Origin of the sequence: Streptococcus oralis (genome assembly GCF_003943415.1) — a bacterium.
Classification (GTDB): Bacteria; Bacillota; Bacilli; order Lactobacillales; family Streptococcaceae; genus Streptococcus; species Streptococcus oralis_BJ.
In genome coordinates, this window is sequence record NZ_RJPK01000001.1 from 57,672 (window position 1) to 115,342 (window position 57,671).

General features: G+C 42.0%; 50 protein-coding genes and 1 pseudogene (2 of these 51 cut by a window edge). 40 read left to right on the forward strand and 11 right to left on the reverse strand.

Features of this window, described 5'->3' with window-relative positions:
- Both D8801_RS00260 and D8801_RS00265 read left to right on the forward strand, forming a co-directional pair.
- Positions 1-758, forward strand: partial view of an ABC transporter substrate-binding protein gene (locus tag D8801_RS00260; RefSeq protein WP_125847020.1) — the 3' portion only. The gene continues 253 nt to the left of window position 1, outside the view; 758 of the gene's 1,011 nt are visible here — the last part of the coding sequence; its start codon lies beyond the left edge, outside the window; its stop codon occupies positions 756-758.
- Positions 739-1,431 (forward strand): alpha/beta hydrolase-fold protein, encoded by a 693-nt coding sequence (locus D8801_RS00265; RefSeq protein WP_125847022.1) that lies wholly within the window; start codon positions 739-741, stop codon positions 1,429-1,431. Before D8801_RS00260 ends, D8801_RS00265 begins: the two co-directional genes overlap by 20 nt.
- A 547-nt stretch (positions 1,432-1,978) precedes the next feature.
- On the opposite strand, the gene D8801_RS00270 is transcribed toward D8801_RS00265, so the two are convergent.
- Together D8801_RS00270 and D8801_RS00275 are read right to left on the reverse strand one after the other, a co-directional pair.
- Positions 1,979-3,343, reverse strand: a complete 1,365-nt coding sequence (locus D8801_RS00270) for an LPXTG cell wall anchor domain-containing protein (RefSeq protein ID WP_084945881.1) — start codon at positions 3,341-3,343, stop codon at positions 1,979-1,981.
- A gap of 224 nt (positions 3,344-3,567) precedes the next feature.
- Positions 3,568-4,317: a lysophospholipid acyltransferase family protein gene (locus tag D8801_RS00275; protein WP_125847025.1), complete on the reverse strand. Its 750-nt coding sequence runs from the start codon at positions 4,315-4,317 to the stop codon at positions 3,568-3,570.
- A 133-nt stretch (positions 4,318-4,450) separates the two neighbouring features.
- On the opposite strand from D8801_RS00275, the gene D8801_RS00280 reads away from it, so the two are divergent.
- The 6 genes from D8801_RS00280 to D8801_RS00305 all read left to right on the forward strand — a co-directional run bounded on the left by D8801_RS00280 (position 4,451) and on the right by D8801_RS00305 (position 11,558).
- Positions 4,451-6,787, forward strand: a complete 2,337-nt coding sequence (locus tag D8801_RS00280) for a cation-translocating P-type ATPase (RefSeq protein ID WP_125847646.1) — start codon at positions 4,451-4,453, stop codon at positions 6,785-6,787.
- A 101-nt stretch (positions 6,788-6,888) separates the two neighbouring features.
- Positions 6,889-7,566 carry a tRNA (adenine(22)-N(1))-methyltransferase gene (locus D8801_RS00285; RefSeq protein ID WP_125847027.1) on the forward strand — a complete coding sequence of 226 codons (678 nt, stop codon included), beginning with the start codon at positions 6,889-6,891 and terminating at the stop codon, positions 7,564-7,566.
- Positions 7,553-8,350: a Nif3-like dinuclear metal center hexameric protein gene (locus D8801_RS00290; RefSeq protein ID WP_125847029.1), complete on the forward strand. Its 798-nt coding sequence runs from the start codon at positions 7,553-7,555 to the stop codon at positions 8,348-8,350. The genes D8801_RS00285 and D8801_RS00290 overlap by 14 nt, the downstream gene beginning before the upstream one ends.
- Positions 8,351-8,366: 16 nt before the next feature.
- On the forward strand, positions 8,367-9,470 hold the full coding sequence (locus D8801_RS00295; RefSeq protein ID WP_185758474.1) for an NAD(P)/FAD-dependent oxidoreductase: 1,104 nt from the start codon (positions 8,367-8,369) through the stop codon (positions 9,468-9,470).
- Between the two features lie 101 nt (positions 9,471-9,571).
- Positions 9,572-10,591: a UDP-glucose 4-epimerase GalE gene (gene galE / locus D8801_RS00300; RefSeq protein WP_061417166.1), complete on the forward strand. Its 1,020-nt coding sequence runs from the start codon at positions 9,572-9,574 to the stop codon at positions 10,589-10,591.
- Complete coding sequence (locus D8801_RS00305; protein ID WP_185758475.1) at positions 10,575-11,558, forward strand: glycosyltransferase family 2 protein; 984 nt, start codon at positions 10,575-10,577, stop codon at positions 11,556-11,558. The genes galE and D8801_RS00305 overlap by 17 nt, the downstream gene beginning before the upstream one ends.
- Positions 11,559-11,640: 82 nt before the next feature.
- On the opposite strand, the gene D8801_RS00310 is transcribed toward D8801_RS00305, so the two are convergent.
- On the reverse strand, positions 11,641-11,844 hold the full coding sequence (locus D8801_RS00310; RefSeq protein WP_002874767.1) for a ferredoxin: 204 nt from the start codon (positions 11,842-11,844) through the stop codon (positions 11,641-11,643).
- 45 nt (positions 11,845-11,889) lie between these two features.
- On the opposite strand from D8801_RS00310, the gene D8801_RS00315 reads away from it, so the two are divergent.
- The 9 genes from D8801_RS00315 (at position 11,890) to whiA (ending at position 18,935) form a co-directional block, all read left to right on the forward strand.
- On the forward strand, positions 11,890-12,384 hold the full coding sequence (locus tag D8801_RS00315; protein ID WP_061417164.1) for an SAG1386/EF1546 family surface-associated protein: 495 nt from the start codon (positions 11,890-11,892) through the stop codon (positions 12,382-12,384).
- A 9-nt stretch (positions 12,385-12,393) separates the two neighbouring features.
- Positions 12,394-13,068 (forward strand): (d)CMP kinase, encoded by a 675-nt coding sequence (cmk, locus tag D8801_RS00320; protein ID WP_125847037.1) that lies wholly within the window; start codon positions 12,394-12,396, stop codon positions 13,066-13,068.
- Between the two features lie 117 nt (positions 13,069-13,185).
- Positions 13,186-13,692: a dihydrofolate reductase gene (locus D8801_RS00325; RefSeq protein WP_125847039.1), complete on the forward strand. Its 507-nt coding sequence runs from the start codon at positions 13,186-13,188 to the stop codon at positions 13,690-13,692.
- Between the two features lie 201 nt (positions 13,693-13,893).
- Complete coding sequence (clpX, locus tag D8801_RS00335) at positions 13,894-15,126, forward strand: ATP-dependent Clp protease ATP-binding subunit ClpX (RefSeq protein ID WP_002874765.1); 1,233 nt, start codon at positions 13,894-13,896, stop codon at positions 15,124-15,126.
- 8 nt (positions 15,127-15,134) lie between these two features.
- Complete coding sequence (gene yihA / locus D8801_RS00340; protein ID WP_125847043.1) at positions 15,135-15,722, forward strand: ribosome biogenesis GTP-binding protein YihA/YsxC; 588 nt, start codon at positions 15,135-15,137, stop codon at positions 15,720-15,722.
- Positions 15,723-15,730: 8 nt separating this feature from the next.
- On the forward strand, positions 15,731-16,111 hold the full coding sequence (locus D8801_RS00345) for a RidA family protein (protein ID WP_038805523.1): 381 nt from the start codon (positions 15,731-15,733) through the stop codon (positions 16,109-16,111).
- A 51-nt stretch (positions 16,112-16,162) separates the two neighbouring features.
- Entirely contained in the window at positions 16,163-17,053 is an 891-nt protein-coding gene (gene rapZ / locus D8801_RS00350; protein WP_125847045.1) for an RNase adapter RapZ, read from the forward strand.
- On the forward strand, positions 17,050-18,027 hold the full coding sequence (locus D8801_RS00355) for a YvcK family protein (RefSeq protein ID WP_001231057.1): 978 nt from the start codon (positions 17,050-17,052) through the stop codon (positions 18,025-18,027). The genes rapZ and D8801_RS00355 overlap by 4 nt, the downstream gene beginning before the upstream one ends.
- Complete coding sequence (gene whiA, locus D8801_RS00360; protein ID WP_125847047.1) at positions 18,024-18,935, forward strand: DNA-binding protein WhiA; 912 nt, start codon at positions 18,024-18,026, stop codon at positions 18,933-18,935. Before D8801_RS00355 ends, whiA begins: the two co-directional genes overlap by 4 nt.
- A gap of 32 nt (positions 18,936-18,967) precedes the next feature.
- Here whiA and D8801_RS00365 read toward each other — a convergent pair whose 3' ends face one another.
- Positions 18,968-19,936, reverse strand: coding sequence for an NAD(P)/FAD-dependent oxidoreductase (locus D8801_RS00365; protein WP_125847049.1), 969 nt, complete (start codon positions 19,934-19,936; stop codon positions 18,968-18,970).
- 136 nt (positions 19,937-20,072) lie between these two features.
- Between D8801_RS00365 and cdaA the strand changes: the two genes are divergently transcribed.
- The 8 genes from cdaA to D8801_RS00410 all read left to right on the forward strand — a co-directional run bounded on the left by cdaA (position 20,073) and on the right by D8801_RS00410 (position 28,255).
- The gene (gene cdaA / locus D8801_RS00375; RefSeq protein WP_125847051.1) at positions 20,073-20,930 is read left to right on the forward strand and encodes a diadenylate cyclase CdaA; all 858 of its coding nucleotides are present in this window, start codon (positions 20,073-20,075) and stop codon (positions 20,928-20,930) included.
- A complete protein-coding gene (locus tag D8801_RS00380) occupies positions 20,917-21,702 on the forward strand; it encodes a CdaR family protein (protein WP_125847053.1) in 786 nt (261 codons plus the stop codon). The genes cdaA and D8801_RS00380 overlap by 14 nt, the downstream gene beginning before the upstream one ends.
- Before the next feature lie 30 nt (positions 21,703-21,732).
- Positions 21,733-23,085, forward strand: a complete 1,353-nt coding sequence (gene glmM / locus D8801_RS00385; RefSeq protein WP_125847648.1) for a phosphoglucosamine mutase — start codon at positions 21,733-21,735, stop codon at positions 23,083-23,085.
- A gap of 73 nt (positions 23,086-23,158) precedes the next feature.
- On the forward strand, positions 23,159-23,533 hold the full coding sequence (locus D8801_RS00390; protein ID WP_001050092.1) for a DUF1149 family protein: 375 nt from the start codon (positions 23,159-23,161) through the stop codon (positions 23,531-23,533).
- A 2-nt stretch (positions 23,534-23,535) separates the two neighbouring features.
- Complete coding sequence (locus D8801_RS00395; RefSeq protein ID WP_125847055.1) at positions 23,536-24,384, forward strand: DegV family protein; 849 nt, start codon at positions 23,536-23,538, stop codon at positions 24,382-24,384.
- 39 nt (positions 24,385-24,423) lie between these two features.
- The gene (dapB, locus tag D8801_RS00400) at positions 24,424-25,191 is read left to right on the forward strand and encodes a 4-hydroxy-tetrahydrodipicolinate reductase (RefSeq protein WP_125847057.1); all 768 of its coding nucleotides are present in this window, start codon (positions 24,424-24,426) and stop codon (positions 25,189-25,191) included.
- Entirely contained in the window at positions 25,188-26,387 is a 1,200-nt protein-coding gene (locus D8801_RS00405; protein ID WP_125847059.1) for a CCA tRNA nucleotidyltransferase, read from the forward strand. Before dapB ends, D8801_RS00405 begins: the two co-directional genes overlap by 4 nt.
- A complete protein-coding gene (locus D8801_RS00410; RefSeq protein ID WP_125847061.1) occupies positions 26,384-28,255 on the forward strand; it encodes an ABC-F family ATP-binding cassette domain-containing protein in 1,872 nt (623 codons plus the stop codon). The genes D8801_RS00405 and D8801_RS00410 overlap by 4 nt, the downstream gene beginning before the upstream one ends.
- Before the next feature lie 37 nt (positions 28,256-28,292).
- Here the strand turns inward: D8801_RS00410 and D8801_RS00415 are convergent, their stop codons facing one another.
- Complete coding sequence (locus tag D8801_RS00415; protein WP_125847063.1) at positions 28,293-29,480, reverse strand: cation diffusion facilitator family transporter; 1,188 nt, start codon at positions 29,478-29,480, stop codon at positions 28,293-28,295.
- A 307-nt stretch (positions 29,481-29,787) separates the two neighbouring features.
- Between D8801_RS00415 and D8801_RS00420 the strand changes: the two genes are divergently transcribed.
- From D8801_RS00420 to yaaA, 4 genes are all read left to right on the forward strand, one after another.
- The gene (locus D8801_RS00420) at positions 29,788-32,484 is read left to right on the forward strand and encodes a cation-translocating P-type ATPase (protein ID WP_125847065.1); all 2,697 of its coding nucleotides are present in this window, start codon (positions 29,788-29,790) and stop codon (positions 32,482-32,484) included.
- A gap of 104 nt (positions 32,485-32,588) precedes the next feature.
- Positions 32,589-32,999 (forward strand): peptide deformylase, encoded by a 411-nt coding sequence (locus D8801_RS00425; protein WP_042768592.1) that lies wholly within the window; start codon positions 32,589-32,591, stop codon positions 32,997-32,999.
- A gap of 11 nt (positions 33,000-33,010) precedes the next feature.
- Entirely contained in the window at positions 33,011-34,606 is a 1,596-nt protein-coding gene (locus D8801_RS00430) for a hypothetical protein (RefSeq protein ID WP_125847067.1), read from the forward strand.
- Positions 34,607-34,682: 76 nt separating this feature from the next.
- Positions 34,683-35,411, forward strand: a complete 729-nt coding sequence (gene yaaA / locus D8801_RS00435; protein WP_125847069.1) for a peroxide stress protein YaaA — start codon at positions 34,683-34,685, stop codon at positions 35,409-35,411.
- Between the two features lie 32 nt (positions 35,412-35,443).
- On the opposite strand, the gene D8801_RS00440 is transcribed toward yaaA, so the two are convergent.
- Positions 35,444-35,992, reverse strand: coding sequence for an NADPH-dependent FMN reductase (locus D8801_RS00440; RefSeq protein ID WP_125847071.1), 549 nt, complete (start codon positions 35,990-35,992; stop codon positions 35,444-35,446).
- A gap of 248 nt (positions 35,993-36,240) precedes the next feature.
- Here D8801_RS00440 and D8801_RS00445 point away from each other — a divergent pair, with 248 nt between their 5' ends.
- The 3 genes from D8801_RS00445 to asnS all read left to right on the forward strand — a co-directional run bounded on the left by D8801_RS00445 (position 36,241) and on the right by asnS (position 39,403).
- Positions 36,241-36,732, forward strand: a complete 492-nt coding sequence (locus D8801_RS00445; RefSeq protein WP_125847073.1) for a cell wall elongation regulator TseB-like domain-containing protein — start codon at positions 36,241-36,243, stop codon at positions 36,730-36,732.
- Positions 36,729-37,907 (forward strand): pyridoxal phosphate-dependent aminotransferase, encoded by a 1,179-nt coding sequence (locus D8801_RS00450; protein WP_125847075.1) that lies wholly within the window; start codon positions 36,729-36,731, stop codon positions 37,905-37,907. Before D8801_RS00445 ends, D8801_RS00450 begins: the two co-directional genes overlap by 4 nt.
- 152 nt (positions 37,908-38,059) lie before the next feature.
- Positions 38,060-39,403: an asparagine--tRNA ligase gene (asnS, locus tag D8801_RS00455; protein ID WP_125847077.1), complete on the forward strand. Its 1,344-nt coding sequence runs from the start codon at positions 38,060-38,062 to the stop codon at positions 39,401-39,403.
- 48 nt (positions 39,404-39,451) lie between these two features.
- Here the strand turns inward: asnS and D8801_RS00460 are convergent.
- Positions 39,452-40,386, reverse strand: a pseudogene (locus D8801_RS00460) (IS30 family transposase); the annotation flags it as partial.
- Between the two features lie 478 nt (positions 40,387-40,864).
- On the opposite strand from D8801_RS00460, the gene metK reads away from it, so the two are divergent.
- Positions 40,865-42,055 (forward strand): methionine adenosyltransferase, encoded by a 1,191-nt coding sequence (gene metK, locus D8801_RS00470; protein ID WP_125449678.1) that lies wholly within the window; start codon positions 40,865-40,867, stop codon positions 42,053-42,055.
- Between the two features lie 67 nt (positions 42,056-42,122).
- On the opposite strand, the gene D8801_RS00475 is transcribed toward metK, so the two are convergent.
- The 4 genes from D8801_RS00475 to D8801_RS00490 all read right to left on the reverse strand — a co-directional run bounded on the left by D8801_RS00475 (position 42,123) and on the right by D8801_RS00490 (position 45,796).
- Positions 42,123-42,422, reverse strand: coding sequence for a DUF1827 family protein (locus D8801_RS00475; RefSeq protein ID WP_000767191.1), 300 nt, complete (start codon positions 42,420-42,422; stop codon positions 42,123-42,125).
- A 58-nt stretch (positions 42,423-42,480) separates the two neighbouring features.
- Positions 42,481-42,933 carry an NUDIX hydrolase gene (locus tag D8801_RS00480; RefSeq protein WP_125847079.1) on the reverse strand — a complete coding sequence of 151 codons (453 nt, stop codon included), beginning with the start codon at positions 42,931-42,933 and terminating at the stop codon, positions 42,481-42,483.
- Between the two features lie 131 nt (positions 42,934-43,064).
- Positions 43,065-45,326, reverse strand: coding sequence for an ATP-dependent Clp protease ATP-binding subunit (locus tag D8801_RS00485; RefSeq protein ID WP_125847081.1), 2,262 nt, complete (start codon positions 45,324-45,326; stop codon positions 43,065-43,067).
- A gap of 239 nt (positions 45,327-45,565) precedes the next feature.
- Positions 45,566-45,796 (reverse strand): DUF1797 family protein, encoded by a 231-nt coding sequence (locus D8801_RS00490; RefSeq protein ID WP_000443579.1) that lies wholly within the window; start codon positions 45,794-45,796, stop codon positions 45,566-45,568.
- A 317-nt stretch (positions 45,797-46,113) separates the two neighbouring features.
- Here D8801_RS00490 and D8801_RS00495 point away from each other — a divergent pair, with 317 nt between their 5' ends.
- From D8801_RS00495 to D8801_RS00525, 7 genes are all read left to right on the forward strand, one after another.
- Positions 46,114-46,434, forward strand: a complete 321-nt coding sequence (locus D8801_RS00495; protein WP_125847083.1) for a TfoX/Sxy family protein — start codon at positions 46,114-46,116, stop codon at positions 46,432-46,434.
- A gap of 148 nt (positions 46,435-46,582) precedes the next feature.
- The gene (locus tag D8801_RS00500) at positions 46,583-47,440 is read left to right on the forward strand and encodes a bifunctional methylenetetrahydrofolate dehydrogenase/methenyltetrahydrofolate cyclohydrolase (protein WP_185758476.1); all 858 of its coding nucleotides are present in this window, start codon (positions 46,583-46,585) and stop codon (positions 47,438-47,440) included.
- Between the two features lie 4 nt (positions 47,441-47,444).
- Positions 47,445-48,218 carry an HAD hydrolase family protein gene (locus D8801_RS00505; RefSeq protein WP_125847087.1) on the forward strand — a complete coding sequence of 258 codons (774 nt, stop codon included), beginning with the start codon at positions 47,445-47,447 and terminating at the stop codon, positions 48,216-48,218.
- Between the two features lie 52 nt (positions 48,219-48,270).
- Positions 48,271-49,092, forward strand: a complete 822-nt coding sequence (locus D8801_RS00510) for a phosphate ABC transporter ATPase (protein ID WP_125847089.1) — start codon at positions 48,271-48,273, stop codon at positions 49,090-49,092.
- Positions 49,093-49,259: 167 nt separating this feature from the next.
- Positions 49,260-56,519, forward strand: a complete 7,260-nt coding sequence (locus D8801_RS00515; RefSeq protein WP_125847091.1) for an SIALI-17 repeat-containing surface protein — start codon at positions 49,260-49,262, stop codon at positions 56,517-56,519.
- A gap of 239 nt (positions 56,520-56,758) precedes the next feature.
- A complete protein-coding gene (locus D8801_RS00520; RefSeq protein WP_125847093.1) occupies positions 56,759-57,580 on the forward strand; it encodes a phosphate ABC transporter ATPase in 822 nt (273 codons plus the stop codon).
- A 15-nt stretch (positions 57,581-57,595) separates the two neighbouring features.
- Positions 57,596-57,671, forward strand: the start of a protein-coding gene (locus D8801_RS00525; RefSeq protein ID WP_125847095.1) for an NAD(P)H-hydrate dehydratase. Its footprint extends 776 nt past the window's final position; the window shows 76 of its 852 coding nt (coding positions 1-76); the start codon lies at positions 57,596-57,598; its stop codon lies off the right edge, out of view.

Here is a 57,671-nt window from a genome sequence, read left to right on the forward strand (position 1 = left end):
TAGGCTTGAAGGATAAAATTGCTGGCATGCTCAACCCGGACAATGCTGTAACAGGTAAATACAAGGACGCGATTGCGACGATTCCTCAAATTGGCGATAAAAAAACAGTCTCTCAAGAGACAGTCCTTTCTTATGAGCCAGACGCTGTGATGGGTCGAAACATGATGTTTTCTGAAAAATCCTTGGGAACAGTTAGCACTTGGAATGAAAACAAAATCCCAGTCTATACACAAAAAGCCTCTCTATCAACGATTCAGCAAGATTTGGGGAATATTGTAGAAGATGTCAAAAATCTTGGAATGATTTTTAATGTGCAGGACAAGGCCAATGAATACGCAGCCCAGTTACAAGCTAAAATTGAGGCTGTTAAGAAAGCAAACCCAGCAAGTCAAGGCGAAAAGAAAAAGGCTTTGATTATGGTTGCTTATAATGACGAAACCTTCGGTGCTTACAAGTCTGCTTTGCAAGAGAGCTTGCTAAATCAACTTGGTTATACCAACGTCGCAACGGGAACATCAGGCTTGACCTTGGAAAATCTCGTGTCAATGGATCCTGAATTGATTATCTATGTAACCAGCGACCGCAATAAAAAATTGGATGCCAACGCAGTAGAGTTGATGAAGAAAAATGCTGTTTTGGAAAATGTTCCTGCTATTAAGAATCAAAAAATCATGACTATCTCTTACGATGAGTTGATGGACTATGGTCCAGCAGTGATTGATTCCCTTGAGAAAATCAATGACTTTATCAATAAATAATGAGTTTGATTGGCAAGGGATCCAAGTTAAGGTCAGCCTTCCTTCGATCTATGATCCCAATCAAACCTATCCAGCGATTCTCTTGAATGATGGAGACTTGGATTTCCTATCTTCCCTTTCTGAATCTGTGATTTTAGTGGGCTTGTCCTCTAAAAATCGCCTAGACGACTACACTCCCTGGAAGGCATCTGCTCTGAGAGAGGGGACTCAAGATTTTGGTGGTCAGGCAACTGCCTATCATGGTCAATTATTTGGAGGTCTTTTAGACAAGTTGCAGTCGCTTTATCGCCTGGACAAAGATCGTCTTGCCTATGGAGGGTATTCACTGGGAGGTTTGGCGGCAGTCTACAGTCTTTTCGGATTTGACAAGGTTTCCTGTGTCTTCTCTATTTGCGGTTCCTTTTGGTATCCTGATTTTGTGGCTTACTGCAAGGAACAAAAGTTGAAGAATCTGGACTGCTTGCTGTATATACTAAATGGTCAAACAGAAGGAGCGCATCATACCAATCGCTTGGCTCAAGCACCAGTCTATGCTGAGCGGATTCATACCAGTCTTCAGAAGCGATATCCGACTGGTCAGTTTGTCTTTGATCCTTATGGGCATCATGAACAAGTGGCTGAGCGATTTGTGGCTTTTTCTAACTGGTTGGCAAAGAAATGGGAGATTGAATAAAGTAAGAGAAGAGACAAGGCAAAAATTAAATTTGAGGAGAAAATCCAGTAAAACTTTCTATAATAAAACGCATAATATTGAACTCTTTGAATTTCTTATATTATGCGTTTTTATGATTTTAGAGTTTCTTTGAATGCAGAAAAATACATGTTCTATAATGAAAAGTGACTGGATTGTCATTGTAAAGGAGCAGACGAGATTTATTAAGAATATCATAGGATTGATGAAATGATAGATATTTGTAGAAAATTACCCACTTTAATCTCAGTCATTTTTATATTACTAACACTAGGAATATGTATTTTTGAAGACTGATATTTTCATCATGAATTTATTCGATAAAAGAAAATACTCTTTTATTTCTAAAGAAAGAGGGACAAAATCTTTTTGAGATGATAGAGTAGAATATGAAATTTGCTCTGAATATATTAAAAGAGAAGACCAAGAGGCCCTCTCTCATTGTTAACTATTTTTCTTGTTATAGTTGGCAAAGAATCTAAATGGTGCAAAACTCCTTTCCTCTACCTTCTATATGAAAAGGATCTCCTTAATCTTTTTTCTTAACACCAACAGTCAAACCAGAGGCTACTGCAATTAAGGCAACTCCAAGTACGGATAAATTAGAAGATGCCTTTTCACCAGTTTTGGGTAATTCAGATACTTTATTAGAAAGCGTAGAAGTATGATAAACTGCCTTTGTGCTTCCGATAGGTTTTGGTTTAAGTACGACATGCGCCTCTGTTAAGAAGTCATATTTCTCTGTTACGATGCGGTAAACACGTCCTTCTTGGACAGTCTTAACAACATGATTTGTAAAATCACGATTTAAAAGACTAGAAAATTCTTGATTAATATTAAGATAAAGCCCTTTTGTCCCCTCAACTAAAGGTTTGAAGGTCGATTCTGTGTATCTCATCCCTACAACTGATAGAGAAATATCTGCTGCTTTAAGAGCTTTCAGAGTCTCTTCTACTGTTGGAATGCCTGGAGTACGGAAATCAATACTTTCATCAGTAATTAAGAATGCAAAACGACGATTATTAGAAGCTGTAGACCAATCATAATCTTTTGAGGTTGCAATATGATGTAGAGGGACTGTAGGCTCTTCTGTTCCGCCGTATGTTCGAATAGATCTAAGCGCCTTAATATACTCCTCTACATTCTTAGTGAATTTAGATCCATTAAAATCGAAATATTGAACATTGTCAGCAGCCTCATACGCGATTAAGCCAAGACGAGCATCAACTTTTTTATTAGCCAAATCACGGACAAAGTTCTCGATATTCTGTACAACATTTTGAATAGAAGAATCCATTGAAACTGACTTATCAATAGTAAAGACGATATCTGCAGAACCAGCCGCTTGTTTAGTAATTATTACATCTGCTTCTTTCAAAACTTTTTCAAATGTAGTTTTCTTGATAGTTTGAGTAACATTAGCTACATAGTCATCTGTATTAACGTGATCTGTAACAGTCTTTGTTGTTGTAACAGGTGTCTTTTCTCCAACGGCAGTTCCCTTAGCAGCTAAATGAGTTGTTTCAACACTTACAGAAGTCTCTGCTTTGGCAGTTGCTTCTGTACCAGCTGTGTTTTCTTTAGTATCTACCTTGGCGTCCGTTGAAGTAGTAGTTACTTTAACTATATCACCAGGTTGAGCTTTATCAAGTGGTACTACAGAGACATTAACTTTATCTTGAATCTCCTTAACTGTTTCGGAAATTTGTTGATTAGTTTGAGTAGTTTTAGTGGAAAGTTCATTTGAACCTACTTGAGCAAGATCATTAGCAACTTGACTTGGATTCTTTACCTCATCAGCATCAACTTGTCCCATTGCTGTAAAGGCAGACGCTAGAGCAACCGTCAATAAAACAGACTTGCACTTCCCGAATAAAGAATGTTTATGATTCATTATAAAAATCCTCCCCTTTTTTAATAATATAATATCAAAATCAAAGTAATTTGTCAAAAAATTTCTATATAGAATGTAGAGTTTTCTTCTGATTATACAGGGATAAAGATCATAAAAATGCATAGCATCAAGTGTCCAAAAACATTGATGCTACGCATTTCTTATGGAAAGGCTTGCTGGATTTTCTCTTAAAATCGAGTTTTTGTGTAGCGGTTCTCATTGTCTTAACCAAGAGACTCTCTCTTCTTATCTGTATTCCAGATAAAGCTTGCAATGAAGGTAAAGATAATCGTTAGGATACCAACAATCACAGCAAGGATGAGGGCAGGGATTCGGACAAACCACCAGAGTGGGTTTGGTTTTTTATCATTGTGCCATTGCTTGGTTTCTTCGTCCAAACGTTGGAATTCTGCTTGGATACGGTCTGCAACCATTTCAATCCCTTCATCATTCATTTTCTTGATGTCTGAGATATCGATAGGATTTCCAAAGTTCATATCGACACGTTCACGGCTAACCAAGCCTTTCAAGGTCATGGGACCTGTGTAGGTAACCGGCATGATACGGACCTTAGCCATTTTGGCAATCAAGGCAACTCCACCCTTGACATCGTTTGAGTGACGGCTCCCACTTGGAAACATGATGAGAGAGCGGTCGCTTTTCTTGAGGACGTTGATAGGGTACTTGATGGCAGAGGCACTAGGTTTTTCCCGGTCGATAGGAAAGGCGCCACACATACGGATCCACCAGCCAAAGATGCGGTTGTTAAACAGCTCTTTTTTGGCCATAAAGATGAACTGTTTTGGCTTGGTCGCAAAGGCCATGTAAACAGGATCCCACCAGGTACGATGAGGAGCGACGAGGATATAGTTTTCGTCTTGACTAGGGATTTTATCAGTATTGTGATAGTGGGCATTGCCATTGATGGACCACAAGATCAGCATGACTAGTCCACGCAAATAAGTATAAAACATGAGATCTCCTTCGATTGTATTGCTTTTATTATTATACCTTATCAAAAGACTACTGGCAAACTTTTTCAGTTGTCAGCCAACAGTTTTTGGATGAGATTAGAATTCTGCTAGAAAAAATGATATGATAGAATTTATGGATAAAAATAAGATAATGGGATTAACCCAAAGAGAAGTCAAGGAAAGACAGGTTCAAGGTTTGGTCAATGACTTTACCGCTTCGGCCAGTACCAGTACTTGGCAAATCTTTAAACGAAATGTTTTTACACTTTTTAACGCTTTAAACTTTGTTATTGCTCTAGCGCTGGCCTTTGTGCAGGCTTGGAGCAATCTGGTCTTCTTTGCCGTTATCTGCTTTAACGCTTTTTCTGGGATTGTGACCGAGCTGCGGGCTAAACACATGGTGGACAAGCTCAATCTCATGACCAAGGAAAAAGTCAAAACCATTCGTGAGGGTCAAGAAGTTGCTCTCGATCCAGAAGAGTTGGTTCTAGGAGATGTCATTCGTTTGTCTGCTGGGGAGCAGATTCCTAGTGATGCTCTAGTTCTGGAAGGCTTTGCGGAAGTCAATGAAGCCATGTTAACGGGGGAGAGTGATTTAGTACAAAAGGAAGTGGATGCCTTGCTTTTATCAGGGAGTTTCCTAGCTAGTGGCGCAGTTTTGGCTCAAGTTCACCATGTCGGGGCAGAAAACTATGCTGCCAAACTCATGCTGGAAGCTAAGACAGTGAAACCAATCAACTCCCGTATCATGAAATCGCTGGACAAGTTAGCGGGTTTTACTGGGAAGATTATCATTCCCTTTGGTCTAGCTCTCCTGCTAGAAGCCTTGATTTTAAAAGGTTTGCCCCTTAAGTCATCCGTTGTAAATTCGTCAACAGCCCTTTTGGGGATGTTGCCCAAAGGAATCGCCCTTTTGACCATTACTTCGCTCTTGACTGCGGTGATCAAGCTGGGCTTGAAAAAGGTCTTGGTGCAGGAGATGTACTCTGTCGAAACCCTGGCCCGTGTGGATATTCTCTGTCTGGACAAGACGGGGACCATCACCCAAGGAAAGATGCAAGTGGAGGCTGTTCTTCCACTGACGGAAACTTATGGTGACGAGGCTATTGCCAGTATTTTGACCAGCTATATTGCCCATAGTGAGGATAAAAATCCAACAGCTCAAGCCATTCGCCAGCGTTTCAAAGGACAGGTAGCCTATCCCATGCTTTCGAATCTTCCTTTCTCTAGCGACCGCAAGTGGGGGGCTATGGAATTGGAAGGTCTAGGGACAGTTTTCTTAGGGGCGCCTGAGATGTTGTTGGACTCTGAAGTCCCTGAAGCCAGAGAGGCCTTGGAGAGAGGATCAAGAGTCTTGGTCTTGGCACTCAGTCAGGAAAAACTAGATCATCACAAACCACAGAAACCATCTGATATTCAGGCCCTGGCCTTGCTGGAGATTTTGGACCCCATTCGAGAAGGAGCAGCTGAGACGCTGGACTATCTCCGTTCTCAGGAAGTGGGACTCAAGATTATCTCTGGTGACAATCCCGTTACAGTGTCCAGTATTGCCCAGAAAGCTGGTTTTGCCGACTATCACAGCTATGTAGATTGTTCGAAAATCACGGATGAGGAATTGATTGCCATAGCTGAGGAAACAGCAATTTTTGGTCGTGTTTCCCCTCATCAAAAGAAACTCATCATCCAAACGCTGAAAAAAGCAGGGCATACAACAGCTATGACAGGGGACGGAGTCAATGATATTCTGGCTCTTCGTGAGGCGGATTGTTCTATCGTGATGGCTGAGGGAGATCCTGCGACTCGTCAGATTGCCAATCTAGTTCTTTTGAACTCAGACTTCAATGATGTTCCAGAGATTCTCTTTGAAGGTCGTCGCGTGGTCAATAACATCGCCCATATCGCACCGATTTTCTTGATCAAGACGATTTATTCCTTTTTGCTCGCGGTGATTTGTATTGCTAGTGTTCTTCTGGGACGGTCTGAGTGGATTTTGATTTTCCCCTTCATTCCAATCCAGATTACCATGATTGACCAGTTCGTGGAAGGTTTCCCACCATTCGTTCTGACTTTTGAGCGAAATATCAAACCTGTTGAGCCAAATTTCCTCAGAAGATCCATGCTTCGCGCCCTACCAAGTGCACTCATGATCATATTTAGTGTCCTTTTTGTGAAAATATTTGGAGCGAGTCAAGGTTGGTCTGAGATAGAAATCTCAACCCTACTCTATTATCTCTTAGGCTCTATCGGATTCTTATCTGTATTTAGAGCCTGCATGCCATTTACCCTCTGGCGTCTTCTCTTGGTTGTTTGGTCTGTAGGAGGCTTCCTGGTCACAGCTCTCTTCCCAAGAATCCAGAAACTGCTTGAAATTTCGACCTTGACAGGACAAACATTCCCTGTTTATCTTGTCATGATGGCTGTCTTTACTGTGGTATTTATCTTAACCAGTCGTTATCAAGCTAGAAAATAAAGAAAGGCTGCAATCTGTGGATTGCGGTCTTTTTAGGTGCAAGATTGCTAGCTGAAATATGGTATAATAAGAGGTAACAGAGTTTTGGAAAGTGAGAGAAGATGATTTCAAAGAGATTAGAATTAGTGGCGTCCTTTGTGCCCCAAGGTGCTGTGTTACTTGATGTGGGAAGTGACCATGCTTATCTGCCCATCGAGTTAGTTGAGAGAGGCCAAATCAAAAGCGCCATTGCAGGGGAAGTGGTGGAAGGTCCTTACCAGTCTGCGGTTAAAAATGTTGAGGCTCACGGTCTAAAGGAGAAAATCCAAGTCCGTTTAGCCAATGGCTTAGCGGCATTTGAAGAGGCTGACCAAGTCTCGGTTATCACCATTGCTGGTATGGGTGGCCGTTTAATTGCTACCATATTGCAAGAAGGTTTGGAAAAGCTAGTTAATGTAGAGCGTTTAATCCTCCAGCCCAATAATCGTGAAGACGACTTGCGCATTTGGTTGCAAGCCAATGGTTTTCAAATTGTGGATGAAAGCATTCTAGAAGAAGCTGGTAAGTTTTATGAGATTTTGGTGGTGGAAGTGGGACAAATGAAGCTATCAGCCAGTGATGTCCGCTTTGGTCCCTTCTTGTCCAAAGAAGTCAGCCCAGTCTTTATCAAAAAATGGCACAAAGAAGCAGCTAAGCTAGAATTTGCCCTTAACCAAATTCCAGAAAAAAATCTGGGGGAACGTCAAGTTCTAGTAGATAAAATTCAAGCCATCAAGGAGGTGCTCCATGCTAGCAAGTGAAGTAATTAACGCATATGAAGCCTTTTGCCCTCAGGAATTCTCAATGGAGGGTGACAGTCGTGGCCTGCAAATCGGTACTTTAGACAAGGATATCCAAAGGGTCATGGTTGCCCTTGATATTCGTGAAGACACGGTGGCAGAGGCTATTGAAAAGGGTGTGGATTTGATTATCGTTAAGCACGCGCCTATCTTTCGTCCCATCAAGGACTTGGTAGCCAGCCGTCCGCAAAATCAGATTTACATCGACCTTATCAAGCATGACATTGCCGTTTATGTCAGTCATACTAATATCGACATTGTAGAGAATGGTCTCAATGACTGGTTCTGCCAGATGCTAGGCATTGAGGAGACGACTTATCTACAGGAGACAGGCCCAGAACGTGGGATTGGTCGTATTGGGAATATTCAGCCTCAGACATTTGGGGAATTTGCCCAGCATGTCAAGCAAGTCTTTGGTCTAGATAGCCTTCGAATGGTGCATTATCAAGAGAGTGATTTGCTGAAAGAAATTTCAAGAGTAGCCATCTGTGGTGGTAGTGGTCAGTCTTTCTATCCTGATGCTTTGGCAAAGGGGGCAGATGTCTATATTACTGGTGACATCTACTACCACACAGCTCAGGATATGTTGTCTGATGGTCTGATGGCATTGGATCCAGGACATTATATCGAAGTGCTTTTTGTGGAAAAAATCGCTGACCTCCTTAATCAATGGAAGGCAGAATGTGGCTGGACAATTGATATCTTGCCTAGTCAGGCATCGACCAATCCTTTCCACCATATCTAGTTAGAAGGTGAAGACAATGAAAAAAGTTGCCATTATTGGAGCAGGGATTGTAGGGGCAGCAACTGCCTACTACCTCTCGAAAGAAAGTGACCTAGAGGTAACCGTTTTTGACCATGGACAGGGTCAAGCAACCAGGGCAGCAGCGGGGATTATCAGTCCTTGGTTTTCAAAACGCCGCAATAAAGCATGGTACAAGATGGCACGCTTGGGGGCTGACTTTTATGTGGATTTGTTGGCTGATTTAGAAAAGTCAGGGGAAAAAATCGATTTTTACCAGCGTTCGGGAGTTTTTCTCTTGAAAAAGGATGAATCCAAGTTGGAAGAACTCTATGAACTAGCCCTCCAGCGTAGGGAAGAATCTCCCTTGATAGGCCGGTTAGCCATTCTAGACCAAGCGTCTGCAAATGAATTATTCCCTGGTTTGCAGGGATTTGACCACCTGCTCTATGCTTCTGGTGGTGCAAGAGTAGATGGCCAGCTCTTAGTGACTCGTTTGCTAGAAGCCAGTCAAGTCAAACTGGTCAAAGAAAAAGTGAATCTGACACCTTTATCATCAGGTTACCAGATTGGTGAAGAAGTGTTTGATCAGGTTATTTTGGCAACGGGAGCTTGGTTGGGAGACATTTTGGAGCCTTTAGGATATGAGGTAGATGTTCGTCCCCAAAAAGGACAGCTCCGAGATTATCAGCTTGCCCAAGACATGGAATCCTACCCTGTTGTCATGCCGGAAGGAGAGTGGGATTTGATCCCTTTTGCAGGTGGGAAATTGTCCTTAGGCGCTACTCATGAAAATGACATGGGATTTGACTTGACAGTGGATGAAAGCTTGCTCCAACAAATGGAGGAAGCCGCCTTGCCTCACTACCCAGCCTTGGCAGAAGCAAAATCATCAGGTGAGCGTGTAGGAATCCGCGCCTATACCAGTGATTTCTCCCCGTTTTTTGGGCAAGTGCCAGGCTTAGCAGATGTCTATGCAGCCAGTGGACTAGGTTCATCAGGCCTCACAACGGGTCCTATCATCGGTTACCATCTAGCCCAGCTGGTCCAAGACAAGGAGTTGACCTTGGATCCAGTAAACTATCCAATTGCAAACTATGTCAAACGAGTAAAAAGTGAATAAAATTTTACTGAAATTTTATCAGGTAGTTTAGGATGGCAAATGACATTCCCTATCAAAAATGATAAAATAAGAAAAAATAATCCGAGAATCGAGGAAAAAAGATGCAAGAAAAGATTTTGGTAACTGGTGGAGCTGGTTTTATCGGAACCCACACTGTGATTGAGTTGATCCAAGCAGGTCATCAAGTTGTTGTGGTGGATAATCTTGTCAACAGCAACCGTAAAAGTATAGAAGTTGTTGAAAGAATCACAGGAGTTGAGGTGCCTTTCTATGAGGCAGATATCCGTGATACAGATACCCTCAGAGATATTTTCAAGCAGGAAGAGCCGACTGGTGTTATTCACTTTGCTGGTTTGAAGGCTGTTGGTGAATCAACACGTATCCCTCTTGCCTACTATGACAACAATATCGCTGGTACAGTAAGCCTCTTGAAAGCTATGGAAGAAAACAACTGTAAGAATATCATCTTCAGTTCTTCTGCGACAGTTTACGGTGATCCCCATACTGTACCAATTCTAGAAGATTTCCCACTTTCAGTGACCAATCCATACGGTCGTACCAAACTCATGCTAGAGGAAATTTTGACCGATATCTACAAAGCAGACTCAGAATGGAATGTGGTCTTGCTTCGTTACTTTAATCCAATCGGAGCGCATGAAAGTGGAGACTTGGGAGAAAATCCTAACGGCATTCCAAACAATCTCTTGCCTTATGTTTCACAGGTAGCAGTGGGCAAACTAGAACAAGTACAAGTTTTTGGAGATGATTACGATACAGAAGATGGAACCGGGGTTCGTGACTATATCCACGTTGTAGACCTAGCCAAAGGTCACGTTGCAGCTTTGAAAAAACTCCAAAAAGGTTCAGGCCTTAATGTTTATAACCTTGGAACTGGTAAAGGTTACTCAGTTCTTGAAATTATCCAAAACATGGAAAAAGCAGTGGGACGCCCAATTCCTTACCGCATCGTAGAACGCCGCCCAGGTGATATCGCTGCCTGCTACTCAGACCCAGCAAAAGCTAAAGCAGAACTCGGTTGGGAAGCGGAACTCGACATCACCCAAATGTGTGAAGACGCCTGGCGTTGGCAAAGCAAGCATCCAAATGGATTTGAAGACTAAGATGATGATTTCAATCATTGTCCCTTGTTTAAACGAAGAGGAAGTACTTCCTCTTTTTTATCAGTCTGTTGAAGCACTGCTTCCAGAATTAGGAGCAGAGATCGAGTATGTCTTTGTGGATGATGGTTCAAGCGATGGCACTTTGGAGCTTTTGAAGGCCTATCGGGTACAAAATCCTGCGGTACATTATATCTCTTTCTCGAGAAATTTTGGGAAAGAAGCGGCTCTGTATGCAGGCTTGCAGCATGCGACTGGAGACCTAGTGGTAGTGATGGATGCAGACCTCCAGGATCCTCCTAGTATGTTGCTTGAAATGAAAGCCTTACTAGACCAGAATGCAGATTTAGACTGTATTGGGACACGGAGAACCAGTCGGGAGGGAGAACCCTTCCTTCGTAGCTTCTGTGCCGATCTCTTTTACCGCCTCATGCAAAAAATCAGCCCCGTAGCTCTGCCCTCGGGTGTCCGTGATTTTCGGATGATGAGAAGATCTGTGGTGGATGCTATTTTAGCCTTGACCGAGTCCAATCGTTTTTCTAAGGGCCTATTTGCTTGGGTGGGCTTTAAAACGCACTATCTCGACTATCCAAATGTCGAAAGACAGGCTGGCAAGACCAGTTGGAGTTTTAGGCAGCTCTTTTTCTACTCGATTGAAGGGATTCTCAACTTTTCAGATTTTCCCTTGAGTATAGCCTTTGTAGCGGGACTTCTATCTTGTTTTATTTCTTTTATGATGACTGTTTTTGTGGTGTTTCGGACCCTTATTTTGGGGAATCCGACATCTGGCTGGACCTCTCTGATGGCTGTTATTCTCTTTCTCGGAGGGATTCAACTCCTGACGATTGGGATTCTCGGTAAGTATATCAGCAAGATTTATCTAGAGACCAAAAAAAGACCACTCTATCTCGTCAAAGAAAAAAGTGATCTTTCTATTTTCGAAGGGAAAAATAACCAGAAAAGACTATAATTTTACCTAGAAATATGCTAAACTAGTAGATGAAGGGATTAAAGCGATAAAAAGAATCTACAGTATCAATTTCCCTTTTAAACTATGACGGATCTTTGAGAAGTGCACGTGTAGGACAATTTTTGATGGCCTCCAGAACATCGCTGGTCTCAGCGATTTCTCTTTGCAATTCAACTGGATCATCGTAAAATCGAACGATTCCATTATCATGGTAATCAAAGAGTTCAGAATAGGTCTGGCAAAGCCCGCAGGCGATGCACCGTTCGGGTATAAGTGTGACTTTCATATTTATATTGTAATAAGAAAATGCAAAAAAAACAAGGAGTAAGGTATGGAAAAAGAACCGTGGCAAGAAGATATTTATGACAACAGAGAAGAAGAAACAAGATTAGAGCGTCGTCACCGTAAACAAAAAGGAAAAGGTGTTGTTGCCAATCGTGTCTTGACCATTCTAGCTAGCCTCTTCTTTGTAATCGTTGTAGCGATGGTTGTCGTATTGATTTACCTTTCTACTGGAGGAAGTAACCGCACGGCAGCTTTGAAGGATTTTTATGATTCTTCAGCTCCATCGTCAACCTCTAAAGTGGAAGAGTCTTCTTCCTCTACTAGTAAAGCTCAAGAAACGAAAGAATCAACATCTTCAGAGAGCAGTTCAGAAGAACACACAGAGGGTGAAGGAACGCTTACTGTGCAACCTGGAGAAGGAGAAGCAGCTCTCGCTCAGCGTGCAGGGATTTCCATTGCCCAGCTAGAAGCTCTGAATCCTTCTCATATGTCATCAGGAACCTGGTTTGCCAACCCAGGTGATGTCATCAAGACTAGATAGGAGTCGGAAATGAAGACAATTCAAATTGCTATTGATGGTCCTGCTTCCAGTGGTAAGAGTACGGTCGCAAAGATTGTCGCTAAGGATTTTGGTTACACTTATCTCGATACAGGCGCTATGTACCGTGCTGCGACTTATATAGCGCTCAAGCACCAGTTGGATGCAGGAAATGTAGACCAACTTCTTGAGCTTCTTAACCAACACCCTATTAGTTTTGGTCGTTCAGAAACAGGTGAGCAACTTGTTTTTGTAGGGGATGTTGATATTACTCATCCGATTCGTGAAAATGAAGTGACCAACAAGGTTTCAAGCATTGCTGCCATTCCTGAAGTACGTGAGAAACTGGTTTCTCTCCAGCAAGAGATTGCTCAGCAAGGTGGTATCGTCATGGATGGGCGTGATATCGGGACAGTTGTTTTACCACAAGCTGAACTCAAGATTTTTCTAGTGGCTTCTGTTGATGAAAGAGCAGAGCGTCGTTACAAGGAAAATATTGCTAAAGGGATTGAAACAGACCTTGAAACGCTGAAAGAAGAGATTGCTGCGCGTGACTACAAGGATAGTCACCGTGAAACCTCACCTCTCAAACAGGCTGAGGATGCAGTTTACCTTGACACAACTGGATTAAGTATCCAAGAAGTGGTCGAAAAAATTAAATCAGAAGCAAAAAAACGCATGTCCTAGTGGCAGGTGAAGCAGGCTAAGGCTAGCCTGCTTCTTTTCTCTCTTTGGGAGCATTTGAAAACAGTCTTTTTGGGAGATTTTTGATAAAATAGTAGTATCAATGAAAAGGATGGAAGCATGACAAAGAAAATCGTAGCCATTTGGGCCCAAGATGAAAAAGGTGTGATTGGTAAAGAAGACCGTCTTCCTTGGCATTTGCCAGCAGAATTACAACATTTTAAGGAAACAACTTTGAACCACGCCATCTTGATGGGACGAGTGACTTTTGATGGAATGGGGCGTCGTCTGCTTCCCAAACGCCAAACCTTGATTTTGACACGAAACAGTGACGAAGTCGTGGACGGTGCGCTAGTGTTTCAAGATGTGGAGTCTGTTTTAGCGTGGTATCAGAGTCAGGAAAAAAATCTCTATATCATTGGTGGAAAACAGATTTTTCAGGCTTTTGAGCCCTATTTAGATGAAATCATCGTGACGCAGATTCATACTCAGGTAGAGGGAGATACCTATTTCCCTGAGGAGTTTGACTTGTCTCGTTTTGAGACAGTCGCAAGCAAATCTTATACCCGAGATGAGAAAAACGACTATGATTTTACCATCGAATACCGAGATAGAAAGGAAGTCTAATGGAGCGCAGTATATTTGGATTTTTTACAGCTTTTTTGTGTATAATCTGTATTTTGACTGGAGCACAGGCTTTTCGTAAGAAGCGCTATGGACTGTCTGCCTTACTCTGGTTGAATGCTTTTACCAATCTGGTGAACAGTGTCCACGCTTTTTATATGACCTTATTTTAGATAGAATGATAAATTAGAATGGAAGGAAATCATGCCTACAAATAGGAAAAATGATATGATGGTTTATTGCTCATTTTGTGGCAAAAGCCAAGAAGAAGTAAAGAAAATAATCGCTGGGAACAACGCCTTTATCTGTAATGAATGTGTGGAGTTGGCCCAGGAAATCATTCGGGAGGAGTTGGCCGAGGAAGTTTTGGCAGACTTGTCTGAAGTACCAAAACCAATCGAACTCCTCAATATCTTAAATCACTATGTGATTGGTCAAGATCGTGCCAAACGTGCCTTGGCAGTGGCGGTTTACAATCACTATAAACGCATCAATTTCCACGATACGCGTGAAGAGTCAGAAGATGTGGATTTGCAGAAGTCAAACATCTTGATGATTGGCCCAACTGGTTCTGGGAAAACCTTCCTTGCTCAGACTTTGGCTAAGAGCTTGAATGTGCCTTTTGCTATTGCGGATGCGACAGCTCTGACTGAGGCTGGGTATGTGGGTGAGGATGTGGAAAATATCCTCCTCAAACTCTTGCAGGCCGCTGACTTTAACATCGAACGTGCAGAACGTGGGATTATCTACGTGGATGAAATTGATAAAATTGCCAAGAAGAGCGAGAATGTGTCTATCACACGTGACGTTTCTGGTGAAGGGGTGCAACAAGCTCTTCTCAAGATTATCGAGGGGACTGTAGCCAGCGTACCTCCTCAGGGTGGACGCAAACATCCACAACAAGAGATGATTCAGGTGGATACCAAGAATATCCTCTTCATCGTGGGTGGTGCTTTTGACGGCATCGAAGAAATCGTTAAACAACGTTTGGGTGAAAAAGTTATTGGTTTCGGCCAAAATAATAAAGCGATTGATGAAAACAGCTCCTACATGCAAGAAATCATCGCAGAAGACATTCAAAAATTCGGTATTATTCCAGAGTTGATTGGACGCTTGCCTGTCTTTGCTGCTCTTGAGCAATTGACAGTCGATGACTTGGTTCGTATCTTGAAAGAGCCAAGAAATGCCTTGGTCAAACAATACCAAACCTTGCTTTCTTATGATGATGTTGAGTTGGAATTTGACGATGAAGCCCTTCAAGAAATCGCAAATAAGGCTATCGAACGCAAAACTGGGGCGCGTGGTCTTCGCTCCATCATCGAAGAAACCATGCTAGATGTTATGTTTGAAGTACCGAGTCAGGAAAATGTGAAATTGGTCCGCATCACAAAAGAAGCTGTTGACGGAACGGAAAAGCCAATCCTAGAAACAGCCTAGAGGTGACTATGGAAATCAATACACACAATGCTGAAATCTTGCTCAGTGCGGCCAACAAGTCCCACTATCCGCAGGATGAACTGCCAGAGATTGCCCTTGCAGGTCGTTCAAATGTTGGCAAGTCCAGCTTTATCAACACCATGCTCAACCGCAAGAATCTAGCCCGTACATCAGGGAAACCTGGGAAAACTCAGCTTCTAAACTTCTTTAACATTGATGACAAGATGCGTTTTGTGGATGTACCTGGCTATGGTTATGCCCGCGTTTCTAAAAAGGAACGTGAAAAGTGGGGGCGCATGATTGAGGAGTACCTAACGACTCGGGAAAATCTCCGTGCGGTTGTCAGTCTAGTGGATCTCCGTCATGACCCGTCTGCAGATGATGTGCAGATGTACGAATTTCTCAAGTATTACGAGATTCCAGTTATCATCGTTGCGACCAAGGCGGATAAGATTCCTCGTGGTAAATGGAACAAGCACGAATCAGCAATCAAAAAGAAATTAAACTTCGACCCAAGTGACGACTTCATCCTCTTTTCATCTGTCAGCAAGGCAGGGATGGATCAGGCTTGGAATGCTATTTTAGAAAAATTATGAGGAAAATAATGGCAAAAACAATTCATACAGACAAAGCTCCAAAGGCTATTGGACCATATGTTCAAGGAAAAATCGTTGGCAATCTTTTGTTTGCTAGCGGTCAAGTTCCTCTTTCACCTGAAACTGGGGAAATAGTTGGAGAAACGATCCAAGAACAGACAGAGCAAGTTTTGAAAAATATCGGTGCTATTTTGACTGAAGCAGGAACAGACTTTGACCATGTTGTCAAAACAACTTGCTTCTTGAGCGATATGAATGACTTTGTTCCTTTTAACGAGGTTTACCAAACGGCCTTTAAAGAGGAATTTCCAGCTCGTTCAGCTGTGGAAGTTGCACGTCTTCCTCGTGATGTAAAAGTCGAAATTGAAGTGATCGCAGAGATTGGATAAGCTAGTTGAAGTTTGGCTCTGCCAAACTTTTTTTGATATAAGGAGAGATAGATGACAAAAAAACAACTTCACCTAGTGATTGTAACAGGGATGAGTGGTGCAGGGAAAACGGTAGCCATTCAGTCCTTCGAGGATTTGGGATATTTCACCATTGACAATATGCCACCAGCCCTCTTGCCGAAGTTTTTACAGTTGGTCGAGACCAAGGATGATGACCACAAACTGGCCTTGGTAGTCGATATGCGGAGCCGTTCTTTCTTTTCAGAGATTCAGGCTGTTTTGGATGAATTGGAAAACCAAGACGATTTGGACTTCAAAGTCCTCTTTTTAGACGCAGCAGATAAGGAATTGGTCGCTCGTTACAAGGAAACTAGAAGAAGTCACCCTCTAGCAGCAGATGGTCGGATTTTAGATGGCATCAAGCTAGAACGTGAACTCTTGGCACCTTTGAAAAATATGAGTCAAAACGTGGTGGATACGACAGAACTCACTCCTCGTGAACTTCGTAAAACCATTGCAGAGCAATTTTCGGACCAGGAACAAGCCCAGTCTTTCCGTATCGAAGTCATGTCTTTTGGATTCAAGTATGGTATCCCTATTGATGCAGATTTGGTCTTTGATGTTCGTTTCTTGCCAAACCCATACTACCTTCCGGAGCTCCGTAATCAGACAGGTGAGGATCAAGCAGTTTATGACTATGTGATGAATCATGAAGAGTCTGAAAGTTTCTATCAGCACTTACTCGCCTTGATTGAACCCATTTTGCCAAGTTACAAAAAAGAAGGCAAGTCTGTTTTAACCATCGCAGTAGGATGTACAGGTGGACAGCACCGTAGTGTTGCCTTTGCCAAACGAATCGCTGAGGACCTTGCTAAAAACTGGCCTGTTAATGAAAGCCATCGTGACAAAGACCGAAGAAAGGAAACGGTAAACCGTTCATGAGAAAACCAAAAATAACGGTGATTGGTGGAGGAACTGGTATCCCCGTCATTTTAAAAAGTTTGCGGGAAAAGGATGTTGACATCGCAGCCATCGTAACGGTAGCTGATGATGGTGGCTCTTCTGGTGAGCTAAGAAAGAATATCCAACAGCTGACACCACCAGGTGATCTTCGTAATGTTCTGGTAGCCATGTCAGATATGCCTAAGTTTTATGAGAAGGTTTTTCAGTACCGTTTCTCAGAAGAGGCTGGCGCTTTTGCGGGTCATCCGCTAGGAAATATCATCATAGCAGGCCTTTCTGAGATGCAAGGATCTACCTACAATGCTATGCAATTACTCAGTAAATTCTTTCACACAACAGGAAAGATCTACCCCTCAAGCGATCATCCTTTGACACTGCATGCAGTCTTTAAAGACGGTTCTGAGGTGGCAGGTGAGAGCCACATTGCAGATCATCCAGGTATGATCGACCATGTCTATGTGACCAATACCTTGGATGATGAAACACCCCAAGCCAGCCGTCGAGTAGTCAATACCATTCTCGAGAGTGACATGATCGTCTTGGGGCCTGGTTCCCTCTTTACATCGATTTTGCCCAATATTGTCATCGAGGAGATCGGGCAGGCTCTCTTAGAGACCAAGGCGGAGATAGCCTATGTCTGCAATATCATGACCCAGCGTGGGGAAACAGAGCACTTTTCAGACAGTGACCACGTGGAAGTCCTCCATCGACACTTAGGTCGGCCTTTTATTGATACGGTCTTGGTCAATATCGAGAAGGTTCCTAGAGAATACATGAATACCAACCGTTTTGATGAGTATTTGGTTCAGGTGGAGCATGACTTTGCTGGTCTTTGCAAGCAGGTCCCTCGTGTGATTTCATCCAACTTCCTTCGTTTGGAAAATGGAGGAGCCTTCCATGATGGGGATTTGATTGTGGATGAATTGATGCGCATCATTCAGGTGAGAAAATGAGTTTTACAGTTGCAGTAAAAGAGGAAATTCTTGGTCAACACCATCTCAGTCGTTATGAACTGTCGGCCATCATCAAGATGTCAGGTAGTATTGGTCTCTCGACTTCAGGCTTGACCTTGTCAGTTGTAACTGAAAATGCTAAGTTAGCTCGGCACCTTTATGAGTCCTTTCTCCATTTTTATGAGATTAAGTCTGAGATTCGACACCATCAGAGAAGCAATCTTCGTAAGAATCGTGTCTATACGGTCTATACAGATGAGAGGGTGCAGGAGCTTTTAGCTGATTTGCGGCTTGCGGATTCCTTCTTTGGTTTGGAAACAGGCATCGATCCTGATATTTTAGCAGATGAGGAGGCTGGACGTGCTTACTTATGTGGGGCCTTTCTGGCAAATGGTAGCATCCGAGATCCTGAGTCTGGCAAGTACCAGTTGGAGATTAGTTCTGTTTATCTGGACCATGCCCAAGGACTGGCCTCTCTCCTTCAGCAGTTTTTGCTGGACGCCAAGGTTATTGAGCGCAAGAAAGGTGCAGTTACCTATCTCCAACGTGCAGAAGACATCATGGATTTTTTGATCGTGATTGGGGCCATGCTGGCGCGTGATAATTTTGAGCGCGTCAAGATTTTGCGTGAAACCCGTAATGATCTCAATCGAGCCAATAACGCTGAAACAGCCAATATCGCTCGAACGGTTTCTGCTAGTATGAAGACTATCAACAATATCAGTAAAATCAAAGATAGAATGGGTTTGGAAAATTTACCCGTGGATTTGCAAGAGGTAGCGCAGTTGCGAATTCAGCACCCAGACTACTCTATCCAGCAGTTGGCAGATAGCCTGAGCAATCCCCTGACTAAAAGTGGTGTCAATCACAGACTCAGAAAAATAAACAAGATTGCAGATGAACTATAAAACCACGGATTGTTCAATCCGTGGTTGTTTTCTTATAAACTTGTTGAGTGTTTTGGTTGCACTTTTTGGTCAGGGTCGATGTAGTTGATGGCATTGTTAATAGCAGTTGGAGCTTCACCCAGTCCTGTAGCGATTAAATCAATCTTACCTTCATAGTAGCAGCAGTCCCCAATGGCATAGATACCCTCTTGGCTGGATTCTTGCTTGCTGTTGACGATAATCTTGTGACGGTTGAGGTCCAGACCCCAATTTTTAAGATTGCCGACAGATGATTTGAAACCATAGTTGACAAAGAGGTGGTCTACCTCAATAGTTTCAGTTTCATCTGATTTAACTTTTGTGATTTCCAGTTTATCGAGTATTTTTCCATTTCCAAGGAGTTGGCTAGGAACGAACGGTGTCTTAATGGTTACAGATGATTCTTGTAGAGCTTGCACACTGTGTTCCAAGGCGCGGAAGTTATCTCGACGGTGAACAAGTGTAGTTGGCGCAATTTTTTCAAAAGCTAGAGCCCAGTCCACTGCTGAGTCCCCACCACCAAGGATGGTCACTTTCTTGCCAGCATATTGCTGAATGTTGGAAACGTGGTAGTGGATATTTTCATAGTCCTCAACACCCTCTAATTCAAGCGGTCGTGGTTTAAAGGCGCCACCACCCATGGCAATGATGACTGTTTTAGTCAGGTGGCTTCCTTTGTTGGTTTGAATTGTAAAACCTTGATCTTGTTTCTCGATTTCAAGAACGGTTTCGTTGAGATGAACAGGTGTTTCAAAGCCGTTTAGCTGTTCAATCAAGCGATTGGTCAACTCTTCTCCAGTTAAGTTTGGAAAACCTGGCACATCAAGGATTTGCTTCTCAGGGTAGAGGATGGCTGGTTGACCACCGAGCTGGGGAAGAGAGTCGATGATTTGGACTTTGGCTTGGCGTAAGTGGGCGTAAAAGGCAGCAAAGAGACCGACGGGACCGCCACCTACAATGGTAATGTCATAGAGTTGAGACATGATTTCTCCTTCGTTTTTTCTAGTCAGTTTATTTTATCATATTTTTAATCAAATTAAAATGAAGTAGGATAGGGAAAAAATTGTTAGAAAATGGTATAATAGGACGGAACGTGTTTTGACAGGGAGGAGGCCAAGGATGAATTTTCAACAATTATCCAATTTACAGTACTGGACGAGTTTGTTTTCAAGTCCTTGGAGTATAGTCACCAATCTGATTGATATTCTCATTGTGACTTACATTTTGTATCATTTTACAAAGGCCATTGCAGGGACTAAAATCATGATCTTGGTGCGGGGAGTTTTGGTCTTCATTCTAGCTCAAATTCTCTCCAATATGATTGGTTTAACGACCATTTCTTGGTTGATCAATCAAATCATCACCTATGGGGTCATTGCAGCAGTAGTCATCTTTTCACCGGAGATTCGGACGGGTCTAGAGCGGTTGGGCCGGGCTACTGATTTCTTCTCCAATGCACCTATTAGTGCAGAAGAGCAGATGATTCGTGCCTTTGTGAAATCAGTCGAATACATGAGCCCGCGTAAAATTGGTGCTCTGGTAGCTGTTCAGCGAGTGAGAACTTTACAGGAATACATCTCGACGGGGATTTCCCTAGATGCCAAGATTTCAGCTGAATTGCTCATCAATATTTTTATTCCTAACACTCCCTTGCACGATGGAGCGGTCATTATCCGAGAAGATCGGATTGCTGTTACTTCAGCCTACTTGCCACTAACTGAAAATACAGAGATTTCCAAAGAGTTTGGAACACGGCATAGGGCGGCGATTGGTTTGTCGGAAGTATCGGATGCTCTTACCTTTGTGGTTTCGGAGGAAACAGGTGGAATCTCAATCACCTATAATGGAGTCTTTAAGCACGATTTGACCTTGGAAGAGTTTGAATCGGAGTTAAGAAGAATCTTGCTTCCAACATCAGAGAAAAAACAAGGTCTGAAAGATCGTTTGCTAGGAGGATTGAAACATGAGAAAAAATAGTCTTTATATTATTTCTTCCTTCTTTTTCGCCTGCATCCTTTTTATCTATGCGACTTCAACAAACTATCAGAATAATAATAGTGCCAGACAGGTGCGGACGGAGACTTATACAAACACAGTTCTTAATGTCCCAATTGATATTCAGTATGACAGTGATCAGTACTTTATTAGTGGTTTTACATCTGAAGTGACCGTCTTTCTGACTGGGTCAAACAGAGTTGCTTTGGCGAGTGAGATGCAGGAAAGTACTCGAAAATTCAAGGTCAAAGCTGACTTAACCAATGCCAGTGTAGGGACCATCGAAGTTCCTCTAACCATTGAAAATTTACCGAGTGGTTTGACCGCTGTTGCAACTCCGCAAAAGATAACAGTCAAGGTCGGTAAAAAAGCAAAACGAGATAATGTAATCGTTGTGCCGGAGATTGACCCTAGCCAGATTGATTCTCGTGTGAAAATTGATACAGTCACTGTGTCAGATGAAAAAGTAACGGTTACTAGTGATGAGGAAACTCTCTCTAGAGTAGATCGTGTCATTGCCATCTTGCCAACGAGTGAACGGATAACAGGTAACTATTCGGCTTCTGTTCCTCTACAAGCAGTCGATAAAAATGGAAATGTCTTGCCAAGCGTCATTATGCCATTTGACACTACAATGAAAATTACAACAAAAACAGCAGCGTCTAGTTCGAGTAACTCGTCAACAAGTTCCTCAGAGGGCAGTTCGTCTTCAACGAGTTCAGAAACGAAACCAGACTCGTCTAAACAAGAATAAACAAAATAGTAGAAAAGGATGATTAACAAAATGGGTAAATATTTTGGGACTGATGGAGTCCGTGGAGAAGCAAACGTAGAATTGACGCCAGAATTGGCCTTTAAATTGGGTCGTTTTGGAGGTTATGTCCTCAGTCAACACGAAACGGAAGCCCCTAAAGTCTTTGTAGGACGTGATACACGTATCTCAGGAGAAATGCTAGAATCTGCCTTGGTAGCGGGTCTCCTCTCAGTAGGGATTCACGTCTACAAACTCGGTGTCCTTGCAACACCAGCAGTAGCTTATTTGGTTAAAACTGAGGGAGCTAGTGCGGGTGTCATGATTTCAGCGAGTCACAACCCAGCCCTTGATAATGGAATTAAGTTCTTTGGTGGAGATGGCTTTAAGCTTGACGACGACAAAGAAGCAGAAATTGAAGCCTTGCTAGATGCTACAGAAGACACTCTTCCTCGTCCAAGTGCCGAAGGCTTGGGAACCTTAGTGGACTATCCAGAAGGCTTACGTAAGTACGAGGGCTACCTTGTTTCAACTGGAACTCCTCTTGAGGGAATGAAAGTGGCCTTGGACACAGCAAACGGTGCAGCGTCTACAAGTGCCCGTCAGATTTTCGCTGATCTGGGTGCCCAGTTGACAGTTATTGGTGAGACACCAGATGGTCTTAATATCAACTTGAATGTGGGTTCTACACATCCAGAAGCTCTTCAAGAAGTGGTCAAAGAAAGCCAGTCAGCTATTGGTTTGGCCTTTGACGGAGACAGTGACCGCTTGATTGCTGTTGATGAAAATGGCGATATCGTTGATGGTGACAAGATCATGTACATCATCGGGAAATACCTTTCTGAAAAAGGCCAGTTGGCTCAAAACACCATCGTGACAACCGTCATGTCTAACCTTGGTTTCCATAAGGCATTGGATAGTGCTGGCATTAACAAAGCAGTGACTGCTGTTGGTGACCGCTATGTCGTTGAAGAAATGAGAAAATCAGGCTACAACCTTGGTGGTGAACAGTCTGGTCACGTTATCTTGATGGATTACAATACAACAGGTGATGGTCAATTATCAGCTGTCCAATTGACTAAGATCATGAAAGAAACAGGTAAGAGCTTGTCTCAACTGGCATCAGAAGTGACGATTTACCCACAAAAACTGGTCAATATCCGAGTGGAAAATGCCATGAAAGAAAAAGCCATGGAAGTACCAGCCATCAAAGCGATTATCGAAAAGATGGAAGAAGAAATGGCAGGCAACGGCCGCATCCTAGTTCGCCCAAGTGGAACGGAACCCCTCTTGCGTGTCATGGCGGAAGCTCCTACAACAGAAGAAGTCAACTACTATGTAGATACGATTGCTGCTGTGGTTAAAGATGAAATCGGTATTGACTAAAACCTAGAAAACTAGATGAAATGATAAAAATGTGGTACAATTGCATAGTAAATTGTAGCAATGGGAGAGAAAAATGAATCTTAAACGAGAACAAGAATTTGTTAGCCAGTATCACTTTGATGCTCGTAACTTTGAATGGGAAAATGAAAATGGAGCTCCTGAAACCAAGGTAGACGTGAACTTTCAGCTACTCCAACATGACCAAGAAAACCAAGTGACTTCGCTAGTTGTTATCTTGAGTTTCATGATTGTCTTTGACAAATTCGTCATCAGCGGAACAATTTCTCAAGTTAACCATGTGGAAGGTCGTATTGTCAACGAACCAAGTGAATTTAACCAAGAAGAAGTTGAAACCTTGGCACGTCCATGTTTGAACATGCTTAACCGTTTGACGTATGAAGTAACAGAAATCGCCTTGGATCTTCCAGGGATCAATTTGGAGTTTTAGTCATGAAATTAGCTGTCATTACAGATTCTTCAGCCTATTTAGAGGAGAAGACGCTGCAAAGAGAGAATCTATTTATCTTGGATATTCCTGTCAATATCGATGGGGAGGAGTATGTCGAAGGTGTGAATCTGACTGCTGAGGAATTTTATCAAAAAATGGCTCAGTCTGCAGAATTGCCTAAAACTAGTCAACCAAGTATTGCCAAATTGGATGAGATTCTAAGTTCCTTGAAAGATGAAGGCTATACCCATGTCTTGGGCCTCTTTCTTTCATCAGGAATTTCAGGCTTTTATCAGAACATCCAATACATGTTGGATGAGTATGATGGCTTGACCATTGCCTTTCCAGATACCCATATCACAAGTTCCCCTCTAGGATTTATGGTGGAGAGTGCCTTTGAATGGGCAGAACAGGGCGATGATTTTGCCCAGATTCAGGAGAAGTTGGCTATCCAAATTGCTGATAATTCAGCCTTTATCATAGTAGACGACCTTGATCACTTGGTTAAGGGAGGCCGTTTGTCAAATGGGGCAGCTGTCTTAGGGAATCTCCTCAGTATCAAGCCTATCCTCTACTTTAATGACCAAGGGGTGATTGAAGTTTACGAAAAAGTTCGTACGGAAAAGAAGGCAACTAAACGTTTGGTGGAAATCATCAAAGAGTTGACAAAAGATGGGGACTACCGTATTACAGTCATTCATGGTAACGCACCTCAAAAGGCGGCAGATTTGCGCCAACTCTTGATTGAGAGTGGTGTGACTTCTGAGATTCCAATTGTTAGCTTTGGTAGTGTCATTGGAACCCACCTTGGAGAAGGCAGTATTGCCTTGAGCTATACACCAATCGTCTAAATTGTTCTTACAAGCTTTGTATCTTAGACAGGAGTAGAGATGAGTATTCGAGTAATTATTGCCGGTTTTAAGGGAAAGATGGGTCAAGCCGCTTGTCAGATGGTCTTGGCTGATCCAGACTTGGACTTGGTCGCAGTTTTGAATCCTTTTGAGTCTGAGTCAGAATGGCAGGGAATTCCTGTCTTCAATGATAAGACTGACTTGGCTGGTTTTGAAGCGGATGTTTGGGTAGATTTTACCACACCAGCCGTTGCCTACGAAAATACACGCTTTGCTCTTGAAAATGGCTTCGCTCCAGTAGTTGGAACAACAGGCTTTACTAGTGAAGAAATTGCAGAACTAAAAGCATTTTCCCGTGAACAAGATTTGGGTGGCTTGATTGCCCCTAACTTTGCTTTGGGAGCTGTCTTGCTTATGCAATTTGCGGCGCAGGCTGTCAAATATTTCCCAAATGTGGAGATTATCGAGCTCCATCATGACAAGAAAAAAGATGCTCCGAGTGGAACAGCCATTAAAACGGCTGAGCTGATGGCGGAAGTTCGGGAATCAATCCAGCAAGGTGCGCCTGATGAGGAAGAACTGATTTCAGGTGCTCGTGGTGCTGATTTTGATGGTATGCGCATCCACTCAGTCCGTCTACCAGGCTTGGTAGCCCATCAAGAAGTCATCTTTGGCAATCAGGGAGAAGGATTGACTCTTCGTCATGACTCCTATGATCGCAGCTCCTTCATGACAGGGGTGAATTTGGGAATCAAAGAAGTTGTCAAGCGTCATGAGCTTGTCTATGGATTAGAACACTTATTATGAGATTAACACAAATGCCTTCTGAATTTCAGAAGGCTTTACCAGTATTAGAAAAAATTAAAGAAGCAGGCTTTGAAGCCTATTTTGTTGGGGGTTCCGTCAGAGATGCTATCCTCAATCGCCCTATCCATGATGTGGATATTGCGACCTCTTCTTATCCAGAGGAAACCAAGAAAATCTTTCCAAGAACTGTAGATATCGGAATTGAGCATGGAACAGTCTTGGTCTTAGATGGCGATGAAGAGTATGAAGTAACTACCTTTCGGACGGAGGATGTCTATGTGGACTATCGCAGACCGAGTGCGGTTTCTTTTGTGCGTTCGCTAGAAGAAGACCTCAAACGTCGTGATTTCACAGTCAACGCCTTTGCCTTGGATGAGACAGGTGAAATCATTGACTTGTTCCATGGTTTAGAAGATTTGAAAAATCAAGTCTTGCGAGCAGTTGGAGTGGCTAGTGAACGTTTCAATGAAGATGCTCTACGTATTATGCGTGGTTTCCGTTTTCAGGCCAGTCTTGGTTTTGAACTTGAGCAAGAAACATTTGAAGCGATGAAATCCTTGACGCCGCTCTTGGAGAAGATTTCTGTGGAGCGCACCTTCGTTGAGTTTGATAAACTCTTGCTGGCACCTTTTTGGCGAGTTGGCCTGTCTTCCATGATTGAGAGCCAAGCTTATGATTATCTCCCTGATATGGCAGACAGTCGAGAAAAGCTCCAAAGATTGTTTGATTTAGAGAGTGATTTCACCTTTGAATCTTCAGAGCAAGCTTGGGCGGCTCTACTGTGGACTTTGGATATTGAAAATGCGCAGCCATTTTTGAAGGCTTGGAAGACCTCACGCCAGTTTGCTAAGCAAGTTCAGGATTTACTGACTATTTTGACCTTGCGTGAAAAGGGAGAATTGAGCAAGCGCGATTGTTACCGCTTTGACTTAGATTTGCTTTTACAGGTTGAAAATCTTAGACAGGCTCAAGGAAAAGAAGTCAACCCACAAGCCATCACAGAAACCTATCAGAGTTTGACCATTCATGACAAGAAAGAAATCAAGATTAACGGTGGCATTTTGATCAAGGAATATGGTTACCAGCCTGGGCCAGACTTGGGAGAGATTTTAACAGAGATTGAGTATGCCATTGTTGATGGTAACTTGGAGAATGACCGTGATGCCATCCATGCTTACCTGAAGGAGAAAAAATGAGTGATTTTATCGTTGAAAAACTAAGCAAATCCGTCGGAGACAAGACCGTTTTTAAGGATATTTCCTTTATCATCCATGACTTGGATAGAATCGGTCTAATTGGTGTCAATGGAACGGGTAAGACCACCCTTTTGGACGTCCTTTCAGGCGTTTCTGGTTTTGATGGCGATGTTAGTCCCTTTTCAGCTAAGAATGACTACAAGATTGGCTACTTGACCCAGAATCCAGATTTTGATGATAGCAAGACGGTTTTGGATACGGTTCTATCCAGCGACCTCAAGGAAATTCAGCTGATTCGTGAGTATGAGTTGATCATGCTCAACTACAGTGAGGACAAGCAGGCTCGTTTGGAACGGGTCATGGCGGAGATGGATTCTCTCCAAGCTTGGGAAATCGAGAGTCAGGTCAAGACCGTTCTCAGCAAGCTGGGGATTCAGGACTTATCTACTCCTGTTGGAGAATTGTCAGGTGGTCTAAGAAGACGGGTTCAGTTGGCACAAGTTCTCCTAGGAAACCACGATCTCTTGTTACTGGATGAGCCGACCAACCACCTGGATATTTCGACCATTGAGTGGCTGACTCTCTTTTTGAAAAATTCCAAGAAGACGGTTCTCTTTATCACCCACGATCGCTATTTCCTAGATGCACTATCAACGCGGATTTTCGAGTTGGACCGAGCAGGCTTGACCGAATATCAGGGCAATTATCAGGACTATGTTCGTCTCAAGGCTGAACAAGATGAGCGCGATGCGGCTCTTCTCCACAAAAAAGAACAACTCTATAAGCAAGAATTAGTTTGGATGCGTAGACAACCGCAAGCGCGTGCGACCAAGCAGCAGGCTCGTATCAATCGTTTCCACGACTTGAAAAAGGAAGTTTCAGATAATCCTACTGAGACAGACTTAACCATGAACTTTGAGACCAGTCGGATTGGTAAGAAAATCATCGAGTTTAAAGATGTTTCCTTCGCTTATGCGAACAAGCCGATTTTACAAGATTTTAACTTCTTGGTGCAGGCCAAAGACCGTATCGGTATCATTGGGGACAACGGTGTTGGAAAATCAACTCTTCTTAATCTGATTGCAGGAAGTCTTGAGCCGACTGCAGGTCAAGTTGTGATAGGGGAAACCGTTCGTATCGCTTATTTCTCTCAACAAATCGAAGGATTGGATGAAAGCAAACGGGTCATCAACTACCTCCAGGAAGTAGCAGAAGAGGTCAAGACTAGCGGTGGTTCTACAACTTCTATTACAGAATTGCTGGAGCAGTTCCTTTTCCCACGTTCGACCCATGGAACCTTGATTGAGAAATTGTCTGGTGGCGAGAAAAAACGCCTCTATCTCCTCAAACTGCTCTTGGAAAAACCAAATGTACTTCTCTTGGACGAGCCGACAAATGACCTAGACATTGCAACCTTGACAGTTTTGGAGAATTTCTTGCAGGGCTTTGCGGGTCCTGTCTTGACAGTTAGCCACGACCGTTATTTCTTGGATAAGGTAGCGACCAAGATTCTCGCCTTTGAGAATGGAAACATCCGTACTTTCTTTGGCCATTACACTGATTACCTTGACGAAAAGGCCTTTGAAGCAGAAGCTACTAGCCAATCTCAAAAGCTTGAGAAAGAAAAAGTGGTTAGAGTTCGTGAAGACAAAAAGCGAATGACCTATCAAGAAAAGCAGGAGTGGGCAAGCATTGAAGGCGATATTGAAGACTTGGAAAATCGTATCGCTACTATTGAAGAGGAGATGCAGGCAAATGGCTCTGATTTTGGTAAACTTGCAACACTTCAGAAAGAGCTCGATGAAAAAAACGAAGAACTTCTTGAAAAATACGAACGCTATGAATATTTAAGTGATTTTGATAGCTAGAAGAATAGAAAAATCCCGTCTCATGGACAGGATTTCTCTATTCTTCTTTTTTGGTTTCTTGATGAAAGATATTTTGCCAGGTTTCGTGGCGACGCCAGATACTGGTATGGACGATACCATCCATCTCATAGCAGATGAGTTTGTTTTTTTGACTGATAGAAGTGATTTGGATGTCCTTGATAGCTGAATTTAACTCTTTTTCGGCCTTGTAAGCCTCTTTATCCATCTGCTCCCCATCTTGACGGATATAGAGAAAGTCCTCAGCAAGGAGTTCTTCTAGCTGATTTCCTTGGTCAATCAATTGCTCACGCATGAGCAGTTTTTTGTAGACATTGTCTAAAATTTCGTCTTCAGGTATAGGAGCAGGTTCGATATGGACATCGGTATCAAATACTCCAAATCGTTCTTCTAGCATAGACTCAACCTGGTCTGCAATTTCGTGACTTTCATAGACTGATAGGTCGGGATTCATTTCCAGCGTGATATCAAGGTAGATATTGCTACCGTAGGTGCGACCTCTTTGGGACTTAACCTTACTAATCTTTGGAATCTCCATGATGGCCTTCTGATAATCTTCCAGCAGACGGTCGTCAAAACCATCTGAAAGACTAAAGGAAGACTCGATAAAGATATCATAGGCTGTCTTTAAGATAAAGAAAGTGATGATGATAGCGACCAATTTATCTACGATCGGATAATTGAAACTGCTGGATAGGATAGCAATGGAAGTCCCAAGCGAAGTCACAGCATCGGAAAGATTGTCTTTTGCTGCCGCTTTGAGAGCCTTGGATTTGGATTTCTTACTGAGACGAGTATTATAGAGATAAACGGCGAACATGACTGCCGCTGATAAGACTCCTAGACTTGCACCTAGAGGGTCAATAACCGTCTGTTCCCGACTGAGAATTTTTTGAATGGTGTCTCGAAGAACATCAAAGCCAACGTAGAACATGATGATGGAAGTAATCAAACTAGCCAAATCTTCAATCTTCCAGTGACCGAAACGATGGTCACGGTCTGCGGGCTGGCGAGCCATCCGAATACCAATCAGAAGAGCAACATTTCCGATAATATCTGATACGTTGTTAAAACCATCCGCTACCAAACTGGAAGAATGTAGGAGGTGGCCAGTCGCTAATTTTGCCGTAGACAAGAGGAGGTAGGTCGAAATGCTGATAATGGCACCACGTTCCGCCAACTTGAGATTTGACATGGATTGATTCATCGGACTTCCTTTCTAGTGCTGAGATTCTGTTTTCATTATACTGGTTTTCATGGGAAAATTCAAATTTAGTCTTGTTTTATCGGATTTTAATTCTTGAAAATTGTTCAAATTTTGATATAATAGTACTACTCAAGGGAGTAGCTGGCAGAAACCTGTGATAGTGTCGTCATTCCGAATTTTATACTGTAAAGTATTCTTTCCGGCGCTATCTTAAACAGCGAGACTTGTTATGATTAACAGGTCTCTTTTTGTTTGTCATAAAACCAAAAGAGAGCTTGTTTTGCACACAAAGTCAAGGAGGAGACATATGTCAAAAGAACAAAAACGCCAAGCGTTTTATACTCAAAGTCCCGAAGAAGTCTTGAAGTCGGTTGAAGCAACTGAGCAAGGCCTTTCGTCAAGCGAAGCGCAGAAACGCCTAGCTGAATATGGGCGCAATGAACTCGAAGAGGGTGAGAAAAAATCACTCCTAGTCAAGTTTATCGAGCAATTTAAGGATTTGATGATTATCATCCTAGTTGCTGCGGCTATCTTGTCAGTCGTAACTTCTGGTGGGGAAGATATCGCAGATGCCATCATTATCCTAGCCGTGGTTATCATCAACGCTGCCTTCGGTGTTTACCAAGAAGGAAAAGCAGAAGAAGCCATCGAAGCCCTCAAGTCTATGTCTAGTCCAGCTGCTCGCGTTATTCGTGATGGGCATATGGCTGAGATTGATTCAAAAGAATTGGTACCAGGTGATATCGTTGCTCTTGAAGCAGGTGACGTGGTGCCAGCAGACCTACGATTGCTAGAAGCTAATTCTCTTAAAATCGAAGAAGCAGCTTTGACAGGTGAGTCTGTTCCAGTTGAAAAAGACTTGACCGTCGAGCTCGCTACAGATGCTGGTATTGGTGACCGTGTCAATATGGCCTTCCAAAACTCAAATGTGACTTATGGTCGTGGTCTTGGTGTTGTTGTCAATACAGGTATGTACACTGAAGTGGGTCATATCGCTGGTATGCTCCAAGATGCTGACGAGACAGACACGCCACTCAAACAAAACTTGAACAACCTTTCTAAGGTTTTGACCTATGCAATTTTGGTTATTGCCCTTGTTACTTTTGTAGTTGGAGTCTTCATTCAAGGTAAAAATCCACTTGGTGAGTTGATGACCTCTGTTGCACTTGCTGTTGCAGCCATCCCAGAAGGACTTCCTGCTATCGTGACCATCGTTCTTGCCCTTGGTACTCAAGTTTTGGCCAAACGAAACTCTATCGTTCGTAAGTTGCCAGCAGTCGAAACACTTGGTTCAACAGAAATCATCGCTTCTGATAAGACTGGTACGCTTACCATGAACAAGATGACCGTCGAGAAGGTCTTCTATGACGCGGTCCTACATGACTCTGCTGATGATATTGAACTTGGCTTGGACATGCCTCTTCTTCGTTCTGTTGTCTTGGCCAACGATACCAAGATTGATGCAGAAGGAAACCTGATCGGGGATCCAACGGAAACAGCCTTCATCCAGTATGCCTTGGACAAGGGCTACGATGTTAAAGGGTTCTTAGAGAAATATCCTCGTGTTGCTGAGTTGCCATTTGACTCAGATCGTAAACTCATGTCAACGGTTCATCCATTGCCAGATGGTAAATTCCTCGTGGCAGTCAAGGGGGCTCCAGATCAACTTTTGAAACGTTGTGTTGCTCGTGATAAGGCTGGAGATGTTGCTCCGATTGATGAGAAAGTCACTGAATTAATCCATACAAACAACTCGGAAATGGCTCACCAAGCCTTGCGTGTCCTTGCAGGTGCTTATAAGATTATCGATAGTATTCCAGAAAATCTTACTTCTGAAGAGCTTGAAAACAACTTGATCTTTACTGGTTTGATTGGGATGATTGACCCTGAGCGTGCTGAAGCTGCAGAAGCTGTTCGAGTGGCTAAAGAAGCGGGAATCCGTCCAATCATGATCACTGGTGACCACCAAGACACAGCAGAAGCTATTGCTAAACGTTTGGGAATTATCGACGAAAATGACTCGGAAGACCATGTTTTGACTGGTGCTGAGCTTAACGAACTTTCAGATGAAGAATTTGAAAAAGTCGTTGGTCAATACTCTGTTTATGCGCGTGTATCTCCAGAACACAAGGTTCGTATCGTGAAAGCTTGGCAAAACCAAGGTAAGGTCGTTGCTATGACAGGTGACGGTGTTAATGACGCTCCAGCTCTGAAAACAGCCGACATCGGTATCGGTATGGGAATCACTGGTACAGAGGTTTCTAAGGGAGCTTCTGACATGATTCTTGCGGATGATAACTTTGCGACCATCATCGTCGCAGTTGAAGAAGGACGTAAGGTCTTCTCAAACATTCAAAAGACTATTCAATACCTACTTTCTGCCAATACGGCTGAAGTTTTGACCATCTTCTTATCAACCTTGTTTGGTTGGGATGTCTTACAGCCAGTTCATCTTTTGTGGATCAACTTGGTAACCGATACCTTCCCAGCTATCGCTCTTGGTGTTGAACCTGCTGAGCCAGGTGTTATGACCCACAAACCTCGTGGACGTAAGTCAAGCTTCTTCTCAGGTGGGGTCTTGGGTTCTATCATCTATCAAGGTGTACTCCAAGGGGCACTCGTCTTGACCGTTTATGGCCTTGCTCTTACCTATCCAGTCCATGTAGGAGACAACCAAGCTATTCACGCAGATGCCCTTACCATGGCCTTTGCAACACTCGGTTTGATCCAGCTCTTCCATGCCTACAATGTTAAGTCTGTTTACCAATCCATCTTGACAGTTGGACCATTCAAGTCTAAGACCTTCAACTGGTCTATCTTGGTATCCTTCATTCTTCTTATGGCAACAATTGTCGTAGAACCGCTTGAAGGAATCTTCCACGTAACCAAACTAGACTTATCACAATGGGCTATTGTTCTAGCTGGAAGCTTCTCAATGATTCTTATCGTCGAAATCGTTAAGTTTGTTCAACGTAAACTCGGCTTTGACAAGAATGCGATTTAAAAAGAAAGTCATCTTCGGATGGCTTTTTTTGCATTTGAGGAAAAGGACTAGAAGTTGCCCCCTTTTGTGCTATAATAAAGTAAAGTTGTAAGGAGCGTAAGAGAATGGAAAAGAGAATTGTCCGAGATGTCTTATTCTTGTCGCAGGTCTCGAAACCTGCAAGTCAAGAAGACCTTTATCTGGCTAAGGATTTGCAGGATACCCTGCTGGCTAATCGCGAAACCTGTGTCGGTCTGGCAGCCAATATGATTGGTGTGCAGAAGCGCGTGATTATCTTTAATCTTGGCTTGGTTCCCATGGTCATGTTTAATCCCATTCTCCTTTCCTATAAAGGACCTTATGAGACAGAGGAAGGTTGTTTGTCTTTGACTGGGGTGCGACCAACAACTCGTTATGAAACGATTACGGTTTCCTATCGTGATAGCAAGTGGCAGGAACAGACCATTACGTTAACAGGTTTTCCAGCTCAGATCTGCCAACATGAACTGGATCATTTAGAAGGACGGATTATTTAGGAGGAATTCAGATGAAACGCATACTATTTGAACTTGTTTTTATCGCAACGACCTGGTATATCTTTTTACCACCTTTCAATCTTACCAGTTGGGAATTCATCTTCTTTCTCTGTGGGCATCTGGTGGTGATGGGGATTTTGTTTAGTTTCCGCAAGGATACCAATCTCCTCAAAACTGTTCATGTACGTCATGGCAAGGCTGCCAAAGATCTCAATCTAGAAGGATTCCATTTTAATAAATTAGGTGGAGGATTGTTGCTGGCTGCAGGACTCATTTTTGCCCTTGCTGGTCTGGTAAGCCTAGTAACCTCTAGCTTTTTCCAAGCAAAAAATTATGCTAATGTGGTGTCTATCACAGAAAAAGACTTTAAAGATTTTCCTAAGAGTGATACCAGTAAGGTTCCAATCCTAGATCGGAGCACTGCAGAAAAGATTGGAGACCGTTATCTAGGCTCTCTGACGGATAAGGTCTCCCAGTACGTAGCAGCAGATACTTATACCCAGCTGACAGTTGATGGCAAGCCCTATCGGGTGACCCCTTTGGAGTATGCCGACCCGATCAAATGGTTTAATAATCAGTCCAAGGGAATTGGCGAGTATATCAAGGTTGATATGGTGACAGGAAATGCGGAATTGGTGGATTTAAAAACGCCGATGAAGTATTCAGACTCCGAGTATTTTAATCGTGATGTCAAACGTCATCTTCGGATCAAGTACCCAACCAAGATTTTTAAAACGCCCTCCTTTGAGGTGGATGATGAAGGCAATCCCTTCTATGTAGCAACCGTTTATCAAAAACAGTTTGGTCTAGGAGTCCCTCGCCCTTCGTCTGTTATTATCTTGGACGCGACCGATGGAGAAACCAGGGAATACAGCTTGGATGAGGTGCCAGAATGGGTGGATCGTGTCTATCCAGCAGAAGAAACCATCCAGCAAATCAACTACAACGGCAAGTATAAAGACGGCTTCTGGAATGCCTTGATTTCTAAGAAAAATGTTACCCAAACGACTGAGGGCTATAACTATCTTTCTATCGGAAATGATATCTATCTCTATACGGGAGTGACTTCAGCAAATGCTGATGAAAGTAATCTAGGTTTTATCCTTGAAAATATGCGCACTGGTGAAATCACCAAGTACAATCTAGCTTCAGCAACCGAAGAATCAGCCCGTGCTTCCGCAGAAGGAGCCGTTCAGGAGAAGGCCTACAAGGCTACCTTTCCTATCCTTGTCAATCTCAATGACAAACCGCTCTATATCATGGGCTTGAAGGACAATGCAGGCTTGGTCAAGGAGTATGCATTGGTCGATGCCGTGGAGTACCAAAATGTCATCGTAGCAACTACGGTAGATGAACTCCTCAGCAAGTATGCCAATAAAAACGACCTCGAGCTGGATAATGAAACGGTAGAAAACATCAAGGGTATCGTCTCAGACCTTAAATCAGCTGTCATCAAGGGTGATACCGTCTATTTCTTTAAAGTTGATGGCAAGATTTATAAGGTCAAGGCTTCCGTATCAGACGACCTTCCTTACCTCGAAAATGGTCAATCCTTTGAAGGTCAAGTTGGAAAAGATAACTATCTCAAAACATTTAAAGTCAAGTAAAAGAAACCTCGGTATGAACCGAGGTTTTTAAGATGAAATTCTTGGTCGTAATTGAAAAATATGCTACACTAACAATATGAAAATTTTAATACCAACAGCAAAAGAAATGAACACAGACCATCCTTGTATTGAAGCGCTCCCTTTGAGGGAAGAAAGTCAGGCAGTCCTTGATTCACTGGCGCACTACCCAGCTAGTGAATTAGAGACCTTTTATAAGGTATCTGCCGAGAAAGCAGAAGAAGAGTACGCTCATATTCAAGCTCTAAAAGATCACAGGGCTAAGAACTATCCAGCCTTGAAACTCTTCGATGGTCTCATGTATCGCCACATCAAACGAGATGGCTTAACCGAGGCTGAACAAACCTATCTTGAAAATCATGTCCTAATTACCTCGGCTTTATACGGTGTTGTCCCCGCCTTGTCGCCCATGGCTCCTCATCGTTTGGACTTCTTGATGAAGTTAAAAGTTGCTGGTAAGACTTTAAAGAGTCATTGGAAGTCAGCCTATGATGAGGCACTACAGGATGAGGACTTGATATTCTCACTCCTATCATCAGAGTTTGAAACCGTATTTTCGAAGGGAATCATAGAAAAGATGGTGACCTTCAAATTTATGGAGGACAAGGCAGGCCAGTTGAAAATCCACTCAACCATTTCAAAAAAAGCCCGTGGTGCTTTTTTGACCGCCTTGATAGAGGGGCAAGTCCATACAGTCGAACAAGCTCGCAAGCTCAGTTTTGCAGGTTTTGACTACCGACCTGATTTATCAAGTGATTTAGAACTCGTCTTTGTGAAACAAGCATAAAACCAGCTCATTCGAGCTGGTTTTATGCTTGATTAGTTGATGGCTGCAAGAAGGTCGTCAGCTTGTTTTGCAAGTGATGAAGCAGTTGCTTCTTCTAACACCAATTTTCCGTCTGCCCAAGCAGAGTCATTGACACGCGCGGCAGTAAAGTCGCCAACGACTTGTGTACGGATAAATGGCAAGAGGTCTTTGTAAATCGCAAAGAGTTGCTCGTGACCTGCATTGGCTACAGAAGAGACAGTAACAAACTTGTCTTGAAGGGCAGAAGCACTACGTGTATCTGTCAAGTCAAGGGCGCGCGAGAGCCAGTCAAGCAAGTTCTTCACTGTTCCAGGGATAGAGAAGTTGTAGACTGGAGAGAAAATCCAGATAGCATCGGCAGCAAGGACAGCCTCGCGAGCAGCAGCTACAGCTGGATGAGTCGGAACTTCAAGATCTTGGCTGAAGAGGGGAACAGCAGAGTAATCAAGATAGCTAACTTCCGCTTTTCCAGCAAGTGCTTTCTCAGCTTCGAGGGCCATTTGGTGGTTGAAAGAACCTTGGCGAAGTGAACCGACGATAAATAATACTTTTTTAGACATGATGTGTCTCCTTTTAGTTAAAAATTAAAGAGTGAACTCTTTTGTTACCGTCTATGTTACAACAAATAATACTAATTAGCAATAATTTTGCTCAGCTAAGTTTACTTGTTAGGGGTGGAAAAACTTAGTTCTGAGAAAGCAGTATTTGATAGACAGACAAATATTGTATTTAATTTCAAGGGGAAAAGAATCTTAGAATGTTCTTGTCTTCACTTGTAATAAAGGAAGAGAGATGGTAAAATAGACGAGTGAAACTAAGACAGAAAAACGCAAAAAACAAGCTACTTTTACAGTATGGAATCGGCATTACTTTAGTATTACTAGTCATGACCACTTCCTTCCTTTATCTGATTTCTCTCAGTATGAAGCCCTATCAGGATGCTAGGGTTGAAGGAGAAAAACTGGCCAAGCAGTATGCAGAATTGGAAAAGGTAGATCAGGTTGATTTTTATAATGGACTAGAAGGTTATTACAGCGTACTGGGGCATAATAAAAAACAAGAGGCCATTGCCGTACTGATTGAAAAGAATGACCACAAGATTTACGTTTATCAGCTAGATAAGGGGATTTCTCAAGACAAGGCGGCGACGATTTCGAGGGAAAAAGGAGCTAGCGACATTGACAAAGTCACCTTTGGTCGCTATCAGGACAAGCCGATTTGGGAAGTTAAGTCAGGAAACCAGTACTATCTGGTCGACTTTGAAACAGGAGCAGTGATCCAATTAAAGGAGGACATATGAAACTATCCAAACGTGTACTAGAAATGGAAGAAAGCGTCACTCTAGCTAGTGATGCAAGAGCCAAGGCATTAAAAGCTCAAGGAAAGGATGTTCTTTTTTTAACCTTGGGACAGCCTGATTTTCATACTCCTGAAAATATTCAGAATGCAGCGGTGGAAGCGATTCGAGATGGACGAGCTTCCTTTTATACAGTTGCTTCAGGCCTACCAGAGTTAAAAGCAGCGGTTAATACCTATTTTGAACGCCATTATGGGTATTCTGTAGCAGCTAACGAGGTTACCTTTGCCACTGGTGCCAAGTTCTCTCTCTACACCTTCTTTATGGCTGTGGTCAATCCAGGTGATGAGGTCATCATCCCTACACCATACTGGGTCAGCTATGGAGACCAGGTCAAGATGGCAGAAGGTGTGCCAGTCTTTGTTCAGGCCAAGGAAGACAATCACTTTAAAGTAACAGTAGAGCAGCTAGAAGCGGCCCGAACAGCTAAGACCAAGGTCTTGGTTCTCAATTCACCATCGAATCCGACCGGTATGATATACTCTCGTGAGGAACTCTTGGCCATCGGAAATTGGGCTGTTGAACATGATGTCCTTATCCTAGCAGATGATATTTATGGTCGTTTGGTTTATAACGGGAATGAATTTGTTCCAATCTCTAGTCTGTCAGAAGCCATTCGCAAGCAAACCTTCGTGATTAACGGTGTATCTAAGGCCTATGCCATGACTGGTTGGCGGGTAGGTTATGCTGTGGGAAATCCTGAGATTATCGCTGCTATGAGCAAATTGACAGGACAAACGACTTCAAATCTGACAGCAGTATCTCAATATGCAACGATTGAGGCGCTGACTGGACCGCAAGACTCTGTTGAAACCATGCGCCAAGCCTTTGAAGAACGTTTGAATACCATTTATCCACTCTTGTGCCAAGTGCCAGGATTTGAAGTTGTCAAGCCCCAAGGAGCCTTCTATCTTTTCCCAAATGTTAAAAAAGCGATGGAGATGAAGGGTTATACTGATGTGACAGAGTTTACAACGGCTATTCTCGAAGAAGTCGGCCTTGCCTTGATTACAGGAGCTGGATTTGGAGCACCAGAAAATGTTCGTCTCAGCTATGCCACCGACTTGGATACATTAAAAGAAGCTATTCGTCGCTTGCATCAATTTATGGAAAAATAAAACTTAGAATCTTCGCCTTTTCAGCGAAGATTTTTTGTAACGAAAATCTCACGAATTTTCTCTAGTAGAACCTAGCTATCACAGTCTATTTATGGTAAAATAGTGGGTAATGATGTCTTCGGACAAGTTAAACGAAAAAAGGAAGATAGATTATGACAAAACGTGTAACGATTATCGATGTAAAAGACTACGTTGGTCAAGAAGTGACCATTGGAGCCTGGGTTGCCAACAAATCTGGAAAAGGGAAAATTGCCTTCTTGCAATTACGTGATGGGACAGCCTTCTTCCAAGGAGTTGCCTTCAAACCAAACTTTATTGAAAAGTTCGGTGAGGAAGTGGGTCTAGAGAAGTTTGATACGATTAAACGCCTTAGCCAAGAAACTTCTGTTTATGTAACAGGAATTGTCAAAGAAGACGAACGTTCTAAGTTTGGCTATGAGTTGGATATTACAGACATCAAAGTGATTGGTGAATCTCAAGACTACCCAATCACTCCAAAAGAACACGGAACAGACTTCTTGATGGACAACCGTCACTTGTGGCTCCGTTCTCGTAAGCAGGTGGCTGTGATGCAAATCCGTAACGCTATCATTTATGCAACTTATGAGTTCTTTGATAAGAACGGCTTCTTGAAATTTGATAGCCCAATTCTTTCAGGAAATGCAGCAGAAGATTCTACAGAACTCTTCGAAACGGACTACTTTGGGACTCCAGCCTACTTGAGCCAGTCAGGTCAGCTTTATCTTGAAGCGGGTGCTATGGCCCTTGGTCGTGTCTTTGACTTTGGACCAGTATTCCGTGCTGAAAAATCAAAAACGCGTCGCCACTTAACTGAGTTCTGGATGATGGATGCGGAGTATTCTTACTTGACACATGACGAATCACTTGACTTGCAAGAAGCTTATGTTAAAGCTCTTCTTCAAGGTGTTCTTGACCGTGCTCCTCAAGCCTTGGAAACTTTGGAACGTGATACAGAACTTTTGAAACGCTATATTGCAGAGCCTTTCAAACGCATCACTTACGATCAAGCCATTGACCTTTTGCAAGAGCATGAAAATGATGCTGATGCTGACTACGAGCATTTGGAACATGGAGATGACTTCGGTTCACCACACGAAACATGGATTTCGAACCACTTTGGTGTACCAACCTTTGTTATCAACTACCCAGCAGCTATCAAGGCCTTCTACATGAAACCAGTTCCTGGAAATCCAGAGCGCGTGCTTTGTGCAGACTTGCTTGCACCAGAAGGATATGGAGAAATCATCGGTGGTTCTATGCGTGAGGAAGACTATGATGCCCTTGTCGCTAAGATGGAAGAACTTGGAATGGATCGTACAGAATACGAATTCTACCTTGACCTTCGTAAATACGGTACAGTGCCACACGGTGGATTTGGTATCGGTATCGAGCGTATGGTAACCTTCGCAGCAGGTACAAAACATATCCGCGAAGCGATTCCATTCCCACGTATGTTGCACCGTATCAAACCGTAAACTAGTAAAAAGGCTAAATTTCAAGTTCAAGTTAGCCAGCAAGCAGTCTTCTCTGGGAGACTTGTAGTCCAAGCATCTTTTAGGATAGTTGTTGATCCAATTTTCGATGAAGGCGACTTCTTTAGGAGTCGTTTTCTTAGTACCTTTAGGCAACCATCTACGGATAAGCCTGTTGTGATTCTCATTGGTTCCCCTTTCCCAAGAGGCATAGGGGTGTGCATAGTAGATATGTTCCTTAGAAATACATCAGACAAGCGGTTGAATTCGGCTCCATTATCTGCCGTGATGGAAAGAATCTTGTATTGTCTTAAGATGAGTTTTAGAGCCCGATTGACGGACTCAGCACTTTTATTTGGAATTAATCGAATAATTTGATGTCTGCTCCTTCGATCCGTCAAGACCAGCAAGCAGCAGTTTTTCGCTCTTGTCAGTAGGACCGTATCGATCTCGTAGTGCCCATTCTCCAAGCGAAGATTGATAGCCTTGGGACGCTGTTCGATGTATTTCCCAGCAGGTTTAAAGTTGGGACTAGCTTGTTTCTTGACAGTTTTTCCTTTTCTAGGATAAAGGAGATTCTGTTTGGTCCATCCCAATTTCCCATGATGAATCCAGTAGTAGATGGTTGAAATTCCCACTGTAACACCCTTAGCCTTGGCCATCATTTCAGGAGACAACTTTTGGTTATGATAGTGAAGAATCTTTTGCTTTAGTTCTTTGGTCAAGATTGGTTTCTTCACGGAGCGCTTCCGATTGGTTTCATAAACCATTTGAGCATAGTCGGCAGAATAAATCTTTTTGAAACGTCCTTTTCCAACACATTGTAAGACTGTGATACGTTTGATTTCATTGTGGATGGTCTGAGGAGCTTTTCCAAGTAGAGAGGCGATTTCTCTATTTGATTTTCCTTCATTTTTCCATCGTTCGATTAAACGACGGCTATGGATTGTCAAGTGTTTAGCTTCTGTAGTATAATTGTTTTGCATCTCTGTACCTTTCTTGTGTTTGTGGTGAACAACAAGTGTAACACAGAGGTGTTTTCTTATGCCTATAACTAGATTTCATTTGACAATATTGACTAGTTGAACCAGCTCATTTTTAGGAAAGTTGGGTGGCTAACTTCATTATAGAATTTTCAGAATGGCTCCTTTTTGTTACTTTTCTTTAAGATTTTTCTAAAGAATGCAAAAAAAAATAAAAAGTGGTATAATGATAAGGTTATATAGTCCCGATAAGATGGTAGAAATTTCTATCAGTACTTTGTAACTCGCAAAGAATGATGGCTTCAAAGTCGCTTGTCATTCTACGGTTACCGCTATAATGCGGTCACCCTATGCGCCTTACTAGCTTCAGAAATAAAAAAGTATTGTTTTTATTTCTTTCGCGTCGTAACTCTTAGACTATAGAAATACCTATCAGTACTTTGTAACTCTATAACAATATTTTTTAAGGGGGGACATTTTTATGTCAGAACGTAAATTATTCACGTCTGAATCTGTATCTGAGGGGCATCCAGATAAGATTGCAGACCAAATTTCAGATGCGATTTTGGATGCTATTTTAGCAAAGGATCCAGAGGCGCACGTTGCTGCTGAGACAGCTGTTTATACTGGTTCTGTCCACGTTTTTGGTGAAATTTCTACAAATGCCTATGTGGACATTAACCGTGTGGTTCGCGATACCATTGCAGAGATTGGTTATACGAATGCAGAATATGGTTTTTCTGCGGAAACAGTTGGAGTTCATCCATCGCTTGTTGAGCAATCACCAGATATCGCCCAAGGGGTTAACGAAGCCTTGGAGGTTCGTGGAAATGCAGATCAAGATCCGCTTGATTTGATTGGAGCTGGAGATCAAGGTCTTATGTTTGGATTTGCAGTGGATGAGACAGAGGAACTCATGCCATTACCAATCTCGCTTAGCCACAAACTGGTTCGTCGTTTGGCAGAACTTCGTAAGTCTGGTGAAATCAGCTATCTCCGTCCAGATGCTAAATCACAAGTTACAGTTGAGTATGATGAAAATGACCGTCCAGTGCGTGTGGACACAGTCGTTATTTCAACTCAGCACGACCCAGAAGTCAGCAATGAACAAATTCACAATGATGTGATTAACAAGGTTATCAAAGAAGTTATCCCAGCCTCTTACTTGGATGAGCAAACAAAATTCTTCATCAATCCGACTGGGCGCTTTGTAATCGGTGGACCTCAAGGAGACTCAGGCTTGACTGGTCGTAAGATCATCGTGGACACTTATGGTGGCTACTCTCGTCATGGTGGAGGTGCCTTCTCTGGTAAGGATGCGACGAAGGTGGACCGTTCAGCCTCTTATGCGGCTCGCTACATTGCCAAGAACATCGTTGCAGCAGGTCTTGCTAAGAAGGCAGAAGTGCAATTGGCCTACGCTATTGGTGTGGCGCAGCCTGTTTCTGTTCGTATAGATACTTTTGGTACTGGAACGGTAGCTGAAAGCAAGCTTGAAAAAGCAGCGCGTCAAATCTTTGACCTTCGCCCTGCAGGAATTATCCAAATGCTGGACCTCAAACGTCCAATTTACCGTCAAACAGCGGCTTATGGACACATGGGACGTACAGATATTGACCTTCCATGGGAACGTTTGGACAAGGTAGATGCTTTGAAAGAAGCTGTGAAATAAAACTAAAAGATTGGTAGAAACTACCAATCTTTTTTTGCAAAAGAAAACCAGCTTTTGGCTGGCTTTCTTATTTTGTAGGAATAGAAATTTCAATCAATTTATCGGAATAAAGCGTCTTGATATTAGCTTCATCGATATTATCTTTATCGATTTTGCGCTTCATGAAGAAGTCTTGGATGGTTTCGATTTCTGGTTCACGAATAGCGCGGTGTTTGTTGGAAATGAGGATTTCATAGTGAAGCGGAGCTTGTGTGAAAATCACATCTGTGTTCCCAGCTGAATAGACCTCAACAAGAGTTGCGTCAGTACTTTCTAATTGGCTTTTAACAAGTTGCGAGTGTGAATTAGTCGTGTTGATAAGCTTCATAATAGTTCCTCCGATTTTCTAACTCTATTATAGCACTTTTTGGATAAAATCGTGTATTTTAGTCAATTCCATACTGGATTTTCCAAGCTTCAATTCCCCATTTGTGGCTACCACGTTTGAGTTTTTCTATTGCCTCGTCAATAGGAAACCAAGCAATATGATTAAAGTCTTCTAAAGGTTTTTGTACTTCTTGGAAAGAAATCGCTTCGTAGAGATAAGCTGGATTGTAGTAGTAGGTGTCACGGTGACGAGAGTAGAAATACTCATCAGCTTGTCCATAATAGGTTCCAATCTCAGCTGTAAAGCCAAGTTCTTCGATTAGTTCTCTCTTCAGTGCTTCTTGATGATCTTCGCCTGCTTCAATCTCTCCACCTGGCAAGAACCAAGCACCATTGGGAGCTTGAACTAGGACAATTTGTTTTTTTTCTGCATCCGGAATAACTGCGTACACACCATAGCGGGGCTGGTAGGTCACATTCTCTTTTTTATCACCAAAAGTTGGGTTTGCCATTGCATTTTCCTCATTCTCTAGTATCTTTATTATTATCATAATGGACGAGGGGCAAGCTGTCAAGAATTTACAGTTATTTTAGTAAAAAAAGGTGCAGAAAATGATAGACTTCCTGCACCTGTTATATAGTTTTATTCTTCTTTTTCAGAAGCAATCTCTTCTATTTTTTCAGTTTTTTTGGCAGATTTGATTTGAATCTTACCATTGCTTGTCATGACTGCCTTGAGGGCTTTCTCACTTGGATTTTCAAGGTAGAAGTCAGTGATGGCGTCTTCGATATGGTCTTGAATGGTACGACGGAGTGGGCGTGCCCCCATTTTTGGATCATACCCCAAGTCAACCAACTTTTCCTTGACCTTGTCTGTCACATCGAGATGGATGTTGTTGCTAGAAAGGCGTTTGTTGACATCCGCTAGCATGAGTTCGACGATTTGGAGAAGGTTATCCTTGCTGAGAGCTTTGAACTCGATGATGCCGTCAAAACGGTTCATAAATTCTGGGCTAAAGAAATTGCCGAGTTCACCGAGGACAGAGTTGGTTCTCCCTTCACGAGCGGCTCCAAAACCAACGCTGGCTTCGGCTTTACCAGTTCCAGCATTTGAAGTCATGATAATGATGGCATCCTTAAAGCTAACAGTCCGTCCTTGCCCGTCTGTCAAACGGCCATCGTCTAAGACTTGAAGGAACATATGCATCACATCTGGATGGGCTTTTTCGACTTCATCGAGAAGGATGAGTGAGTAAGGATTACGACGAACTTTTTCCGTTAACTGACCCGCTTCATCGTAGCCAACATAACCTGGAGGGGCTCCGACTAATTTAGCCACACTGTGTTTTTCCATGTATTCACTCATATCAAAGCGAATCATGCTGTCAGCAGAACCAAAGAGTTCAATGGCTAGTTGTTTGGACAGTTCTGTCTTACCGACACCAGTTGGTCCGACAAAGAGGAAACTTCCGATTGGGCGGTTAGGAGTTCCAAGCCCAACACGATTACGACGGATGGCTTTGGAAATCTTATCGACAGCCTCATCTTGTCCGATAACATGGGACTTGAGGTCCTCTGCCAGATGGATGAGTTGAGATTGTTCTTTTTCTTTTAGTTCCCCAACAGGGATATTAGTTTTCTGCTCGATGATATGTTCAATGGTTTTCTCGCTAATGATAGGAGTATCCTGATCGGTCACCTTGTTTTTCTGCATTTCCTTGTACTTGGAAATCTGATCACGGAAGTAGGCAGCTTTTTCAAAGTCTTCCTCTCGTGTAGCTTGAGTCTTGAGATTCTCAGCTTCAATTAAACGCTGATCAATCACTTTGGGATCCACAAAGTTCAAGGTCAAGTTCATCTTAGAACCAGCTTCGTCCAACAGGTCAATAGCCTTGTCAGGTAAGAAGCGGTCTTGAATGTAACGATTGGACAGATTAGCAGCTGCCTCGATAGCAGCATCAGTATACTTGACGTGATGGTAGTCTTCGTATTTCTTTTGAACCCCTTTGAGGATGATAATGGTTTCTTCGACAGTTGGTTCATCTACCTTGACAGGCTGCATACGGCGTTCCAAAGCAGCATCTTTTTCAATGATGCGGTATTCATTAAGAGTAGTAGCGCCAACCAATTGCAACTCACCACGAGCAAGGGCAGGTTTGAGGATATTTCCTGCATCCATATTGCCATCGCCCGCAGATCCTGCACCGACAATCTCATGGATTTCATCGATAAAGAGAATAATATCCTCACGTTTGCGGATCTCTTCCATGAGTTTTTGCATACGCTCTTCAAATTGGCCTCGGATACCCGTTCCTTGAACTAGACTGACCACATCCAAACGGATAACTTGCTTGCCTTGGAGTTTATGGGGAACATCACCATCGACAATTTTTTGAGCCAGACCTTCAACAACGGCTGTTTTACCAACACCTGGTTCTCCGATGAGGACAGGATTGTTTTTTGTTCGACGGTTGAGGATTTCGATAACACGAATAATCTCCTCATCTCGACCGATAACAGGGTCAATATCCCCACGACGGGCAATCTCAGTAACATTGATCCCATACTCTTCTAGGAGACCTTTCTCTTGACTTGGAGGTGGTGTTTGAAGTGGACCACGGTTTTGAGATCCGTAGCCCCCACTGCCCCCATATCCCCCACCTGATTGAGTTGGAGGCACGTTATTAGAAGAAGGTCTGAAATTGTTCAAATCATTGAAAAAGTCTCCAAAAGGATCAAAGTCACGATTGTTTAGGTCAGTCATCCCTTTAAAGAGGGTATTGTTTGGGTCTGTTTTAATGATTTTATAGCAATTTTGACAGAGATCAATTTGTTTTTGCTGTCCATTGAGATTGGTATAAAGATGAATTGTTGAGTCGTTAATTTTGCAGTTTTGACAGAGCATACATCTACCTCATTTCTTTCTTACCCTTGGCCTGACAAAAAAAGGTCAAAAATAGTCAAAGTTTATATATTCTCATTATAGCATGATTAAGGAGTAAAGCAAGTAAAAAGATTGGGCTGAGGAGATTTGGAGAGAAAGTTCTCGACGAAAATCTCAGCTGCTGAAAATAAGAAAAAATCCTATTTGCAGGGACAAAAAGGATTCTCGTTCATCAGTCAGGTTTCCCTGCTGTTATTCTATTAGTAAAGGAGTTCGTAGATCTCCATTGCAATCAAGTCAATGCTATCAAAGGTATAGGTTTCACGTGCTTCAACATCGCGAAGGGTGAAAAGTGATCCATTTTCTTCGTCATAGCTGTAAGCAACTTCTGCAACAACAACTCCTTCACGTTCAAAATTACGTTTTAGATTTCCGCCATCTTTTGTCATAGCTTCTAGGCGGTTGATGATTCTAACCAAATGTGATTCCATTATGATTCTCCTCCATTTCTTATCGTTACTATTTTACCATAAACAACGGGTACTTGACTAGAAAAAACTAAGATTTCTTGCTATTTCTCTATCTCTTGGCAATATTTTTTCTAAATAATAAGAAGGATTGGATTTGAGATCGAATCATGATATAATTATTCATGACTACATTTAAAAAATAGCCTATTTTTCTTTTTATCCAACTCCTTGCTCGTTTTTTGAAGATAGCCAGTTGCCCAAATATGGTAAATTTGAGCGCTTCTTGAGAAATAGAACGAAGAGAGTGGAGAAGTTTTATCCTAATGCAGGAGTAGCTAATGGCATCTAGTAAAGAATATTTGACTTATATTTTAGACCAACTATCTGAATTAGAAGATATTACTTATCGTCCTATGATGGGAGAGTATATCCTTTATTATCGTGGGAAAATTATTGGGGGAATCTATGATAATCGTTTGTTACTAAAGCCTGTGAAGGTGGTCATGGATCAATTGGAACAAACTAGGCTTGAACGTCCTTATGAAGGAGCCAAGGAGATGATTTTACTAGAAGACCTTGAAGATAAGTCATTTCTAGCGAGACTAATTAAGGATATGTATGAAGTCTTACCAGCTCCCAAGGTCAAAAAGAAAGCATGATAGACTTGCCTAATGTAAATAGGCATAAAAGCTCGAGAAGAGCTTTTTCTTATAGTTTCAAACTATAAGGTCCATTAGTCAAGAAGTGTTAGAATGACAAGGTATTTTTTGATATAATAGAGTATATTTGATAGAAAAGAGAAGAAATATGGCACAGATTATTGATGGGAAAGCTCTTGCAGCTAAGTTACAAGGACAGTTGGCTGAAAAGACTGCCAAACTAAAAGAAGAAATAGGTTTAGTTCCAGGATTGGTGGTGATTTTGGTTGGGGACAATCCAGCCAGCCAAGTCTACGTTCGCAACAAGGAACGGTCAGCTCTTGCTGCTGGCTTTCGTAGTGAAGTAGTGCGAGTTCCAGAAACTATAACACAAGAAGAATTGTTGGACTTGATTGCCAAATATAATCACGATCCAGCTTGGCATGGGATTTTGGTCCAGTTGCCTTTACCTAAACATATCGACGAAGAGGCAGTATTATTAGCCATTGATCCAGAAAAGGATGTGGATGGTTTCCACCCACTAAACATGGGTCGCCTCTGGTCTGGTCATCCAGTTATGATTCCTTCGACACCTGCAGGAATTATGGAGATGTTTCATGAATATGGGATTGAGCTGGAAGGAAAAAATGCAGTCGTCATCGGTCGATCCAATATTGTCGGAAAACCGATGGCTCAGCTTCTTTTGGCCAAAAATGCGACGGTAACCTTGACTCACTCACGAACTCATAATCTTGCCAAGGTGGCTGCTAAAGCAGATATTCTGGTGGTTGCTATCGGTCGCGCCAAGTTTGTGACTCCTGACTTTGTCAAACCAGGTGCAGTTGTCATTGATGTAGGGATGAACCGCGATGAAAATGGCAAGCTTTGTGGAGATGTTGACTTTGATGCCGTTGCACCACTTGCCAGTCACATCACACCTGTACCGGGTGGAGTTGGTCCTATGACCATTACCATGCTCATGGAACAAACCTATCAGGCAGCACTGCGGACATTGAACAAGGACTAGGAAAATGAAATTCGTATTTGATCTGGATGGAACGCTGTCTTTTGACTATATGACCATAGATGAAGAGATTAAGCAGGTTCTTTTAAAGGCTGAAGATTATGGGCATGAGGTTGTCTTTGCCTCAGCTCGCTCTTATCGGGATTGTTTGGGCTTATTGGGTCCCGAGCTCAGTCAGCGTTTGGTTATAGGTTTGAATGGTGGTGTAGCCTATTATCTGGGGAAAGCTATCTATGAAAGAAATCTCGATGCTAGAGTTTATCAGGCGCTAGTGGATTATTGCCAGACCTATAATCTCCCTTTCTTTGCAGATGATTGCTTTGACTATAGTGGTCAGATCGTGGAGAAGATTCCATTCATCTCTAGTGTGGATCCCCTAAAGGTAGCTCGTCATCAGAAACTTGAGGACTTGGGTACTCCGATTAAGGTAGTCGTTTATATGGGAGACCATGAGGATTTGCTTGATGACCTGCTTGGACAGTTAGAAAGACTGGGGCAGGCTCATCTGTCCTATCATGCGCATGAAAAGTGCCTTTATGTTAATCCCTTGGATACTCATAAGGCGACAACTGTTGAAAAGTTGTGTGGAGAGAACTTCATTGCTTTTGGAAATGACCAAAATGATATTGAACTGTTTAAAACATCTCTCTACTCTGTCCAGATAGGCGATTTTGCTGGCCTTAGTCCATATGCAGATGAAACGTTTGAGCTAAAAGGAGAACCTTCACCAGCAGTGGCAGCTAAAATCTTACAGACCTTTGCGGAATTTAAGGGAAAATAGATAGAAGGAGGTCTGAACCTCCTTTTGTAGTATAATGGAGTGAGGTGATTAGATGATTCTAAAAATTTATAATGGAGAATATAGTTTGAAATGGGATGGAATATATCACTTAGCACTAATTGATTATCCAAATATTCAAGAGTGGGAATTAGAAAAAATTGCTAAATTTATAGCTTACGAAAAACTTCATAAACGTCAAACAAGTATCGAGTGTACTGATTCTTGTTTAAAAAAAGAGATTTTTGATTACCTCTGTCAGCATCCTTTTCTGCCACCATTTACCCCTACAGATAAAAGAGTAGCCTCGACTTATGATTTACATAAGAGGTTAGTGACTTCAGACTACTGTAGTCATACTACGACTATAGATGCAGCGACTTCTATTCTTAAAACTGGTCAGCTCTTATCTGCTGTGAAAGCCTTTGGTCGAGATGCTGAGGAGTTGGTTTTGGATAGTCGAAATGCTGCATCTGATCCGATAGATTATTTTGACTATGTCATGTTAGGGTGGTCAAATACAAGTTCTGGTTATCGATTAGCGATGGAGCGTTTATTAGGTCGAGCTCCCTCAGAGAAAGAATTACAAGACAAGTTTATTCCTGGAGTGAGTTTTCATTTTATCTATACAGATTTGATTAAAGTTCCTGGTTATATTTTTGATGGCTATCATGTTGCAAAAATTAAGGATATGTTGAATTTATTTAGTGAGTTGTATATTTGCATTATTCCAACTCATAATAAGAGCCACTTTGAAAATATTATTCCAAGTCGATTACAAGATAGGGTGTATTATCTTGACCATGATGGAGAAGGTTTGGAAGAGTGGACTAAAAAAGTGTATCGGATTGTCTTAAAACAATCAGGTAAAGGATAGTTGAGGAAAAAAGATGAAAGTGCTTGCAATTTTAGGTGCATTTTGATATATTTAATATATAAAATATATTATCGAACTTGGTACTTGTTTGTGTATTCAGAAGGAGGTTATTTTTTAAAATGAAGTAAACGCTTACTTTGTATCAAGAAAAAGAAATGAGGATTTTAATGAACAAAAGACTTTTTGATAAACGTTGTCATTATAGCATTCGTAAATTTGCAATAGGTGCAGCATCTGTAATGATTGGGGCCAGTATATTTGGTATTTCAGCTGTACAAGCTGAGGAGGTGGCTTCATCCAATACTCAAACAGAAGAAACAATTGTTCATCAAGCTCAGCCTTTAGATAAGCTTCCCGATGATGTGGCAGCTGCAATCGCAAAGGCTGATGAGAATGGTGGGCGTGAGTTTGTAAAACCAAAAGCTGATTCGACAGAAGACAAAGTGACTAAGGATACGGAACCTACTAGACCTGCTAATGAGGGTAGTCATGAATTGGCTAGACCTAAAGTGGAAACTCCAAACAAAGAAGAAGGAAACAAAGCTGAGAACAAACAGAAACCTGAAGAGACAAATCCAAAGCCTATTGAATCTGCAGCAACAGCTGGAACAGAACTGAAAGAGGATTCTAAAAAAACTTCCGGAAACGACCAGGTAAAAGCAGATACAGAGCGCAAACCTTCTTCTGAAAAATTGCAAGCACTGTCTGGAGAGTCGAACAAAGCCGAAGTTGAAAAAGAAAAACAGCTATTATCGGAGCGAAAACAGGATTTTAATAAAGATTGGTATTTTAAACTAAATGCCCAAGGAGATTTTTCAAAAAAAGATGTGGATGTTCATGATTGGTCTAAATTGAATCTTCCTCATGATTGGAGTATTTATTTTGATTTCGATCACAAGTCTCCCGCACGTAATGAAGGTGGCCAGTTAAATGGTGGAACAGCTTGGTATCGTAAGACTTTCATATTAAATGAAGCAGACAAGAATAAGGATGTTCGTATCAATTTTGATGGGGTTTACATGGATTCAAAGGTCTATGTAAATGGTAAATTTGTAGGACATTATCCAAGTGGATATAATCATTTTTCATATGATATTACAGAATTTTTAAACAAGGATGGTAGTGAAAATTCAATTACTGTTCAAGTGACCAATAAGCAACCAAGTAGTCGTTGGTATTCAGGAAGTGGGATTTATCGTGATGTAACTCTTAGTTATCGTGATAAAGTCCATGTTGCCGAAAATGGTAATCATATCACTACTCCAAAACTTGCTGAGCAAAAAGAAGGGAATGTTGAAACACAGGTTCAAAGTAAGATTAAAAATACGGATAAGAAGGCTGCTAAAGTCTTTGTGGAACAACAAATTTTTACTAAGGAAGGTAAGGTTGTTTCAGAATTAGTGCGCTCTGAAACGAAGAATTTAGCAGAAAATGAAGTTGCAGATTTCAGACAAACAATCCTAGTTAATAAACCAACTCTTTGGACGACAAAAAGTTATCATCCTCAACTGTATGTGCTGAAAACAAAGGTTTATAAAGAAGGTCAACTAGTTGATGTAACAGAAGATACATTTGGTTACCGCTATTTCAATTGGACTGCTAAGGATGGTTTCTCTCTGAATGGTGAACGCATGAAATTCCACGGAGTAAGTATTCACCATGACAATGGAGCCTTGGGTGCAGAAGAGAATTATAAGGCTACTTATCGTAAATTAAAACTCTTGAAAGATATGGGGGTTAACTCTATTCGAACAACCCACAATCCAGCTAGCCCTCAGTTGCTTGATGCTGCGGCTAGTTTAGGTCTTTTGGTTCAAGAGGAAGCTTTTGATACTTGGTATGGTGGCAAGAAGACTTACGACTATGGACGGTTCTTTGATCAAGATGCAACCCATCCTGAAGCTAAGAAGGGTGAGAAGTGGTCTGATTTTGATCTTAGAACAATGGTAGAACGTGATAAGAACAATCCGTCGATCGTCATGTGGTCTCTTGGAAATGAGGTAGAAGAGGCAAATGGTAGTCCTCGCTCTATCGAAACTGCTAAGCGCCTGAAGGCAGTTATCAAAGCGATTGATACTGAACGTTATGTCACCATGGGTGAAAATAAATTTAGTCGTGCAGCGACAGGTGATTTCTTGAAACTTGCAGAAATCATGGATGCTGTGGGGATGAACTATGGTGAACGTTTTTATGATGCGGTTCGTAGTGCTCATCCAGACTGGCTCATTTATGGTTCTGAAACTTCTTCAGCTACTAGAACGCGTGATTCTTATTACAATCCTGCTCAAATCCTTGGACATGATAACCGTCCAAATCGTCACTATGAACAATCTGACTATGGTAATGACCGTGTTGGATGGGGAAGAACAGCTACTGAATCATGGACTTTTGACCGTGATCGTGCTGGCTATGCTGGACAATTTATCTGGACAGGAATTGACTACATCGGTGAACCAACTCCATGGCATAACCAAGATAATACACCTGTAAAAAGTTCTTACTTTGGTATCATCGATACGGCTGGTTTACCGAAGAATGATTTTTACCTTTACCGTAGTGAATGGTATAGTGCTAAAGAAAAGCCAACTGTTCGCATTTTACCACATTGGAACTGGACTGAAGAGACCCTTAAGGATCGCAAGATGCTGGTTAATGGAAAGGTTCCGGTTCGTACCTTCTCAAATGCTGCAAGCGTCGAATTGTTCTTAAATGGAGAGTCACTTGGTAAAAAGGAATTTACTAAGAAAACGACAGAAGACGGACGTCCATATCATGAGGGGGCTAAACCAAGTGAATTGTATCTTGAATGGCTTGTGAAATACCAACCAGGCACACTGACTGCGATTGCTCGAGATGAAAAAGGCAACGAAATTGCGCGTGATAGTGTGACAACTGCTGGGGAGCCAGCAAGGGTTCGTCTGACTAAAGAAGAGCATGTTATCACTGCAGATGGAAAAGACCTATCCTACATCCATTACGAAATTGTTGATAGCGAAGGGAATGTGGTTCCGACAGCGAATAATCTTGTTCATTTCAATCTTCATGGTCAAGGACAAATAGTTGGTGTGGATAATGGAGAACAAGCTAGCCGTGAGCGCTACAAAGCACAAGCAGATGGAACATGGCAAAGACGTGCTTTCAATGGTAAAGGAGTTGTCATTGTAAAATCAACAGAAAAAGAAGGTAAATTTACTCTTTATGCAGATTCTGCTGGTTTAACTTCTGATAGCGCAACGGTCGCAACTGTGTCTGGTAAGAAAGAAAACCGTCACTTTGTAGCCTTTGCTCCTGTAAAAGCAACAACTGATGTGACTACAAATCCTGAATTGCCTCAAACAGTAACAGCTATTTATAGCGACGGTAGTGTTGAGGAAAAGACTGTAACATGGGACGTGCCAGCTGACTTGCTTACAAGCGCAGGTGAGAAAAAAGTATCTGGACGTGTAGAAGGTTTGGAAACCAAAGCTGAGGCACTTGTAAAAGTGATTGCTTTAGATAGATGGTTACCAAAAGTTGTTACAGTACCAGTTGGTACAACTGCAGCTGATTTGGATAAAACGGTCACAGCTGTTCTGACAGATGGTAGTTTGATTGATACAGATGTTGTTTCTTGGACTTTGAAAGATCCTGCTGCTTTAACCAAGGAAGGAGGACGTACGGAGGCTACTGGTAAATTGGTAGATGACGACCGTGAAGTAACTGCAACCTTTATCGCAAGTAGTAAGGAAACAACAAGTAGCATTACAGGACTTACTGTTGGGGATAAAGCTCTGGAGAACTTCGAGTCTGGCAAGACTTATTACCGTGTATCCCTTCCTTACACTGGAACAATTCCAAGTGTTGGAGCTCAGACTACTGGTTATCAAGTAACTGTTCAGCAAGCTTCTGCTGATAATGGTTATCAGGCTTCGGTCTTCTTGAGTGATCAAAAGGGTGACTTGGTTCAAACTTATTTAATTCAGTTTGTGAAGGAAGCTCCTGCCTTGAAACGTTTGGAAGTAGTTGTGGAAGGAAAAGAAACTGCTACTGAAGATCAAGTCTTAACTTATCGTGTCATTGGTAGTTATGAGGATGGTTCACAAACAGAATTCTCAGCATCAGATATTCACTTAGAAGCTAAATCATCTGATGGTGGGCATCTTGAGGTAAATGGTCAGAATCTATTACTCTATACTAAGGGAAGAGTGGCTTTGACACCTCGAATCGATAATCAAACAGAGAAAACAGAATCTGTAACTACTGAAGTGGTGATTAAAGAAAATAAAGTCAGCAAGAAGATTGTGAAACTTCATGCTGTATCTGTTTCTACAGACATTAATCAGCAACCGAATCTACCTAAAGAAGTTGGAGCAGAATTTGATAAGGGCTTGCCACGCAAAGTATCTGTAACTTGGGACAAGGTGGATGAAAAAGAATTGGGGCATTATCATAGCTTTACACTTAAAGGACATGTAGAAGGCACAGACATTGAAGCTCAAGCAACGGTGACAGTTGAAGGTTTACAAGTTGCAGAGGAAATCAGCCTTACTCTTCCTAAGGGTGAGACAGTTCAATTGCCAGCCAATGTGCGTGCTTACCATTCTAACGGAACAACTATCTACAAAGATGTTGTTTGGGATCAGGTTCCAGCCAACTTTAGTCAAATTGAAGGGGTCTATGAAATCAATGGTCGTTTAGTAGGTAGCAATCTGACAACTAAAGCTCATGTTCGAGTGTCTAGTCAAGTGGTTGCTGGAAATAATATCTCTAAACAATGGACAGGTTCACAATTACCAGCTGCCATTGTATCCAATACAGGAGGAGATGACACAGCCAACACCTTGAACGATTTGACTGTATCAAGAACGCCATCAGATGCTAAAAATAGATGGACTACTTGGAGAACAAATACTGATAATGACTGGGCTTCTATCTTATTTGGTAATTCAGGAGACTTGACGAAACGTTTTGTCAACAATTTGTCGGTTGATTTCTATACTGATGGAGCAATTGGTCTTCCAAAAGAATATGTAGTTGAATATTATGTAGGTAAAGAAGTTCCTGATTTACCAAGTGATGTCAGTCATGCGCAACGAGCTAGCAATCATCCATTTAATAATCCAGACAATTGGAAAGCAGTTGAAAACTTACATGCTCCAAGTCAGCTATCTGCAACTCAAACAAATCACTTCACATTTGACAAGGTAGAAACCTATGCTGTTCGTATTCGTATGAAGAAGGCTGATGGAACTTCAGGTGTTGGTCTGACAGAGCTAACTGTCCTTGGAAACAAGGTAGTAAGCTCTACAAGTTCAGAGATTTCTATCAAGGTAGATGGCAAGGATCTTGAACACTTTAATCCATCTAAGACCGATTACTATATTCCTCAATCTAGCAAAGAAATCACTGCAACAGCTAGCAATAATGGTTTGGTAACAGTTGTTCCTGCAACCAGTCCAAAAGGTGCAACACGTCTCATCTTAAAAGCAGAAGATGGTACGGTATTGAAAGAATATAGAATCTTCCGCAATGATGAGAGAGAAACTAGTCAACCTCTTGCTGCAGAAAATAGTGCTAAAATCTTGAATGTTGGAGATGCTCTTCAACTTCCTTCAGAAGTCACTGTTTATTACCCAACTTCAACTACTTGGACTACAGATAAACTGGCAGTGAAATGGGATGCTATTCCTGAACATGCAACAGAGCATGAGGGAACATTTGAAATTACCGGTCATGTCATTGGTACAAATCTAATGACTAAAATGCAGGTGACAGTTGTTTCTAAAGGAAATCAAGTCATTTCAGAAAATCCAAGCAACAATGAAACGGATTCTAAAGCCTTTGCTTCGACAACGAACGATACACAAGCAGCTTCACATGATCGAATTTTCTATATCAATGATGGAAAATACAATGAAGATGGACGTTGGACAAACTGGTCTCGTACTCCGAAAAATGAAGAAACTTCTGTCGGACTACTCTTTAAGAAGGACGGTAAAATTGCCACCCAATCTATTGGAAAAGTAGCTATTCAGTTCTTTAAAGATAGTGGAACAGATGCCCCAGAGAAAATGGTTCTAGAAAGATATATTGGCCCTGCCTTTATAGAACCAAGTACGATTTCTCGTTATGAAGAAAATGCTGACCATCCATTCAACAAGGCAGAAAATTGGGCACCTATTCCTTACAAAGCTTCTGGAGAATTAGTAGCTGGTAAACCAATCGAGTTTAATTTTGATCCGGTTCAAACGACAGCAATTCGTGCTCGCATGACTCGTAAGGCTACTACCAATGGTCTTGCACTTGTAGAATTTACAGCCTACTCTGCAGGCAAGGGAGCAGAAGTGGAAACACCATCAGCGACTATTTCGATCGACGGAAAAGCATTGGAAAACTTTGATCCAAATGTGACAGATTACACTCTAACAACAATGGGTTCAAAACCAAAAGTCACTGCAACAACTAGTGGACATGGAGTAGTTACAGTTGTGGATTCTGGAAATGCCAATCTTCCAACACTGGTTCGTCTTGTTTCCAAAGATGGAAATCTGGTGAAAGAATATCGTTTACACTTTAAGTCTACCTTCCAAACAACACCAACAGAAGGCGTTAAGAACTTAGTAGCAGAAACTCCAAGTTTGGAAATTGAAAAGACTCCGCTTCCGTTTAAAGAAGTTATTCGTGAAAACCCTGAACTTGCTCAAGGTCAACGTCGTATCGTTTCTGAAGGACAAGATGGAGAAAAAGTTGACTATATTCAAGTTTTGGGTACTACTAGAAGTCTTGTTCATTCTGAAGAAAGAAAGGCTCAGGATCGCATTGTTGAAGTAGGAGTGAAAGCATCTATTTCAAGTAGTAAAGGCGAGGAGCCTGCTCCAGTCAATGAAGTTCCAGAATTCAAAGGAGGTGCTAACTTTGTAGAAGCAGCAGTGAACGATGTTCCAGAATTCAAAGGCGGTGCTAACTTTGTAGAAGCAGCAGTGAACGATGTTCCAGAATTCAAAGGCGGTGCTAACTTTGTAGAAGCAGCAGTGAACGATGTTCCAGAATTCAAAGGCGGTGCTAACTTTGTAGAAGCAGCAGTAAATGAAGTTCCAGAATACACAGGAATTCTAGCCACAGTAGGAGATCAAGCAGTACCAAGTGTTGAGAAACCTGAATTTAAGGGTGGCGTTAATGCTGTAATGGCTCTAGAATATAAACTTCCAGAGTACCGTGGTATTCTAGCTACAGTAGGTAATCAACCAGCACCGACAGTAGAAAAACCAGAGTTTAAACTAAGTTCGTTAGAAAAAGCTCAGACTCCAGAAACACCAGTTCAAGTTGCCAAGGAAGATAAGAGATTGCCAGAAACTGGTGAAAAACAGTCAGAAACAGCTGTTTTCTTGGCAGGTGTTACCTTGGCCTTGTCAGCAGCTTTATTAACTGCAAAACTCAAAGAAGATTAGTCTCAGCGTCTAATGACATCCTATTTGTAGATATTAGTCGATGATTAAAAATTGGTTTCTTTTTCAACTATTGTAAGTTGATGGCATCTAAAAACTGGAGAAGACAATCATGGTCTTCTCCAGTTTTATATAGGTGTAAGCAAGAGAGGTGAATTGTACCCCAAAAGTTAGACAGAAAAATAGTAATCCAAATTGCAAGGTGTGTACCTTTTTGTTGTATAATGGAGTGAGGTGATTAGATGATTTTAAAAATTTATAATGGGGAATATAGTTTACAATGGGATGGAATATACTACTTAGCACTAATTGATTATCCAAATATTCAAGAGTGGGAATTAGAAAAAATTGCTAAATTTATAGCTTACGAAAAACTTCATAAACGTCAAACAAGTATTGAGTGTGCTGATTCTTGTTTAAAAGAAGAAATTTTAGATTACATCTGTCAGCATCCCTTTCTGCCACCATTTACCCCTACAGATAAAAGAGTAGCCTCGACTTATGATCTACATAAGAGGTTAGTGACTTCGGACTACTGTAGTCATACTACGACTATAGATGCAGCGATTTCTATCTTTAAAACAGGTCAGCTCTTATCTGCTGTGAACGCCTTTGGGCGAGATGCTGAAGAGTTGGTTTTGGATAGTAGAAATGCTGCATCGGATCCGATAGATTATTTTGACTATGTCATGTTAGGATGGTCAAATACAAGTTCTGGTTATCGATTGGCGATGGAGCGTTTATTAGATCGAGCTCCTTCAGAGGAAGAATTACAAGACAAGTTTATTCCTGGAGTAAGTTTTCATTTTATCTATACAGATTTGATTAAAGTTCCTGGTTATATTTTTGATGGTTACCATGTTGCAAAAATTAAGGACATGCTTAATTTATTAAGTGAGTTGTATATTTGCATTATTCCAACTCATAATAAGTGCCAATTTGAAAATATTATTCCAACTAAAATACAAGATAGGGTGCATTATCTTGACCATGCTGGAGAAGACTTAGAAGAGTGGAGTAAGAAAGTCTATCAAGTTGTTTTAAAACAATCAGATAAAGGATAGTTGAGGAAAAAAACGATGAAAGTGATTGATCAAACTTTATTAGAAAAAGTCATTGTAGAACGGCCACGTCACAGTCATAAGGGGGATTACG

Bases quoted from the DNA above. Each gene is read 5' to 3' on its own strand.
- D8801_RS00265 (WP_125847022.1), top strand. From the start codon at position 739: ATGACTTTATCAATAAATAATGAGTTTGATTGGCAAGGGATCCAAGTT.
- D8801_RS00270 (WP_084945881.1), bottom strand. From the start codon at position 3,343: ATGAATCATAAACATTCTTTATTCGGGAAGTGCAAGTCTGTTTTATTG.
- D8801_RS00275 (WP_125847025.1), bottom strand. From the start codon at position 4,317: ATGTTTTATACTTATTTGCGTGGACTAGTCATGCTGATCTTGTGGTCC.
- D8801_RS00280 (WP_125847646.1), top strand. From the start codon at position 4,451: ATGGATAAAAATAAGATAATGGGATTAACCCAAAGAGAAGTCAAGGAA.
- D8801_RS00285 (WP_125847027.1), top strand. From the start codon at position 6,889: ATGATTTCAAAGAGATTAGAATTAGTGGCGTCCTTTGTGCCCCAAGGT.
- D8801_RS00290 (WP_125847029.1), top strand. From the start codon at position 7,553: ATGCTAGCAAGTGAAGTAATTAACGCATATGAAGCCTTTTGCCCTCAG.
- D8801_RS00295 (WP_185758474.1), top strand. From the start codon at position 8,367: ATGAAAAAAGTTGCCATTATTGGAGCAGGGATTGTAGGGGCAGCAACT.
- galE (WP_061417166.1), top strand. From the start codon at position 9,572: ATGCAAGAAAAGATTTTGGTAACTGGTGGAGCTGGTTTTATCGGAACC.
- D8801_RS00305 (WP_185758475.1), top strand. From the start codon at position 10,575: ATGGATTTGAAGACTAAGATGATGATTTCAATCATTGTCCCTTGTTTA.
- D8801_RS00310 (WP_002874767.1), bottom strand. From the start codon at position 11,844: ATGAAAGTCACACTTATACCCGAACGGTGCATCGCCTGCGGGCTTTGC.
- D8801_RS00315 (WP_061417164.1), top strand. From the start codon at position 11,890: ATGGAAAAAGAACCGTGGCAAGAAGATATTTATGACAACAGAGAAGAA.
- cmk (WP_125847037.1), top strand. From the start codon at position 12,394: ATGAAGACAATTCAAATTGCTATTGATGGTCCTGCTTCCAGTGGTAAG.
- D8801_RS00325 (WP_125847039.1), top strand. From the start codon at position 13,186: ATGACAAAGAAAATCGTAGCCATTTGGGCCCAAGATGAAAAAGGTGTG.
- clpX (WP_002874765.1), top strand. From the start codon at position 13,894: ATGCCTACAAATAGGAAAAATGATATGATGGTTTATTGCTCATTTTGT.
- yihA (WP_125847043.1), top strand. From the start codon at position 15,135: ATGGAAATCAATACACACAATGCTGAAATCTTGCTCAGTGCGGCCAAC.
- D8801_RS00345 (WP_038805523.1), top strand. From the start codon at position 15,731: ATGGCAAAAACAATTCATACAGACAAAGCTCCAAAGGCTATTGGACCA.
- rapZ (WP_125847045.1), top strand. From the start codon at position 16,163: ATGACAAAAAAACAACTTCACCTAGTGATTGTAACAGGGATGAGTGGT.
- D8801_RS00355 (WP_001231057.1), top strand. From the start codon at position 17,050: ATGAGAAAACCAAAAATAACGGTGATTGGTGGAGGAACTGGTATCCCC.
- whiA (WP_125847047.1), top strand. From the start codon at position 18,024: ATGAGTTTTACAGTTGCAGTAAAAGAGGAAATTCTTGGTCAACACCAT.
- D8801_RS00365 (WP_125847049.1), bottom strand. From the start codon at position 19,936: ATGTCTCAACTCTATGACATTACCATTGTAGGTGGCGGTCCCGTCGGT.
- cdaA (WP_125847051.1), top strand. From the start codon at position 20,073: ATGAATTTTCAACAATTATCCAATTTACAGTACTGGACGAGTTTGTTT.
- D8801_RS00380 (WP_125847053.1), top strand. From the start codon at position 20,917: ATGAGAAAAAATAGTCTTTATATTATTTCTTCCTTCTTTTTCGCCTGC.
- glmM (WP_125847648.1), top strand. From the start codon at position 21,733: ATGGGTAAATATTTTGGGACTGATGGAGTCCGTGGAGAAGCAAACGTA.
- D8801_RS00390 (WP_001050092.1), top strand. From the start codon at position 23,159: ATGAATCTTAAACGAGAACAAGAATTTGTTAGCCAGTATCACTTTGAT.
- D8801_RS00395 (WP_125847055.1), top strand. From the start codon at position 23,536: ATGAAATTAGCTGTCATTACAGATTCTTCAGCCTATTTAGAGGAGAAG.
- dapB (WP_125847057.1), top strand. From the start codon at position 24,424: ATGAGTATTCGAGTAATTATTGCCGGTTTTAAGGGAAAGATGGGTCAA.
- D8801_RS00405 (WP_125847059.1), top strand. From the start codon at position 25,188: ATGAGATTAACACAAATGCCTTCTGAATTTCAGAAGGCTTTACCAGTA.
- D8801_RS00410 (WP_125847061.1), top strand. From the start codon at position 26,384: ATGAGTGATTTTATCGTTGAAAAACTAAGCAAATCCGTCGGAGACAAG.
- D8801_RS00415 (WP_125847063.1), bottom strand. From the start codon at position 29,480: ATGAATCAATCCATGTCAAATCTCAAGTTGGCGGAACGTGGTGCCATT.
- D8801_RS00420 (WP_125847065.1), top strand. From the start codon at position 29,788: ATGTCAAAAGAACAAAAACGCCAAGCGTTTTATACTCAAAGTCCCGAA.
- D8801_RS00425 (WP_042768592.1), top strand. From the start codon at position 32,589: ATGGAAAAGAGAATTGTCCGAGATGTCTTATTCTTGTCGCAGGTCTCG.
- D8801_RS00430 (WP_125847067.1), top strand. From the start codon at position 33,011: ATGAAACGCATACTATTTGAACTTGTTTTTATCGCAACGACCTGGTAT.
- yaaA (WP_125847069.1), top strand. From the start codon at position 34,683: ATGAAAATTTTAATACCAACAGCAAAAGAAATGAACACAGACCATCCT.
- D8801_RS00440 (WP_125847071.1), bottom strand. From the start codon at position 35,992: ATGTCTAAAAAAGTATTATTTATCGTCGGTTCACTTCGCCAAGGTTCT.
- D8801_RS00450 (WP_125847075.1), top strand. From the start codon at position 36,729: ATGAAACTATCCAAACGTGTACTAGAAATGGAAGAAAGCGTCACTCTA.
- asnS (WP_125847077.1), top strand. From the start codon at position 38,060: ATGACAAAACGTGTAACGATTATCGATGTAAAAGACTACGTTGGTCAA.
- metK (WP_125449678.1), top strand. From the start codon at position 40,865: ATGTCAGAACGTAAATTATTCACGTCTGAATCTGTATCTGAGGGGCAT.
- D8801_RS00475 (WP_000767191.1), bottom strand. From the start codon at position 42,422: ATGAAGCTTATCAACACGACTAATTCACACTCGCAACTTGTTAAAAGC.
- D8801_RS00480 (WP_125847079.1), bottom strand. From the start codon at position 42,933: ATGGCAAACCCAACTTTTGGTGATAAAAAAGAGAATGTGACCTACCAG.
- D8801_RS00485 (WP_125847081.1), bottom strand. From the start codon at position 45,326: ATGCTCTGTCAAAACTGCAAAATTAACGACTCAACAATTCATCTTTAT.
- D8801_RS00490 (WP_000443579.1), bottom strand. From the start codon at position 45,796: ATGGAATCACATTTGGTTAGAATCATCAACCGCCTAGAAGCTATGACA.
- D8801_RS00495 (WP_125847083.1), top strand. From the start codon at position 46,114: ATGGCATCTAGTAAAGAATATTTGACTTATATTTTAGACCAACTATCT.
- D8801_RS00500 (WP_185758476.1), top strand. From the start codon at position 46,583: ATGGCACAGATTATTGATGGGAAAGCTCTTGCAGCTAAGTTACAAGGA.
- D8801_RS00505 (WP_125847087.1), top strand. From the start codon at position 47,445: ATGAAATTCGTATTTGATCTGGATGGAACGCTGTCTTTTGACTATATG.
- D8801_RS00510 (WP_125847089.1), top strand. From the start codon at position 48,271: ATGATTCTAAAAATTTATAATGGAGAATATAGTTTGAAATGGGATGGA.
- D8801_RS00515 (WP_125847091.1), top strand. From the start codon at position 49,260: ATGAACAAAAGACTTTTTGATAAACGTTGTCATTATAGCATTCGTAAA.
- D8801_RS00520 (WP_125847093.1), top strand. From the start codon at position 56,759: ATGATTTTAAAAATTTATAATGGGGAATATAGTTTACAATGGGATGGA.